This is a genomic window from Pseudorhizobium marinum, assembly GCF_000705355.1.
GTDB lineage: Bacteria > Pseudomonadota > Alphaproteobacteria > Rhizobiales > Rhizobiaceae > Neorhizobium > Neorhizobium pelagicum.
The window spans coordinates 55,597-112,406 of the sequence record NZ_JMQK01000015.1 but is presented as its reverse complement, the minus strand read 5'-3'; the positions used below and the strand labels follow the sequence as shown (position 1 = coordinate 112,406).

54 protein-coding genes and 2 pseudogenes (2 of these 56 only partly in view) are annotated in these 56,810 nt (G+C 59.2%); 22 read left to right on the top strand and 34 right to left on the bottom strand.

The features are described 5' to 3' along the window. Positions 1–837, bottom strand: the 5' portion of a protein-coding gene (locus EO99_RS0117665; RefSeq protein WP_029619932.1) for an NmrA/HSCARG family protein. It extends 75 nt beyond the left edge of the window; the window shows 837 of its 912 coding nt (coding positions 1–837); its start codon is at positions 835–837; the stop codon falls past the left edge of the window. A 116-nt stretch (positions 838–953) separates the two neighbouring features. Between EO99_RS0117665 and EO99_RS0117660 the strand changes: the two genes are divergently transcribed. Continuing rightward, positions 954–1,388: a winged helix-turn-helix transcriptional regulator gene (locus EO99_RS0117660; protein WP_029619931.1), complete on the top strand. Its 435-nt coding sequence runs from the start codon at positions 954–956 to the stop codon at positions 1,386–1,388. Between the two features lie 241 nt (positions 1,389–1,629). Here EO99_RS0117660 and EO99_RS0117655 read toward each other — a convergent pair whose 3' ends face one another. The 5 genes from EO99_RS0117655 to EO99_RS0117635 form a co-directional block, all read right to left on the bottom strand. Then, positions 1,630–2,502: a DUF3313 domain-containing protein gene (locus EO99_RS0117655; RefSeq protein WP_029619930.1), complete on the bottom strand. Its 873-nt coding sequence runs from the start codon at positions 2,500–2,502 to the stop codon at positions 1,630–1,632. Positions 2,503–2,589: 87 nt separating this feature from the next. Beyond that, positions 2,590–3,912 carry an MFS transporter gene (locus EO99_RS0117650; protein WP_029619929.1) on the bottom strand — a complete coding sequence of 441 codons (1,323 nt, stop codon included), beginning with the start codon at positions 3,910–3,912 and terminating at the stop codon, positions 2,590–2,592. Positions 3,913–4,046: 134 nt separating this feature from the next. Continuing rightward, positions 4,047–5,210 carry a patatin-like phospholipase family protein gene (locus tag EO99_RS0117645; RefSeq protein ID WP_029619928.1) on the bottom strand — a complete coding sequence of 388 codons (1,164 nt, stop codon included), beginning with the start codon at positions 5,208–5,210 and terminating at the stop codon, positions 4,047–4,049. 198 nt (positions 5,211–5,408) lie between these two features. Then, the gene (locus EO99_RS0117640; protein ID WP_029619927.1) at positions 5,409–6,671 is read right to left on the bottom strand and encodes an MFS transporter; all 1,263 of its coding nucleotides are present in this window, start codon (positions 6,669–6,671) and stop codon (positions 5,409–5,411) included. Positions 6,672–7,065: 394 nt separating this feature from the next. Continuing rightward, positions 7,066–7,512, bottom strand: a complete 447-nt coding sequence (locus EO99_RS0117635; RefSeq protein WP_408002881.1) for a MarR family winged helix-turn-helix transcriptional regulator — start codon at positions 7,510–7,512, stop codon at positions 7,066–7,068. A gap of 87 nt (positions 7,513–7,599) precedes the next feature. Here EO99_RS0117635 and EO99_RS0117630 point away from each other — a divergent pair, with 87 nt between their 5' ends. Continuing rightward, on the top strand, positions 7,600–9,114 hold the full coding sequence (locus EO99_RS0117630) for an FAD-dependent oxidoreductase (RefSeq protein WP_029619925.1): 1,515 nt from the start codon (positions 7,600–7,602) through the stop codon (positions 9,112–9,114). A 378-nt stretch (positions 9,115–9,492) separates the two neighbouring features. Here the strand turns inward: EO99_RS0117630 and EO99_RS0117625 are convergent, their stop codons facing one another. The 6 genes from EO99_RS0117625 to EO99_RS0117595 form a co-directional block, all read right to left on the bottom strand. Further along, a complete protein-coding gene (locus tag EO99_RS0117625) occupies positions 9,493–10,485 on the bottom strand; it encodes an MBL fold metallo-hydrolase (RefSeq protein WP_029619924.1) in 993 nt (330 codons plus the stop codon). Positions 10,486–10,644: 159 nt separating this feature from the next. After that, positions 10,645–11,562, bottom strand: coding sequence for a LysR family transcriptional regulator (locus EO99_RS0117620; protein WP_029619923.1), 918 nt, complete (start codon positions 11,560–11,562; stop codon positions 10,645–10,647). 419 nt (positions 11,563–11,981) lie between these two features. Then, positions 11,982–12,659 (bottom strand): hypothetical protein, encoded by a 678-nt coding sequence (locus EO99_RS0117615; RefSeq protein ID WP_162179324.1) that lies wholly within the window; start codon positions 12,657–12,659, stop codon positions 11,982–11,984. Between the two features lie 429 nt (positions 12,660–13,088). Then, positions 13,089–14,003: a MipA/OmpV family protein gene (locus EO99_RS0117610; protein ID WP_235776864.1), complete on the bottom strand. Its 915-nt coding sequence runs from the start codon at positions 14,001–14,003 to the stop codon at positions 13,089–13,091. Positions 14,004–14,276: 273 nt separating this feature from the next. Beyond that, complete coding sequence (locus EO99_RS0117600) at positions 14,277–17,396, bottom strand: efflux RND transporter permease subunit (RefSeq protein ID WP_029619920.1); 3,120 nt, start codon at positions 17,394–17,396, stop codon at positions 14,277–14,279. A gap of 2 nt (positions 17,397–17,398) precedes the next feature. Continuing rightward, positions 17,399–18,547, bottom strand: a complete 1,149-nt coding sequence (locus tag EO99_RS0117595; protein WP_029619919.1) for an efflux RND transporter periplasmic adaptor subunit — start codon at positions 18,545–18,547, stop codon at positions 17,399–17,401. A 177-nt stretch (positions 18,548–18,724) separates the two neighbouring features. On the opposite strand from EO99_RS0117595, the gene EO99_RS0117590 reads away from it, so the two are divergent. From EO99_RS0117590 to EO99_RS0117580, 3 genes are all read left to right on the top strand, one after another. Further along, positions 18,725–19,396 carry a response regulator gene (locus tag EO99_RS0117590; RefSeq protein ID WP_029619918.1) on the top strand — a complete coding sequence of 224 codons (672 nt, stop codon included), beginning with the start codon at positions 18,725–18,727 and terminating at the stop codon, positions 19,394–19,396. Next, complete coding sequence (locus EO99_RS0117585) at positions 19,393–20,733, top strand: sensor histidine kinase (protein ID WP_156034880.1); 1,341 nt, start codon at positions 19,393–19,395, stop codon at positions 20,731–20,733. The genes EO99_RS0117590 and EO99_RS0117585 overlap by 4 nt, the downstream gene beginning before the upstream one ends. A gap of 237 nt (positions 20,734–20,970) precedes the next feature. Then, positions 20,971–21,786: a DUF3313 domain-containing protein gene (locus EO99_RS0117580; protein WP_029619916.1), complete on the top strand. Its 816-nt coding sequence runs from the start codon at positions 20,971–20,973 to the stop codon at positions 21,784–21,786. 307 nt (positions 21,787–22,093) lie between these two features. Here the strand turns inward: EO99_RS0117580 and EO99_RS0117575 are convergent, their stop codons facing one another. After that, positions 22,094–22,702, bottom strand: coding sequence for an NAD(P)H-dependent oxidoreductase (locus EO99_RS0117575; protein WP_029619915.1), 609 nt, complete (start codon positions 22,700–22,702; stop codon positions 22,094–22,096). Between the two features lie 47 nt (positions 22,703–22,749). Continuing rightward, positions 22,750–23,148 (bottom strand): RidA family protein, encoded by a 399-nt coding sequence (locus EO99_RS0117570; RefSeq protein ID WP_029619914.1) that lies wholly within the window; start codon positions 23,146–23,148, stop codon positions 22,750–22,752. 139 nt (positions 23,149–23,287) lie between these two features. Between EO99_RS0117570 and EO99_RS0117565 the strand changes: the two genes are divergently transcribed. Next, positions 23,288–23,902: a TetR/AcrR family transcriptional regulator gene (locus tag EO99_RS0117565; RefSeq protein ID WP_029619913.1), complete on the top strand. Its 615-nt coding sequence runs from the start codon at positions 23,288–23,290 to the stop codon at positions 23,900–23,902. A gap of 291 nt (positions 23,903–24,193) precedes the next feature. On the opposite strand, the gene EO99_RS0117560 is transcribed toward EO99_RS0117565, so the two are convergent. From EO99_RS0117560 to EO99_RS0117540, 5 genes are all read right to left on the bottom strand, one after another. Continuing rightward, positions 24,194–25,258: an ABC transporter ATP-binding protein gene (locus tag EO99_RS0117560; protein ID WP_029619912.1), complete on the bottom strand. Its 1,065-nt coding sequence runs from the start codon at positions 25,256–25,258 to the stop codon at positions 24,194–24,196. Then, the gene (locus EO99_RS0117555; protein ID WP_029619911.1) at positions 25,258–26,304 is read right to left on the bottom strand and encodes an NAD(P)-dependent alcohol dehydrogenase; all 1,047 of its coding nucleotides are present in this window, start codon (positions 26,302–26,304) and stop codon (positions 25,258–25,260) included. Before EO99_RS0117555 ends, EO99_RS0117560 begins: the two co-directional genes overlap by 1 nt. 7 nt (positions 26,305–26,311) lie before the next feature. Then, a complete protein-coding gene (locus EO99_RS0117550; RefSeq protein WP_029619910.1) occupies positions 26,312–27,130 on the bottom strand; it encodes a carbohydrate ABC transporter permease in 819 nt (272 codons plus the stop codon). Further along, positions 27,127–27,990, bottom strand: coding sequence for a carbohydrate ABC transporter permease (locus tag EO99_RS0117545; RefSeq protein ID WP_029619909.1), 864 nt, complete (start codon positions 27,988–27,990; stop codon positions 27,127–27,129). The genes EO99_RS0117550 and EO99_RS0117545 overlap by 4 nt, the downstream gene beginning before the upstream one ends. Before the next feature lie 66 nt (positions 27,991–28,056). Beyond that, complete coding sequence (locus tag EO99_RS0117540; RefSeq protein WP_029619908.1) at positions 28,057–29,307, bottom strand: ABC transporter substrate-binding protein; 1,251 nt, start codon at positions 29,305–29,307, stop codon at positions 28,057–28,059. Positions 29,308–29,442: 135 nt separating this feature from the next. On the opposite strand from EO99_RS0117540, the gene EO99_RS0117535 reads away from it, so the two are divergent. The 3 genes from EO99_RS0117535 (at position 29,443) to EO99_RS0117525 (ending at position 31,356) form a co-directional block, all read left to right on the top strand. Next, on the top strand, positions 29,443–30,360 hold the full coding sequence (locus EO99_RS0117535; protein WP_029619907.1) for an AraC family transcriptional regulator: 918 nt from the start codon (positions 29,443–29,445) through the stop codon (positions 30,358–30,360). Between the two features lie 191 nt (positions 30,361–30,551). After that, positions 30,552–30,899: an ArsR/SmtB family transcription factor gene (locus tag EO99_RS0117530; protein ID WP_029619906.1), complete on the top strand. Its 348-nt coding sequence runs from the start codon at positions 30,552–30,554 to the stop codon at positions 30,897–30,899. Further along, the gene (locus EO99_RS0117525; RefSeq protein WP_029619905.1) at positions 30,892–31,356 is read left to right on the top strand and encodes an SRPBCC domain-containing protein; all 465 of its coding nucleotides are present in this window, start codon (positions 30,892–30,894) and stop codon (positions 31,354–31,356) included. The genes EO99_RS0117530 and EO99_RS0117525 overlap by 8 nt, the downstream gene beginning before the upstream one ends. Positions 31,357–31,509: 153 nt before the next feature. On the opposite strand, the pseudogene EO99_RS25890 reads toward EO99_RS0117525, so the two are convergent. Then, positions 31,510–32,018: pseudogene (locus tag EO99_RS25890) on the bottom strand (tyrosine-type recombinase/integrase). 311 nt (positions 32,019–32,329) lie between these two features. Here EO99_RS25890 and EO99_RS0117515 point away from each other — a divergent pair. Both EO99_RS0117515 and EO99_RS27580 read left to right on the top strand, forming a co-directional pair. Beyond that, on the top strand, positions 32,330–32,743 hold the full coding sequence (locus tag EO99_RS0117515) for a VOC family protein (protein ID WP_029619904.1): 414 nt from the start codon (positions 32,330–32,332) through the stop codon (positions 32,741–32,743). A 595-nt stretch (positions 32,744–33,338) separates the two neighbouring features. Further along, positions 33,339–33,473 (top strand): annotated as a pseudogene (locus tag EO99_RS27580) (helix-turn-helix domain-containing protein); the annotation flags it as partial. 136 nt (positions 33,474–33,609) lie between these two features. On the opposite strand, the gene EO99_RS28595 reads toward EO99_RS27580, so the two are convergent. The 3 genes from EO99_RS28595 to EO99_RS0117490 all read right to left on the bottom strand — a co-directional run bounded on the left by EO99_RS28595 (position 33,610) and on the right by EO99_RS0117490 (position 34,838). After that, positions 33,610–33,747: an inositol monophosphatase family protein gene (locus tag EO99_RS28595; protein WP_328286609.1), complete on the bottom strand. Its 138-nt coding sequence runs from the start codon at positions 33,745–33,747 to the stop codon at positions 33,610–33,612. Positions 33,748–34,263: 516 nt separating this feature from the next. Beyond that, entirely contained in the window at positions 34,264–34,572 is a 309-nt protein-coding gene (locus EO99_RS0117495) for a type II toxin-antitoxin system RelE/ParE family toxin (RefSeq protein ID WP_029619900.1), read from the bottom strand. Then, on the bottom strand, positions 34,569–34,838 hold the full coding sequence (locus tag EO99_RS0117490) for a CopG family ribbon-helix-helix protein (RefSeq protein ID WP_037112308.1): 270 nt from the start codon (positions 34,836–34,838) through the stop codon (positions 34,569–34,571). Before EO99_RS0117490 ends, EO99_RS0117495 begins: the two co-directional genes overlap by 4 nt. A 1,369-nt stretch (positions 34,839–36,207) precedes the next feature. On the opposite strand from EO99_RS0117490, the gene EO99_RS27570 reads away from it, so the two are divergent. Beyond that, positions 36,208–36,411: a hypothetical protein gene (locus tag EO99_RS27570; protein ID WP_162179323.1), complete on the top strand. Its 204-nt coding sequence runs from the start codon at positions 36,208–36,210 to the stop codon at positions 36,409–36,411. Then, complete coding sequence (locus EO99_RS27565; RefSeq protein WP_156034878.1) at positions 36,401–36,538, top strand: type II toxin-antitoxin system RelE/ParE family toxin; 138 nt, start codon at positions 36,401–36,403, stop codon at positions 36,536–36,538. Before EO99_RS27570 ends, EO99_RS27565 begins: the two co-directional genes overlap by 11 nt. 262 nt (positions 36,539–36,800) lie before the next feature. Here EO99_RS27565 and vapC read toward each other — a convergent pair whose 3' ends face one another. Both vapC and vapB read right to left on the bottom strand, forming a co-directional pair. Further along, on the bottom strand, positions 36,801–37,202 hold the full coding sequence (gene vapC / locus EO99_RS0117475; RefSeq protein ID WP_029619897.1) for a type II toxin-antitoxin system tRNA(fMet)-specific endonuclease VapC: 402 nt from the start codon (positions 37,200–37,202) through the stop codon (positions 36,801–36,803). Continuing rightward, complete coding sequence (gene vapB / locus EO99_RS0117470) at positions 37,202–37,432, bottom strand: type II toxin-antitoxin system VapB family antitoxin (protein WP_029619896.1); 231 nt, start codon at positions 37,430–37,432, stop codon at positions 37,202–37,204. The genes vapC and vapB overlap by 1 nt, the downstream gene beginning before the upstream one ends. Positions 37,433–37,817: 385 nt before the next feature. Here vapB and EO99_RS0117460 point away from each other — a divergent pair, with 385 nt between their 5' ends. Together EO99_RS0117460 and EO99_RS0117455 are read left to right on the top strand one after the other, a co-directional pair. After that, positions 37,818–38,414 (top strand): helix-turn-helix domain-containing protein, encoded by a 597-nt coding sequence (locus EO99_RS0117460; protein WP_029619894.1) that lies wholly within the window; start codon positions 37,818–37,820, stop codon positions 38,412–38,414. Beyond that, the gene (locus tag EO99_RS0117455) at positions 38,407–39,642 is read left to right on the top strand and encodes a type II toxin-antitoxin system HipA family toxin (RefSeq protein WP_029619893.1); all 1,236 of its coding nucleotides are present in this window, start codon (positions 38,407–38,409) and stop codon (positions 39,640–39,642) included. Before EO99_RS0117460 ends, EO99_RS0117455 begins: the two co-directional genes overlap by 8 nt. Positions 39,643–39,653: 11 nt before the next feature. On the opposite strand, the gene EO99_RS28495 is transcribed toward EO99_RS0117455, so the two are convergent. Then, positions 39,654–39,875, bottom strand: a complete 222-nt coding sequence (locus EO99_RS28495; protein WP_051679936.1) for a zincin-like metallopeptidase domain-containing protein — start codon at positions 39,873–39,875, stop codon at positions 39,654–39,656. 67 nt (positions 39,876–39,942) lie between these two features. Between EO99_RS28495 and EO99_RS28780 the strand changes: the two genes are divergently transcribed. Beyond that, the gene (locus EO99_RS28780) at positions 39,943–40,134 is read left to right on the top strand and encodes a hypothetical protein (RefSeq protein WP_456238898.1); all 192 of its coding nucleotides are present in this window, start codon (positions 39,943–39,945) and stop codon (positions 40,132–40,134) included. Between the two features lie 51 nt (positions 40,135–40,185). Here EO99_RS28780 and EO99_RS0117445 read toward each other — a convergent pair whose 3' ends face one another. The 7 genes from EO99_RS0117445 to EO99_RS0117415 are packed head-to-tail and all read right to left on the bottom strand — an operon-like array spanning position 40,186 to position 48,179. Further along, positions 40,186–41,220 (bottom strand): ABC transporter ATP-binding protein, encoded by a 1,035-nt coding sequence (locus EO99_RS0117445; RefSeq protein ID WP_029619892.1) that lies wholly within the window; start codon positions 41,218–41,220, stop codon positions 40,186–40,188. Next, a complete protein-coding gene (locus EO99_RS0117440) occupies positions 41,213–42,184 on the bottom strand; it encodes an ABC transporter ATP-binding protein (RefSeq protein WP_029619891.1) in 972 nt (323 codons plus the stop codon). The genes EO99_RS0117445 and EO99_RS0117440 overlap by 8 nt, the downstream gene beginning before the upstream one ends. Further along, positions 42,184–43,095, bottom strand: a complete 912-nt coding sequence (locus tag EO99_RS0117435; RefSeq protein WP_029619890.1) for an ABC transporter permease — start codon at positions 43,093–43,095, stop codon at positions 42,184–42,186. Before EO99_RS0117435 ends, EO99_RS0117440 begins: the two co-directional genes overlap by 1 nt. Before the next feature lie 2 nt (positions 43,096–43,097). Further along, entirely contained in the window at positions 43,098–44,072 is a 975-nt protein-coding gene (locus EO99_RS0117430; RefSeq protein ID WP_029619889.1) for an ABC transporter permease, read from the bottom strand. 14 nt (positions 44,073–44,086) lie between these two features. Then, positions 44,087–45,697: a gamma-glutamyltransferase gene (ggt, locus tag EO99_RS0117425; RefSeq protein ID WP_029619888.1), complete on the bottom strand. Its 1,611-nt coding sequence runs from the start codon at positions 45,695–45,697 to the stop codon at positions 44,087–44,089. Continuing rightward, positions 45,694–46,548, bottom strand: coding sequence for a hydrolase (locus tag EO99_RS0117420; protein WP_029619887.1), 855 nt, complete (start codon positions 46,546–46,548; stop codon positions 45,694–45,696). The genes ggt and EO99_RS0117420 overlap by 4 nt, the downstream gene beginning before the upstream one ends. 56 nt (positions 46,549–46,604) lie before the next feature. Continuing rightward, positions 46,605–48,179, bottom strand: a complete 1,575-nt coding sequence (locus tag EO99_RS0117415) for an ABC transporter substrate-binding protein (protein ID WP_029619886.1) — start codon at positions 48,177–48,179, stop codon at positions 46,605–46,607. A 200-nt stretch (positions 48,180–48,379) separates the two neighbouring features. On the opposite strand from EO99_RS0117415, the gene EO99_RS0117410 reads away from it, so the two are divergent. Next, complete coding sequence (locus EO99_RS0117410; RefSeq protein WP_029619885.1) at positions 48,380–49,135, top strand: IclR family transcriptional regulator; 756 nt, start codon at positions 48,380–48,382, stop codon at positions 49,133–49,135. A gap of 21 nt (positions 49,136–49,156) precedes the next feature. On the opposite strand, the gene EO99_RS0117405 is transcribed toward EO99_RS0117410, so the two are convergent. Then, a complete protein-coding gene (locus EO99_RS0117405) occupies positions 49,157–50,878 on the bottom strand; it encodes a thiamine pyrophosphate-requiring protein (RefSeq protein WP_029619884.1) in 1,722 nt (573 codons plus the stop codon). A gap of 181 nt (positions 50,879–51,059) precedes the next feature. Between EO99_RS0117405 and EO99_RS0117400 the strand changes: the two genes are divergently transcribed. The 5 genes from EO99_RS0117400 to EO99_RS0117380 all read left to right on the top strand — a co-directional run. After that, entirely contained in the window at positions 51,060–52,016 is a 957-nt protein-coding gene (locus tag EO99_RS0117400; protein WP_029619883.1) for a TAXI family TRAP transporter solute-binding subunit, read from the top strand. A 5-nt stretch (positions 52,017–52,021) separates the two neighbouring features. Further along, positions 52,022–53,968 carry a TRAP transporter permease gene (locus EO99_RS0117395; RefSeq protein ID WP_235776862.1) on the top strand — a complete coding sequence of 649 codons (1,947 nt, stop codon included), beginning with the start codon at positions 52,022–52,024 and terminating at the stop codon, positions 53,966–53,968. Beyond that, positions 53,965–54,744, top strand: a complete 780-nt coding sequence (locus EO99_RS0117390) for an IclR family transcriptional regulator (protein WP_029619881.1) — start codon at positions 53,965–53,967, stop codon at positions 54,742–54,744. Before EO99_RS0117395 ends, EO99_RS0117390 begins: the two co-directional genes overlap by 4 nt. A gap of 166 nt (positions 54,745–54,910) precedes the next feature. Next, entirely contained in the window at positions 54,911–55,927 is a 1,017-nt protein-coding gene (locus tag EO99_RS0117385) for an amidohydrolase family protein (protein ID WP_029619880.1), read from the top strand. 10 nt (positions 55,928–55,937) lie between these two features. Further along, a protein-coding gene (locus EO99_RS0117380; protein WP_029619879.1) for an aldehyde dehydrogenase family protein crosses the window boundary here: on the top strand, positions 55,938–56,810 show its 5' portion. The gene runs 567 nt beyond the window's last position; the window shows 873 of its 1,440 coding nt (coding positions 1–873); its start codon is at positions 55,938–55,940; the stop codon falls past the right edge of the window.

The window sequence follows — 56,810 nt, the reverse complement described above, 5'->3', positions numbered from 1 at the left end:
CTCTTCGAGTGACGTCAAATGGCCAAATTCCCGCTTGAGTGCCGGGATATCAGCCGCTCCTGCCAGCAAACCAGTATCTAGAAGTTCTGTCAGACGACTGAGGAATGGGTTTTGGACGAGAAGATCGTCGGAAAAACGCCTATAGGCGATCGCTCGGCCAGCAGCTGCGGTAAATGCCCGCTGCAGGTCCTTGCCCGTCACAGACGCACTGGCCAACTCGATGGTCTTCCCCGCGTATTGATCCGGGGCGACTAGGATTTCGGCGTTGATCCGGCCAAGGTCATATACTGTGATCATCTGCATGGACTGCTCTGGCCGCATGAAGAAAGTAAATTCGCCCAGCGGCAGGCCCATACCGGGCAGAAGCATCATTTCCATGAAGCTTGCGGGACGGGTGATCGTACTCATAATCGAAAGGCTTCGCACATAGGCTTCGATCTGAGACTTGCTATCGAAATGTCCCATTCCCGTCGGCCCCTTCCCCGCAGCCCCACCGGAAGAATAGACGAGATGTCGAACGCCCTGCTGAAGCGCACTGTCCGCTATCGCTTTGCCTTGCCAGACTTCCTGTTCGTCCGTGATTTCACCTGCCGGTGAACTGGTCTGTACACTGAAAACGCCGGCGATGCCGGCCATCGCTCTGTCGATCGAAGCGGGATCAAATAGGTCGCCAATCGCCAACGAGATACCTTCAGCAGCCAAAGCCTTTGCCTTGCCGCTTTCCGGATCGCGAACAAAAGCTCGTACCTTTCTCCCCTTCGCTTTCAGTGCGCGCGCAACAGCCCCTCCTTGTTGTCCGGTCGCGCCGAACACGAGGAATTGTTCACTCTGATCCATATCGGTTACCTTTCGTAATTATTGGCGGTTACCAACTGGAACCAATTGCAAGTCTTCGCAAGACGGCACATTCTTGATCGTCGGTTACATCATGATAACCATTGAAGGAGTACATCGTGCAGCATGAAATCAATGGTCGTCCGGTTATTGAAACCCCGCATGGACCGGTCCTGACGCCATGCGCACCTGGCAGCGTGCTGGCCCGTCTCGGCGACAAATGGACTATTTTGGTAGTGTCCATGCTCGCCCTGACGCCTCATGCGCCCAAGCGTTTCGGCGCGATCCGACGCGGCATTCCAGACATTTCGCAAAGGATGCTGACCCTCACTCTTCGTAGCCTCGAACGCGACGGTCTCGTGTCACGCCACTACTATCCCGAAGTGCCGCCGCGGGTAGAATACGAGCTGACGACGCGAGGCAAATCCATGCTTCAGCCCTTGGCCGCGTTCACGAACTGGATCAGGGATACTTGGCAGGACATAGAAGCGTCGCGGGATGAATTCGACCATCGTGAGCGAAGCGGAACGAGCGCACCTCTGCCTTGGAAGTGACGATGGCGTGAACTACAACTGCTTCAGCCATCGGCTCTCGGTGCATCAGACTTCGCAGTGGCTTGCGTGTCATTCAGGACGCTGTCGCCGACGAGCATCGCTGGGACCGCTTTGGGCGATCCTGTCGCGCTTCACCTTAACTTCCTCCCGGCCTCGTCCCTGCTCGTTGCCTCGGAACCCGCCACGCAACCTTCAGACATGATCTCAAGCCGGAGCGCCGTGCGATGCTCATCGTTACTTTCTATTGGTCCGCTGCCAGACGCTGTTTATCAGTCCAGGATGGAGGCATCCCGACCTGTGAGGCTGCGAGGCCTATCAGACCGGGCGACCGCCCGAAATTCTCACAGGCCGGAAACCTCGCTTTCCCGCCAAGACCTGACTTAATCCTCTGCCCGGACGGTATTTTGGGCATCCCCTTGAACGGTGTCTTTCCGCTGACGAGCATCTTGGAAAAATCACCTCCGAAGCTCGCCGCAAGTGAATAAGCGTCACCTATCTGCGACACTCGCCCACCGGTGGTTACGAAGTTCGCTCCTTTAGCCCACACCATCGCTCCGACCTGCTTGCCTTCTCTCGTCGTGGCTTCGGCCTCCACGGAAAGGCCTCCAAGACCAAGGGGCAACCTTGGAACGGGTACAGGGGAGAAAACACTGGCTCCGAGCGACGTCGCTGTAGACAGACCGGCCATTGTGGCGTTGGTCGGCACGATTTGGGTAATCGTTGCGTGAACAATGAGATCGGCATCCTCCTTCCGGCTTACAACCTCGAAACGATCGCTGACACCGACGCAGATGGCACGGCTGATCACATTCGCCACCAGAGCTCGATCGGAAGATTTCTCGATGGACTGTGCTGCTGCGCCTGAAACCATCGTTGGTTCGATGTAGATTGTTGCAATGGCGCCGAGATCGTCCGAAGAGACCTTGAAATCTGCCTTGGTGGATCGTCCATGGTTTGATGTCAAACCATCGTAGGATTTCAAGGAATTCGCAATTTCAAGCGGCACAGCGGCACATCCTCCAAGAATTGTGAGAAGCGACAACGACAGGAGAGCAGATGCAGTCGGTCGATACCATGGGCGGATAGCTGCCACGCCAAAGCGGGAATATGACATCCTGTTCTCCTGTGGGTGGGGGAAGCCGATGCGGCTCGTCTGCAAAGCGCACGGATCAGCGCGACCACTTTGAGCCGCTCGTGCACCTTATCTTTCGTCTGCGTCGGATATTTTAGGAAAAATGGAGAGCAGCGCGACCGCAGCGAAACCCGTCAACGCGAGCACGCTTAGAATTGCTGCCCATCCGATAAAGTTTTGCTGCTGAATCAAAAGTCCGCCGGCGATCGGCCCGATGATGTTGATGAGAGAAGCAAGCGATTGAGCCATCCCCATCGCGACACCTTGGGAGCCGGCGGGCACGATGAGAGTCAATGCGGCGACGAGGGTCGGCCTCGCCAAAGCCAGGCCCGAAGCGACCATAAGGACGCCAACCGCCAGGCCAGGGATCGTATCTCCGAAACCGATGAGGGCGAAACCGGCTGCGAGCAACGCGAACGAAGCTGCGGCAAGCGTTCGCTCTTGGAACGTCGTCTTGATGGCGCGCACTATCACAACCTGAATCAATATGTTTGTCGCACCAGCCGCAGTGAACAGGAGACCTATCTCGGTGGGACCAAATGGCTCGCCACCCCACTGGTATCGCGCATGAACCACGAGCGCGAGCTGTGAAGCGAACAGACTGAACGCCAGGTACAATATGGCAAGTACCGTCAAAACCGCCTTGACGCTCGGTAGGGCGATGAGATCGGCCATCTCACGAAGAAATCTCTTCAATGAAAGAGATGCGGTTGCGCTGTCGTCCACGGCTCGTTCATCACCGTTTGAGCGATCGCTCGGCCGTTGCCTCTTCCTGAAGACACGGCTGCAGGACCGTGTTGCAAGCCACACCCGATCATCCTTCAGAAGGAGCGCCGAGGTCGCTATGATGCTGGTGAGGGAGAATACCGCAGCAACCAGGAATGGCATGGCCAGGCCAATTGGGGCCAGTGCACCACCAAGGGCTGGCCCGACCATGGTGCCCAAACCCATTGCCGCGCTCACGAACCCGACCGCCTGCCTACGAGTCCTGGCTTCGCTTCTATCTGCGACGTAAGCGATCGCTATGGCAACGTTAGCTGCGGACAGGCCACCGAGGATGCGGGCCACGAAAACAACGACGAGGTTGGGCGCCACGGCGAGCAGAAGGAAACTTGCGCAGGTGCCCGTCTGACTGACCAAAAGCAACCGCTTGCGCCCCACCCTGTCGGAGGCATTCCCCAGGATCGGCCCAGCAAAACATTCGCAAATGGCAAAGCTCGCGAACAGAAAGCCTATCGTCAGCGGCGTGGCACCGAAATCGCGTGCGTAAAACGGTAGAAGAGGCAGGATGAGACCTGCGCCGGCGGTGTCGATGATGACAATCGCGAAGATCGGTAGGAGCGCGTTTTTATTCGCTTCCTCCGACCGCAACTTTCGAACTTCACCGGACATCTCAGGTCTTCCTTCATGTGTATTATACACATATTTAGCGAAGATCCCCTCATGTCAACTAGAAATGTGTATAACGCACCCTATTCGGAAATTCATCCCGCTGTTCGGGCGGACCAACGGCGCCTCTAAAGAAATCACTGCGCAACGGGCTCTGCTAGTTTCAATGGAAAGATAGGCGCATCTTTCCACAATGCCCCGGACGTCGTTTGCTCGTAGCCAAGTCTGTACACGGCATTCATGTAATTCCTGTCGAGCGGATTTAGCATCGAATAGGGAATTTGGACCTCGATCGATGCCACACGAAAGTTTGCTCCCGTGCGGCGCGCGTGGTTGTAAAGCGCAGTCAGATCGCTCTGCGCCTGAGACTTCAGGAATGTCGAATATGCTCGTCCCAGGGAGGACACGGTCCTGTTCGGCGTGACATCGAACTCCGGGATGAGCGCGTTGTTGACGATCACGTACAGATTGACCTTTGACTGAACGGGCCTCCCAGAAAGAAGCGCCTTTTCAACGAGAAGAGGTGGCGTCAGGATTTGAGAAGTTGATCCTCCGTCGGAGTGCAATTCCTGAAACTTCCGTCCGTTCGACGTCGCCTGAATCATGACAGGAGGAAAGACACCCGGGACACTTGCCGAAGCGACGATAACATCTCGAAACAGCTTCAGGGCATCGGGGTTCCCGCTCGCAGCGATGGCGCCCATGTTCCAGATGATGCCGCGCTGGGTATCCAGATTTGTCGTGAGAACAAGCAGCCGTCGACCGTTGCGATGTTCGGCGGCAATCTGGTTGAGGACATTTAACGTGATGGAGCGTTCGACATGCCTTTTGAGCGGCCCGGGTTTGAGCAGACTAGAGCCAAACACCCCGAAAGGGCCGTTGATCGCAACAAGATCCTGGGCGACGCCGCTGGTAAACAGATGCACCAGTGTCTTGTCGTAACCAGGACCCAGGAAGGCGAATGGCGCAATCAAGGCGCCTGTGCTGACGCCGGTTACGATATCAAAATGCGGACGCGTGTTCGTGGCAGTCCACCCCGCAAGTACGCCGACACCGAACGCGCCGCTGCCGCCACCACCCGAGATCATCAGGATATTTTTGCTATCGGACTGGGTCTTAACCATCCAGTCGCGATGCCTTGCAAGACCTTCGTTGCGTGGGGAATAGCGATAGGCGCGGATTTCACCATATCCTGCGATCGAAGCATCGTCGGCCTCACGGGCGTTGAAAGCGCGCTCTGGCGTGTGTGTGCAGCCGGAAAGAACCAAAGTGGCGGACAGAAGAATCATTAATGTCTGCATCGACGGCCTGATCACGAAGCGAACAGCCAACGCCCTCAAGTAGATCCGAAAGACCGCATTATGCGCAGCGGAACTCATAATCGGATCTCCCGCAAACTTCATATCGATTTCATTTTCCGAGATGTTCTGGCTTGTCATGAGTATTTTCTCTCGAACCGAGTCCATGAGGAGTGCTGCCGTTGACCCGCCACTAAATGCTCATTCGTGCGCCTGCCCCTCTGCCTCCGGGTCAGTGAGCGGCAGTCGTGTCCAGGCAATCAAGGCGGCAATGGCAACGAAAGCGACGATTGTTCCGGTCCAGACACCATAGAGTGCCTGGCCAATGAGAAAGCCGGCGATTAAAGGAGAGACGGCCTCCGTAGCTGCAAGCAGCGATTGGGCAGTTCCCAGCACGATCCCTTGACGTCGGCGCGGAGCATGGACGGAGAGCGCCGAGATAAAGGTGGGGCGCGCCAAGGCGTCACCAACACTTATGCAAAGGATGGCAAAGACAAGAACCGGAAGCGTCATCGCAAAGCCGACAGTGATATAGCCGACGGCAACAATGGCGCAGATGAGAACGATCAGCAGGCGCTCTGTAAAATATCGCCCGAGCCGTTGCAGCAGAAACAACTGGACAATGATGTTAATTGCACCGTCGGCGGCCATTAGGTAGCCGAATTCGCGCGGCCCAAAAGAATTGCCTTCACTGATAAAGGTCGCTTGGAGATAATTGGCAATCTGGGAGCCATACATACCATAGGCAAAGAAGTAGCAGAGCAGCACGACAACAAGCATCCGGATCACGGGAGAACTGACGATCGACCTGAACGAAACCTTATCGGAGGGAGCCCGGCTTTGGGCAGACACATCGACGTCCAAGGATACTGCGTGGCTGCCCTTGATCCATCCAGCTGTCACGACGAAGCTAGTGGCGGAGAAGGCCATGGCGGCGAAAATCGGAACGACCAGCGAGATGCCGGACAGATAACCCGTCAGCCCCGCTCCGACGATACCTCCAAGCCCGACGGCGGCATTCAGAATACCTATGGCCTGCCGGCGGTTGGCCGGGGAACTATGGTCTGCGGCGTACGCGGCGGCAGCGGTGAATGTCCCTCCCGTAAAGCCGAACAAGATGCGCGCCAACACAACGGGAACTACCGCCTCTGCAAGAGCGAGCAAAAGGAAGCTGGTAAAAGCCGCGGCCTGAGTTGCCAGCAGGATTTTCTTACGTCCCATGCGATCTGAAAGCTGACCGACGAGTGGCCCTGCCAAAAATTGGGTAAGCGCTTCTATGGCGATCACAAGACCGAAGATAAGCGGCGTTCCGCCCATTTCCTTGAGGTAGAATGGCAAAATTGGCAAGACGGCGGCCGTACTTGCCGCATAGAGGCTGACGCTGAGAAAGACCGGCAGCATTACGCGCCACCCAGGTTTTGGCGCTACTTCATCGTTCTCTGCTGTGGTTGCGCCGACGTCCATCTCGCGACTCCCTGCTGTTGACCGCACTTGTGTCGCGGATGCCCAAACTCGCTGCGCAGCGATTTGCCGTCACCGGGTGAATGTGTAATATGCACATAAATAAGATATACGGGGCCAGTCAAGATAAAAGTGTATAATACACGTTTATCTTGAGGTTGTTCTGGCTCATTGTCCGAATCTAAACGGTTCTGGTGAGGGGCGCTTGGAGGCCGTGCCTGTCCGATCACTTCCGGATCGCATTTAGGACAGCCGTGTTCGCCAACCGCAATATTGCCTGGAGTGAGGGCGGCATCCGTTGGTCAACCGTTTTACGTTCCGCCAACGCACCTGTGGTTCATTCACTGGCGACCTGCGCTCGACGGCAATAGTCCTCCAATAGTTGTACTTCAGCCACCTATCTTTGAGGGCCAGGCTGCCCGCTCATGCCATCGGCGAACATCCGCATCAGCCGGACCAACTCGTCGAAGTCTTCGCGGGACCAATCCCGGAATAGGGAGAACGCCATCTTTTCCCGCGCCACATCGAGGGCATCTGTTGCTTCCTTTCCCCTCGGTGTGATGACCGCCTCACGCACCCGCTTGTCGGCCGGGCTGGAACGGCGCTCGACGAGTTCAAGCGCTTCAAGACGCGCAACCTGACGGCTGACGGTCGTGTAGTCACGTCCGACACCCTCAGCCAGTTCTACAACGCCGATCGGCCCCCGCCGCTCGATAGTCACGAGAAGAGGAAAAAGCGCTCGTTCGAGTGCCAGTCCGGCCATTTCCAGCAACTGCGCGTCACGTTCAGGACGGTTCATAAGGCTGCCGATGTCGACAAGCGAGCGGTGCAGCTGGGGCAGCATTTGCTTGATATGTGTATTTTGCACTTTTTTGGTTGACACGCCGACACCTCCTGATGATATGTGCATCATACACACTTGGAGGCGACAATGGAAGACGAGAACAACCTCGCAGTTCTGATCTGTGGTGCTGGCGCAGCCGGCCTGACACTAGCTATCGACCTTGCACGGCGTGGCGTGCCGTTCCGCCTCATCGAGAAGATGGATAGCCCCTTCCCTGGCTCGCGCGGGAAGGGCATGCAGCCGCGGACCCAGGAAGTGTTTGAGGATTTGGGCATCATCGACCGGGTCGTCGCAGCAGGCGGCACATATCCCCGGATGCGGGAGTATCAGAGCGATGGTACTCATACCGAAAAGGACATCGCCGAACGTGACGATCCAACGCCTGCGGAGCCTTATCATATCGCGCTGATGATCCCGCAGTTTCTGACGGAGGAGCTAATGCGCGAGCGGCTCGCGGAGCTCGGCCATCGGGTCGAGTTCGGGTACGAACTTGTCGGGTTTGAGCAGGATGAGCAGAGTGTCACCTCGCGTCTGATCGGCCCCGCCGGCGAGGAGTTCGTGCAGAGTCGCTACCTCATTGGAGCTGACGGCGGCCGCAGCTTCGTTCGGGGTGCCCTTGGAGTCAATTTTCCAGGCAAAACACTGGGCGTGCGGGCAATGGTGGCGGACGCCGCGCTGACCGGACTCGACCGCGAGGTCTGGCACCAGTTCAACAACGGCAACATGGAGCGCATGCTCTCGATCTGCCCGCTTGCAGGGACCGACCTTTTCCAGATCCAGGCAGTCATTCCCTTAGAAGGCGAAGTTGACCTCTCCGATGAGGGGATCATGGGAATGATCCGCGAAAGGTGCGCGCGCCATGACGTGAAGGTCCAATCGGTGACCTGGGCTTCCGCATATTCCATGAATGCCCGGCTTGCCGATCGCTACCGGATTGGTCGCGTACTCCTCGTCGGTGACGCTGCCCATATTCATCCGCCGACCGGCGGCCAGGGCCTCAACACCAGCGTTCAGGATGCTTATAATCTGGGTTGGAAGCTGGCGGCGGTCCTCGGGGGCGCCCCGGATCATCTGCTCGACAGCTATGAAAGCGAGCGGCGGCCGGTAGCGGAAGCGATGCTCGGGCTTGCAGCTGGCCTTCTCGACGCCGCAAAGCGCGGGGAGATGCGGCGCGGTCGTGAGTTGCGCCAGCTCGACATCGGATATACGGAGTCCCCGCTCACGCTCAATCGACCTGGACGCTGGGGCCCCTTGCTCGCCGGAGATCGCGCGCCCGACGCTCCGCTTCGCGGTGCGGCCGGAAGTTTCCGGCGCCTCTTCGACTTGTTCACCGGCTCGCACTGGACGCTCGTCGGTTTCGAGGCTGAGCGCAATATCACCAGTGGACGGAAGGGCCTGCACATTCACCGGGTCGGGCCGGGGTGCGAATTGCAGGACATGGCTGGCCATTTCCGCAATGCCTATGGACTAACACCCGGCGAATGGGTGCTGGTTCGACCTGACGGTTATGTAGCCGCGATGGTAACCCCGGATGAGACCTCCATACTGCAGATGTTCTTCTCGGAGGTGGGACTGACGGACGCCGACGGACTACGCCACTGAGCTAATCGGAAGACAATGGCAGATTCCGATCCTACGAAGGCGGACGGTTCCGGCAGGATATCGTTGGCGGAAAGCAACCGGCCTCGCCTGCCGGCCTGTGAACGGAGTAAGGGCAGACCTCCACCCTTGCTCCGTTCAAGCCCTTCACGCACTCGATCGCCGCGCCGAGTTCGCAACCGTCTGGTCCGTTCTCGTAGAATTCCCTTGGCACTGCCGTGGCATGGAATCCCTCCGCAATGCTTCAGTATCATGATTGCCATAGGATGAGAGGCCGTTTCGGGGCAAGATGGAAGCAAACCGGTCAGACCTGAATACCTACGCGCACTGCGGCTTCTGATCACGAAGAGACGCCTCTGAACAACCAAGAACGTTCGCAGTTTACCTGATTAATCCGCCTTCCCCGTCCGAATAATTGACCGGCATCCATCGAAAGGTGCTGCCATCTTGCAAAACATTGCCGATCCCGGGGAAAGCGATATGTGCACCGGCGACAAGATAGCCTTCCCGTACCGCCTCGGCGAATGCAGCTTGGCGAGAGGCGACGGCCGAAGGATGGTCGACATCGAACTCTATGGTCACGCCTGGCTGATCAAACTGAACAATATCGCCGTGGGTGATGTCACCCCAGAACACGATCTTCCTGCCTCCGCTTTCGACGACGATGGAGCTATGGCCCGGGGTGTGTCCGGTACGCAGGATGGAATTGAAGCCCGGGATGACCTGCTGATTATCTTTGAAGTAGACTACTTTATCGCGCTGCAGGTATGGCCGCAGGCATTCCTCTGCCTCAATGAACAGCTGCTCCGTCACGCCTTGGGGCCGAGCGCCAGCCGGCGTCTTTATCCAGAAGTCTAAATCCCTTTGGGGAACATGGAGGGTGGCGTTCTCGAAAACGACCTTCCCGTCGCTTATCAGTCCGCCTGAATGGTCGGTATGAATATGGGTCAGGATCACATGATCGACCTGCGATGCCTTGTAACCTGACGCTTCTAGGTTCTTGAGCAGGTGTCCTGCCTCCGGCCCCAAGTAGGTTCCGGTGCCTGCGTCGATCAACACCAGGCGTTCGCCGTCATTGATCAGAAAGGCATTGACGGAGGTATCGGTGGGGATTTCACGAAATGCCTCTTGCAGAATCCGCTTTGCATCCTCCTGCGGAATGCTTCTGTACATCTCCGGCAGCGGAAGCGGCAATGTGCCGTCCAGCAACGCGGTGACTTCCAACTCGCCAACAGATGTCCTGTAGAACCCCGGTGCCTGAAAGCTCTGCCTCGACGCTGCCGCGAAGGATGACGGCGCTGGGCCAGCAGTAGCGGCAAGGGCAGCGATTGCTGACGCACCCTTCAGGACATGTCTTCTCGTAACCTTGTTCATAGTGATTTCCTTCAACAATCTTGGCTTGTCCGGCTCGGGGAGGGAGGGAGCCGACGGCTTGTGACCGTTCGAAGGTAGGATGACGGAGCGCAGGCAATTAGCCTCTCTTTTCGGATCGCGCTGTAAACAATCCAGCTACAATCCACCGCCAGGGCTGTCCTAACGCGGGTCGTGCAACACCTCGTTGAGGTGGTCGGCGAGATAGTCCAGGAAGGTTTTCACTTTTAGAGGCTGGACGCGGCCGCCGGCTCTAACAGCGTATAAAGTGGCATCAGGACCGGACCACTCTGGGAGGATGCGGACGATCTCCCCAGCCTGCACCGCATGCTGAACAAGGTATGGGTTGGTGAGCTGGATCCCCTGACCTCTAACCAGAAATTCGTACAATGCTTCCGGGTCTGTGGCGACGACGGCCGGATTGATGGGATAATCCTGGACCTCGCCCTTCGATTTCAGCGGCCAGGAATGGTGCAGACGGCCGTAGTACAGCTGCGTTACGAGGCAGCCATGGTCTACGAGCTGCGACGGGTGCTCCGGCGTGCCATTCTTCTGAAGGTATTCCTTTGAAGCGTATAGCGCCGTTGGTATCTCAACAAGGCGACGGGCCGCGAGATCGGAGTCTGGCATCTGCCCGTGCCATAGGCGACAAGCTACATCAATGTCCTCGTGCACGATGTTCTTGACATCGTGGTCGAGCAGCAACTGCAGCTTAACGTCGGGGTAGGCCGCGCGAAAACCAACAAACAGTGGCGCCAACGCTTTGGTGACCAGCCAGTGAGGCGCGGTCACCCGAAGCCAGCCTGATGGCTTGTCTTGTACCTGATCAACTGCACTTTCGGCATCCGCCATCAGACGCCCGAGGAATTGACAATGTTCGAAATAGACGGAACCGGCCTCTGTCAATCGAATGCTCCGCGTCGTTCGATGGAGGAGCTTAGCCCCCAGCCTCCGCTCTAGGTCCTGAACTTTTTTGCTAACCCGGGCCTTGGACGTTCTCAAGCTGTCCGCTGCGGCAGTGAAACTCCCCCGCTGCACCACCTCGAGAAATGCCAACGTGTCACTTAGGTCCCGAAGCATCAGTATCTCCTGGCTGGCTCGCGGAGGCTAACGCCCTGAGCGGCAATGAACATTAAAGACAAGCGCCTGGAAGGCGACCGGCAGACATTTAAAGGACTTGGTTGCTGCCCGCGACGCAAAAATGTATGCGAAGGGAGTTAAGTAGGCAGAGGTGGCGCTGTGGGCTCAAACGTTGCTAATTCCGCTGCTGGTATGGAAGTCATTCGACACTCTTGCCCGCATCGACGGGGTTCGATCCGCTGCCCGCGGCTCTTTGGCCGAGCCTCTGCTCGGGCTGACTTTCTGCAGCGCAACGCGCTGTATTGAATTCACCTTGAGCCCGCGGTCACCATCTCATGAGCGGTACGGTCGGTTCCAATATCAGACCAGGATAAGCGATGTCCAACGGCGGCTGAGCCGGACTCCAAGGCTATGAGTGATCAAGAATGGGGTCGTGCTGCATGATCGCGCGGCAGCTGGTGTGGTGAGTCCATGCTTACGCCCGGGAAGCTCGAAGGCTGCAGACCTAGCGAGCACGTGATGAGCATCAGCACGAGATAGCTGTAGAGCTCAAGAACCTCTTCCAGGGCCACTAGGTGCAGATCTTCGGAAATTTGGCTCACACCCACCAGCCCCGCCGCCAAGGCTAGCGGCCAGGAGAGCCGCGGGTGGATCGCTTTCATGATCGTCCCACGGGCGCGAAGTTCAAAAAACACCGCAGCGACCGCGAGGCACAGGGCGCCGGCGGCCATAAGGGAGCCGCGGGTCGCGGAATCTGCGCAGAAGATCAGGACGTCCCCCCGGCAACTCGGCATCTCGCGGAAGAAGCCTATATAGCTGATCAAGCCGGTGACGAGTGCTGCGAACCGGGTCAAGCCGCTGCACAGGATCAGTGCAACCACACCGGCAACGACCGCTGACCCCAAAACGAGGGACTGCAGCAGTTCATGTGCAGCGTTTTCCGCAAAGATTTCTGGAAGAGCCATTCCGAGGGCGCTGCAAGCTGTCCCGGTCGCTGCCGTAAGGCCGATGGCTCCAATCAATGCGTGCGACCATATGCGAAGATAAGCCCAGCGTGGCCCCTCGGTCCTGAGCCAGGCTGCAAATAGTGTCGGCATTTTGGTCCCCTGATGGTCGATGCATAGATGAGGCTGACGAGGCTTGTCGAGCCGGTCGTCGGCTGCGGCATGTCGGTCGCCCAGACTCCATTTCACAAGTTCGCATTCAGATCAGCGCTGTTCGAGCAAGCTCGTCCGCTGGGGCGACGATGCATCGGACACCGCTAACATCGCGATCGTCAATCAACGCTCGCTCCGTCGTCGGTTTCGCTTCAGGCCACGTGATCAGTTTGAACCGACAACACCTTCCTCAGACTCTCAGGACCTGCACCCTGTAATATCGAGCGGCTAGGGAGCTGAAGCGAAGCAGGAAGCTGTGACGGAACAGATGCCCGCCTGGGCGCGCTCCTGCTTCTGTAAGTGAGGTGATACTGGGTTAACATGCAGGCATCGCGGCACAACTGATTGTACCGCGATGATGTAACTGGATCAGAAGCGGTAGCCCACACCCAACATAGCGAACGGTTGGATGTCATCCTTCACAATCGGGCTGTCTTTGGCGTCTCCAAGGAGAAGGCCTGCACCCGCTGTACCAGTAATTATCCAATGCTCGGTCCACAGGTAGGTCACAGTTCCCTTGAGGTCGACACGCTTGACGCCAGCTCCGGCCTCGTATTCTCCCAGGCCTGAACCTGCCGATTGTGACGGGCTCACCGCGAAATAGGCCTGCATATGCTTGCTGTCGGCCCAGGTGCCGGATAGATCTGCAGAGAAGATAAAGCGTTCGTATTGATGCGACGCCTTTGCCCCGAAGGTGCCGGTCAGACCTTCGCTGCCACCAAACGTCTTGTCGAGAGAGGCATATATCTCGAACGGTCCGGTTTCATAAGTCAGCAGTGCGCCGACGACACCGCCCATCTCCACGTCGCCGAGGCCGCGAAGATAATCGGAATCATCTTCCTTTCGCCCCAGCTCTACCCCTCCTTTCGCGGCAACCCCAAAGCCATTGTACTGCCACAGGTCCACCACCAGTCCATCCATTCCCAGATGTACACGATCGCCAAACTGCGCCGAGAGCATTGGAAAGGGCTGGATCTGGAACTCATCCGAGCCCTCATACTCGGGGAGATATATCGCGCCGACACCGGCTGTGACCTTCCAGTTGTGCAGTTTGCCCCTGACGCCGCCGAACCGTCCCTCGTCGAACTGTTCTGGCGGCATCGCCTGGGCTTCTTCCATGACAAAATCGGCGGCCAGCGTGTGTGCCGGAGGCAGCAGAGAAGCTACCGCAAGAGCGATGACCGATCCTTTCACCGGCATCCATTGGCGCCCGAGGTAAAAAGGACCCCGCGCCGGTGCCTCGCGTCCTTCTGGCATGGGATCAGGGCTGTTGAACTTTATCAAGTAAGTATCTCCTGTTGTTGCCCGCGCAGGCATCGTCGATGCCTCTGCACTGGAACAGTGCGAGAGAAGGATTGCCGCTGCATTACATGTAAGAGGCCGAGCTCCTCCTTCAGCGTGTGGAAGAGCGACAGCGAGCCGTGCTATTGCGTAAAGCGGCTCGCCAGGATTATCAGGATCACAATTGGGCCGCCGAGCAGGGCCGCAAAGAGGATCGCAGAGAGGAACAGGCCACCAAATACACGCTCTATCTTTGTAGAGGTCTTCCCCATTACCCTACCTCGCCGCCTGCGGACCGACTTGTGGAATACCTTGTGACGGCTTCTTCATTTTTCTCACAAAGCTGTCGATGCAGGAGATGAGTACCGGAACAACAATCAAAGTGAGAACCGTCGAGCTCAGGAGCCCGCCGATCACCGCATGTGCCATGGGAGCCCGCTGGGTGCCGGTCCCGGACGTTGCCAGGGCAAGCGGGATCATGCCGAAGATCATCGCCAGTGTGGTCATCACGATGGGACGAAAACGCACAGCGCCGGCATTGACCACGGCCTCTGCAACGGAAAGCCCCCTTTGCCGTTCGCGGTTGGCAAAATCTACCAACAAGATGCCGTTCTTCGTGGCGAGGCCCATGAGCATGATAAAGCCGATCATCGAGAACATGTTGATGGTGCTCCCTGAAAGCAACAATCCGATCAACACGCCGATCAGTGACAGAGGGAGTGCCGCCATGATGGCAATTGGCTGCAGGAAGCTTCCAAACTGCGATGCGAGCACGACGTAGATGAAAATCACGGCCATGATCATTGCTTTCAACAGGCCCGCAGCAGCTTTTCCGACATCCTCCGCTTCTCCTCCAAATTTGATCCGGTATCCCGCAGGGCGTTCCTGTTTCGCTATGACTGCCTCCAGATCGGCGGTGACGTCACCCGCTGTCCGACCTGAGACATCAGCGGAAATCAGAATTTCGCGCTGCTGATCGAGACGGCGGATTTCTGAGGCAGCCGGAGCCAGTTCAATGTTGGCAACCTGATCGAGCTTCACAGCAGGTCTCTCGCTATTGCCTCTGCCAGGCGGACTGATCATCAAATCGCCGACTGCCGAGACGCTGTCGCGTTGATCCTCAGGCAGCCGAACCACCACCTCATAGCTCTGACCCAATCGATCAGACCAGGTTCCGACCTTTTCGCCGCCGACAAGTGGTGAGAGCATTGCGGAAAGCTCTCCGAGGCCAATGCCGAAATCGCTGGCTTGTTCAGGCTTGAGCCGTACCGAAAAAATAGAGCTTCCATCTCTGGCGCTCGAGTTGATGTCGACCACACCTGGAATGCGGCGCATGCTGGCAATCAGATCTTTCGCGCCTTTTTCCAGGACCACGCGATCATCGCCAAGCACGCTCAGTTGAATGGGGCTTGCACCGCCACCAAGACCGGCTTGAATGATCGCTATCTTGACTCCAGGGATCATTGCGAGCCGCTGGCGGATAGGATCGGCCAGCGCCAGAGGCGCCAACTTGCGTTCTTCCTGCGGAACAAGGCCGACAGCCAAAGTTGCGCGATGTTTCCCGGGATTGCCCCCCGTGTTGATGGTCGAATAGATGGAGGCAACCTCGGGAAACTCGCGTAGGGCAGCTTCTACCTGCTCAAGCTTTGCTGTCGTATAATTCAGGGATGATCCTGCTGGAGCGGTCACTTTGACCTCAAATTCTCCCTCGTCTGAAGCTCCGATGAATTCCACGCCAACGAGTGGAACCATCAAAATGCTGGCAATGAACACCGCTGTTGTGAGCAAGAGCGTGACGAGACGAAAGCGAAGTGTCCAGCGGATCATTTTCCGATAGAGCGTTACAGTCCTCTCAAGCCCATCGTCGAAGAGAGCAATGGTACGGCCGATGGGACCGCGAGCCGCATTGGGGTCAGCATCGGGATCATGCCATATACTGGAGAGCATGGGATCGAGCGTAAAGGCCACGAAAAGTGAAATGACCACGGCTGCGGAAACGGTAATGCCGAATTCGTAGAAGAAGCGACCCACCATTCCGTCCATGAAGGCAACAGGCAGGAAGACAGCGACAATGGCCGCCGTCGTCGCCATGACGGCAAGCCCTATCTCGTTTGTGCCTTCGAGCGCCGCCTTGAAGTGAGACTTGCCCATGTGCAGGTGACGGGTAATGTTCTCTCGTACCACGATGGCGTCATCGACGAGAATCCCGATCGATAGTGTCAGGGCGAGCAGGCTGAGCATGTTGAGCGTGAAACCCAGGAAATCGATGACGCCGAGCGTCCCTATCATCGATATTGGCAATGTCAGCGCCGTGATGACTGTGCTTCGCCATGAGTTGAGGAAGAGGAAGACGATGGCGACAGCAAGCGCTGCTCCTTCGATCAAAGTAGATTGAACGTCGCCGAGCGACTCCAAGATGGGCCTGGAGGCGTCTCTGATGATTACGAGTTGCACATCCCTCTGCGCCAGAACAGTGTTGAGCTGATCCAGTCGTTCGCGTATGTCAGCTGCAACCTGCACCGTGTTTGCGTCCTGAATCTTGATCAGGTCGATCGCCAAAGCTGCCTCGCCATTGTAGGCGGCTCTATTTTCCGGTTCCGCTGGTCCAGTCCCGACCGACGCGACGTCCGAAAGGTAGACTGGGGCGCCGCCGCGGCGAGCCACGATCAGGTCAAGGAAGTCTTTTGGGTCCGCGACCCGGCCCTGGATCTGGATGCTGCGTTCGGACAACCCGGCGATGACACTTCCAGCGGGCCGGTTCCTGTTGCTGACCTTGATCGCCTCAATGACTTCGTCGACACCTACGTCGAGGGCCTCCAGACGGGTCGAATCGACAAGGATGTCGACCTGCTGTCTTTGACCACCAACCAACATTGCCTGCCCGACGCCGGAAATGGTCGCGAGCTCGCGAATCACCCGTTCCTGAACAAGCTGGGTCAGTTCAGGCACGCCCAAGGACGCGGACGTCACGGCGATCGAGAGGATTGCTTCGTCCGACGGGTTGAACCGCGAGACGATTGGCTTGTCGGCCTCCTCAGGAAGCTCCGCATCAAGGGTGGCAACTTTGTCGCGGACGTCTTGCGCCGCAACCGGACTTTGCACCTCCAGTTGGAACACTGCCACGACAACGGATCGCCCCTCGTATGACGTTGACGTTATCTCGTCGATTCCGCTGATCGTGCTGAGTGCCTCCTCGATCGGCTTGGTTACATCCATCTCGACGACTTCGGGCGTGGCGCCGGGGTACGCGGTGGTGACGACCACAACCGGAAGATCGACATTCGGGAACTGATCGACCCCGAGACGCTGGTAGGAGAAGGCGCCGAAGACCAGTATGACCACCATCATCATGGTGGCAAAGACCGGATGCCCTACTGCAATGCGGGTGAGAAGCATGACTATCCCACCTTTGCCACTATGACCGGGAGGCCGGGCCGAAGCTCGGGAAGTGGCGACCTTACGATCATGTCGCCCGGCGCAAGACCAGAGACCTCAGCCATTTCGTCCTTCCACTCCGATATGATGGTCACCGGCTGGCGGACGAGAACACCGTGCAGGAGTTTTAGGACGTAGACTTCTTGCTGATCTCTACGAAGTGCGGCAACCGGAACGGCAATCGCGTCTTCAGCCTGCCGGACCAGTACCGATCCGTGGATAAACATGCCTCCCTTGAAGCGGTAGCCATCGTCTGGAAGACGAATATGGATCGCGACAGAGCGGCTGCCTTCGTCCACAACCGGACTGATCCGGGCAACTTCGCCCCTGATCACTTGGTTTCCGAAGCCATCAATCTGAAGCTCCACGAACTGTCCAGCAGCGACCCGCGAAACGTCCTGTGTAGAGATGAGAACCCTGGCTTCCATGTCGGCAACGTCGAAGAGCGTCAAAAGCTCAGCATCTGGAGCGACCTGCGCGCCCTGATTGACCATGACCTTCGAGACAACGCCGTCAAAGGGGGCGATGATCTCTGCGTCTCGCAGCGCTTTTTGTCCCACTTCGACTTGGGCCGCGAGGCCGTCCAGCCTTGCTTTCCGTGCGGCGACTTCGCTTCTCGCTCTGTCGAGCTGCTCCTGGCTTGCGACCCTTTTGCTGACGAGTTGCTCAATCCGGTTGAGCGACTGCATGGCAAGGACCATTTCAGCCATGGCGCCTTCCCGATCTGCTTCTTTCTCCTTCAGAGCAGCCTGAAGGTCTTCCGGAGCAAGCCTGACCAGAACGTCACCCGCCCTCACTGTCTGTCCTTCGCGGATGTCCGCGTGGACAATCCTCCCACCCGTCCTCGCCCGCAGGACAGCATGACGTGAAGGGCTAACCTCCCCTGTCACTCGAAGCCGCTCGACAAGTGCCGCCGGGCGTATTGTGGCCATGTCCATCGGCGACAGCTCGAACGATGACGTCGCGCCGCGGACCTGAGCGGCTACAATTTTTTGAAGTCGCTCGTTCACATCATCCGTTCCCCGTGCGGGATTTATCAGAGCGACCGCCAAACAAGATCCCCCGAATAGCGTCGCAGTTACTGCAAACAGTTTCTTCGATCTGGCTGACATCGTCGCGGTTCCTCATACTGATAGGGCACCGCGCCTTACAGCCGCATGGTGCTATGTTTGTGGGTGTACGATGAGGTCCGACAATTGCAGCAGCATTACCCGGCATCTTTTTATCCGCGTAATGTTGCTGCAATCTCTTCGATGACTCTACTACCAGCGTGAGATGCGGAGCCCGCGATGAGACTTCTGATGATTGAGGATGAGAGGGAGCTGGCAACTGCTCTGGCGGCTGCGCTGTCAAAGCACGGAATTGTTACCGATCACACCATGTACCTCGCCGATGCCCATGAACTCGTCCTTCAGAACGATTACGACGCAATCCTTCTGGATCGGCGTTTGCCCGATGGAGACGGACTGACATTCATCCCGAAACTAAGGCGTGCAGGCAATGATATGCCAATCATCGTACTCACCGCTAGAAATGAGCCGATGGAGCGGGTTGCGGGCCTGGATATCGGTGCAGACGATTACCTTGGAAAGCCGTTTCTAGTCGAGGAATTGATGGCGCGTGTCCGCGCCCTGTTGCGACGGCCCTCTGGCGTGATCGATCAAGATATCAAGGTCGGGCGACTGTCGATCGACCCGTTGAACCTTACTGTCAAACTTGGGACCGATACGCTCGATATCCCGCGCCGGGAGCTTTTGGTTCTCCAGGCGCTTGCCAAACGCAAGGGCAAAACCGTCCTTCGGGGCACGCTCGAACAGGCGGTCTACAATTACGAAGAAGAGATACAATCAAACGCACTGGATGCGCACATTTCGAGACTGCGCAAGAGATTATCGGATGCCGACGCGGGCACCACAATCCATAATATACGTGGTGTCGGCTACCTCCTTAAGGAAGAATGATGCGTGCTTACCGATCCGCGAATCCACCGCTTTGGTGGCGCCTAAGCTGGCAACTCAGCCTTGTGATCAGCATCGTGATCGGTGGTGCTATCATTGGGCTATCGGTGTATGGCACGATGGTGATGTCGCCCAATATCGCGATGGAGAGCGAGGTCAAGAACGCGGTTGTGGAATCGATTAGGCGAAACGGCAGCGGCCAGCTTGAACTCAAGGAGACCCTCTTACTTCGGACGCTGATCGAAGAAAACAGCCGCCTCTGGTTTGTAGCCGCCACCGCCGACGGAGCTTCGATCTCTCGGGGAGTGATCCCCCCACCATATACTGCGATCGCGCCTGTAACCTACCTCATCAGGGCCGCTGATATTCGTGGGGCGGAAGGAATCAAGGAGATCGCATCGATTGATGATGTTGCCACGGCTCTCGGGGAAGTGCGTATCCTATTCGGGGGCATTGCCGGAAAAGGCTCCCCTTTGCTGGCCTTGCTCGGGCGGGCCTATCCGATCTATGTGTCGCTGCTTGCGATGGCACTCCCCGCTATATTTATTGCAGTCCCATGGATCGTGCGAAGCGCGCTTTCACGGATCAGTGATGTCGCTGAGACCGCAGCACAGATTGACCCCCATCGCCAGGGCAGCCGTCTTCCTGTCGGAGGGATTCCGAGCGAAGTCGCTCCACTCGTGACCGCATTTAACGGAACCCTTGAAAGACTCGAGGTTGAATTCCAGAAACGACGAAGATTTTTGATCGACGCGGCCCACGAACTAAGGACACCGATCGCAATCATGCAAACCCGTATCGATGGCATGTCAGATGGTCCGGAACGTACTCGAATGTTAAAGGATGTCGCGCGCCTTGCCGACACTGCCGAACAATTGCTTGACTTCGAACGCAATGATCAAGCGGTCGACCTTAATGAGCAGGTCGATCTCATTGCGATCGCGCGTACGGTCGTGGCTGACTTTGCGCCTCTGGCAATTGCAGCCGGCTACGAAATCTCATTTAGTGATGAGGCTCCGGTGCTCCTCCGCAAAGGCAATACAATTGCATTGACGAGGGCAATCGGCAACCTGGTCCGTAATGCAATTGACCATGCTGGGGGAAAGGGAACGATCGACATATCGGTTTTTGCAAGTGGTACAATCGTCGTGAGCGATCAGGGACCTGGCATCCCTATTGAACATCAGGAACTGGTATTTGAACCATTCTATCGTGTCACCCCGAAGAGCAAGGGTGTCGGTCTTGGTCTGAGTCTCGTCAAGCAGATCGTTGCCAAACACGGCGGCCAAATCACAGTTCGAAGCGATTTTGGAGGGACCGAAGTTACACTCCGGCTGTGAAACGAAGGAAATCGTGACGCGTCATCAGCTCCGATGATGTTCGGCTCGAAACTTTCTCAGGATTGGGTAAAGTTTCTTGCCCGAGACGTTCATGTAATGCTGCGGCAATCCTGGGCTCCGACTGTGCTCTGACACCCATACCGGAGGCCAGTGAACGTGCAAGTCCAAAGCCATCTTCATCACCGTGGGGTCTACGGCCCGCCGAAGCGATTGCTTTTCGTCGTTTTGATAGGGATCATGACAGTTGCTGCCACCGGATGTACCTCCGTGCCGCTGAAAGAAAGCGGCACCCTGACCTCCTACAGCAGCCTGGCCCCGGTAAAGGGCAAGTTCGGTAGGAAACGCCGACAATACGTCGACGCACAGCAATTGGCACAGGCACAGACGGTTCGAATTATTCCGACCAGGTTCTCCTTCGATGCTGCGTCTCGCATCAAGTCTGAAGCCGATCGCGCCCTGGTGTCCAACGCGCTGGACCGCGCACTGTGCGTGGCATTGAGCGACAAGTATGAGCTGGTGCCTGCCAGCCAACGGGCGGATCTGACAGTCCGTTCGGTGGTCACCGACATCGTACCTACCAACAAGGGTGTCGCGGCGGCCGCGACCGTCGCCAGCGTTGGCGGTGGGTTCGCGATCCCGAGTGATGTCCCCCTTATTGGCATACCGCGGATACCGTTCGGGCTTGGCGGCCTCGCCGTAGAGGCGGAAGCAATCGATAGTTCTAATGTGCAGCTCGCGGCAATGATGTGGAGCCGCGGAGCCAACTTCATCCAGGATGCGCCCCGCTACTCTGAGGTGGGCGACGCCTATGGCCTCGCAGTCAAATTTGCCCAAGACTTTTCGAGGACCATTATCACCGGCAAAGAGCCGAAAATGCTGGACATCTCCATACCTTCCAGACAGCGCGTGCAGTCCTGGCTCGGCGGAAAACCGAAATACAAAGCCTGTGAAGCGTTCGGCCGGGCCCCCGGTTTGGTTGGCAAGGTTGCGGCCAACTACGGTCTTCCACCGGAATGGACCGACAAGAAGCCGAAGGTTTCTCCAGCCCCCTAGCCATCAGAAGACGGCATCATCGCCTGCCGGCAGGATATCGCTGGCAGGAAGTAACCGGCCTCCCCTGCCGGCCTGTGAACGGAGCAAGGGCAGACCTCCAGCCTTGCTCCGTTCACGCCTTCACGCTCGCAACGCCTCGTAGGAGCGCATGAGCCCGCCGCGTCCGTTTTCGGAAAAATGTCCTGCGCATTGTAGTGGCCTGCAGTGCCCCCGCAATGCTCCAGGATCATCATTGCCTCAGGGATGAGGACGAAAGCGATGGCGAGGTGTGCCAAGTTTCGGCCCGCCGCATTCTTCTTGCAGCGACTTAAACAACGGACGCATCCATTACTGCGGAGTTGAGGTTTGCCCCTATCTCACGAGCACGTTCGAGCCCGGCCTGGGAGGACGCGGCGTCGAGCGGCAGCAGGAGTTCCGATCCGACCATGCGCGCGCCGACATAGCCGAAAATGCCCAGGTCGATCTGCGTCTGCATTGCCTTTGCGTATCCGCGGTTGTCATAGGTGCGCCGCGTTGCTCCGCCAATCGCGATCGTCTGGATCGCCAGCCGACCAAGAAGACGCGTTGTTTCTTCACCATCTGCGTCGATGTATGCCCAGCCGTTGGTGAACACGCGCTCAATCCAGCCTTTGAGCATGGCTGGCATGGACCACCAGTAAACGGGGAAGATCATGACCAGCAGGTCCACGCGATCTATCCTTGCCTGCTCTGCGACAGCGTCAGCGGGAGGGACGGTGCGGCCACTGAAGGCGCGGTAGTCGGCGCCTGTATAGCGAGGGTCGAAACCCTCGGCGGTCAGATCGGCGATTTCGAACGTGTTTTGCGGGTCCTTCTTCAGGCCGGTGATCACCTGATCGGCGACGGCGTGGGTGTAGGACCCGGCCTCGGGATGCGCCACAACGATGAGAGAATGCATGGAAGAGACTGCGCCTGGAGGATTGATCGGGATTCTGGCTCGATGCCCTAAACGACCTGCGGTATGCGGGCGATGACCTTGATCTCGAAATCGAAGCCAGCAAGCCATGTGACACCGACGGCTGTCCAGTTGGGATAGGGTCGCTTTGCGAAGAACTCCTGCTTGATCGGCATCAAGACGTCGAACTGGTTCTGCGGATCCGTGTGGAACGTCGTGACGTCCACAATGTCGTCAAAGGTGCAGCCTGCGGATTCAAGCGTTGCACTCAAGTTGGTGAACGCACGGCGGACCTGCTCGGCAAAGTCAGGCTCTGCCGTTCCGTCTTCCCTGCTGCCCACCTGGCCCGAGACAAACAGCAAGTCACCCGATTGAATCGCAGCCGAATATTCGTGCTGCTCATAAAGTGCGTGCCTGTTGGCTGGAAATACTGCTTTACGCTCGTTCATGGTCTTCCTCTCATACGACGGTATCAAAGCTGAAACAGCTTCCCTCAGGGAGTCGTTTCAGATACGTTGCGTATGTAAGTATCGAGATACGAGACGTATGTCAAATTGAATACGTACCGTATGTGAATAAGAGGGTGTGATGGCGAAGAAGCGCGCGGAAACGATGGAGGAGAACAGGGCAAAGCTGGTTTCAGCTGCACGCAAGGCCTTCGCCGAAAAAGGATACGCCGCCGCTTCCATGGATGAAATGACGGCCGATGCCGGTTTGACGCGGGGTGCTCTCTACCACAACTTCGGGGACAAACGCGGGCTGTTCGCCGCTGTTGTGAATCAGATCGATTCTGAAATGGCTGCTCGTGCAAAAGAGCTCGCCGCATCCGAGTCTGATGAGTGGAAGGGGCTGCTTGCGGAAGGAATAGCTTATATTGAAATGGCGCTTGATCCCGAAGTTCAACGCATTGTTCTGCTCGATGGGCCAGCCGTACTCGGTGATCCTTCCAAGTGGCCAAGCCAGGACAACTGCCTGCAGGTTACAAGGCAAGCCGTCGAGAGGCTGATCGCGAGGAGAATAATGAAGCCAATAGATGCCGAAGCCGCCGCCCGCCTAATAAGCGGCGCATCACTCAACGCCGCACTCTGGGTTGCCGCGAGCGATGATGCTGCAGCGGTGCTGCCGAAGGCTGTCGAGGCTTTCTGCGCAATGGCCAGTGGAGTTCTCGCGCCGCGAAAATTGCCGAAGCTTCCGCCTTCATAGGATTCGAACATGCGACGACCCCCGAGCTAAGCGGAAATCACTTCCGTATGAGACAAGGCTTTAGCATTTCGCGCAGTGAAAGAATTCGAACCGACACCCCCTGCCTTGTATGCTCCCGCGCAACAGATTCGGCTGGTAAGGAAGTCAACCTGCCGGGGTTGGACGATCTGGGGCTGGATAGCTGCCCTTCCCTTCTGACCCATCTGCGAATGCGGACACTGGAACCCAGTACTCGGAGTCAGCCTTCCCTTTCCGCCGCACAGCCGTTGGCTGACCCATGCGACGGCGCAACTACCTTTCCCGGACGGGATGTAGCCGCTTTTCAGTCACCGGGTCGAAAAGATGTAGGTCTTGCGCATCTGCATCAAGGCCGATGTTTTCTCCCTCTCTAACATTCAGAAACGCAGGTACAGCAACACTGATCTCGTTTGTGCCGACGCGGATGGAAACAAGCCGAGTCTCCCCATGAAATTCATTGCGTTCTACTCGCCCTCTCAAGCCGCCGCCTTGGTCGTTTAGCTTGAATGCCCCGGGCCGGATTCCAATCGTTACAGGACCAGGCCTTACCGCAAACGGGACACCCAATTGGACCGCACCGTCGGTAAGAACACCATTCGTCGACTCCATGGCCAGAAAATTCATGGTGGGGGTACCTATGAAGCCTGCGGCGAAAAGGGTGTCGGGAGACTGATAGATTTCCTCCGGCGTCCCCATCTGCTCAATGCGCCCCTCCTTCATCAGCACGATCCGATCAGCGAGTGTCATCGCCTCCAGCTGATCATGAGTAACATAGATGCTCGTGGTCTTCAGGTCGCGATGGAGCCGCGCGATTTCGACTCGCAGACTGCCGCGCAGTTTGGCGTCAAGGTTTGATAACGGCTCGTCGAAGAGAAAGACCTCTGGCGTCTTGATCATGGCGCGTGCGATGGCCACACGCTGCTGCTGGCCGCCCGACAGTTCTGTCGGCTTGCGTGCGAGATAGACGCCAAGACCGAGTGCTTCGACCACAGGGGCCAGGCGCTGGTCGATTGCGGCTTTGCCGATACCGGCACGCTCGAGACCGAAGGTGATGTTCTCGCGTACACTCATATGCGGATAGAGCGCGTAGTTCTGGAATACCATGGCAATGCCGCGGTCACCCGGATCACGCTCGTTCATCCGCTCACCACCAATAAGCAAGTCGCCGCCCGAGATCTCCTCAAGCCCCGCGATCATGCGCAGCATGGTCGATTTTCCGCATCCCGACGGCCCGAGAAAGACGATGAATTCATGATCGTCGATATCAAGGTCGAAATCCCGCATGACCTCAAGCGCGCCATAGACCTTCCGGATCCCCCGGCATTCGACAGTGGCCATCAGTTCTCCTCCCCATCCACGACGATCTGCAGCTTCACATCCTCCGGCCGACCCTCGGCAGCCCGTTCGAAGGCGGCGATCGATTGGCTAAAAGTATAGGTGCCAGAAACCAACGGCTTCAGGTTGACCTTGCCAGCAGCGATCAGGGCCAGTGCCCGGTCAAACACATTGGCGTAGCGGAAGACCGTCTCGATGCGGCATTCTCGGGAGCAGGCGGCTGTGAGGTCGACTGCGACGGGTTCCGGCGGAAGGCCGACGAGAACGACTGTCCCACCGGGGCGCACGACCTTGAAGAGATCGCGGATCGCGGCCGGCGCGCCGGAGCATTCGAAGACGATGTCGGCTCCCCAGCCCTCGGTCGCCTCATTGACCGTCTCAATCAGATCGACTTGCCTGAGATTGACACCAGTGATCCCGCCATAGCTTTCGGCAAGCTTCAGCTTCGTCTCGGAGATATCCGAGATAAGCACGCGCGAACAGCCGCCGGCCAGGGCGGCCAGGGCCACCATGATGCCAATCGTACCGCAACCAGTGACAACCGCTGTATCGCCGGGCGTAATCTTCGCCCGGGCAGCCGCCTGCATGCCGACCGCAAAGGGCTCTACCATGGCGCCTTCGGCGAATGAGACGTTGTCCGCCAGCTTATAGGTAAATCCTGCCGGATGGACCGTCTCAGGGCACAGCACGCCATTCACCGGAGGAGTCGCCCAGAAGGTGACGGCAGGATCGACATTGTAAATACCGAGCCGGGAGGCGCGTGATTTGGGGTCGGGAATGCCCGGCTCCATGCAGACCCGATCCCCCGGCTTCAGATGGGTGACATTGGCACCGATCTCGGTGATGGTGCCGGCGGCCTCATGGCCCAGCACCATCGGCGCGTTGACGATGAAGTCGCCGATGCGTCCATGGGTGTAATAGTGCACGTCGCTGCCGCAGACGCCGACGGTGTGGATGCGAATGCGAACGTCGTCCGGGCCCATTTCGTGGCGGATTTCGATGTCGCGCAGGGAGAGTTCGCCGACACGTTCGAGGACTAGTGCTTTCATGGGTCAGTCAACCTTGATCAGTTTTCTTGGAAAATGCAGCGTTGAGCCCGCCCGCCAGCACCCCGAGCAGGATCAGCGGCGGCAGAGACAGAAGGACGACAGCGGCGTTCAGGATGCCCCAGGGCACGTTCATGCCGAGCTGTGACATCTCGGATGCGATGATCGGCAGGGTCTTTGCCTTCGAGGTGGTGAGCATCATGGCGAGCAGGAACTCGTTCCAGACGAGCACGAAGGAGAAAGCGATGGCACCAAAGACCTGAAAACGGGCGATCGGCAAAGCAATGCGGAAGAAGGTCGCGTATGGCCCGAGGCCATCGACACGGGCAGCTTCCTCGATGTGCAAGCTAACACGCTCGAAGGCCGGCACCGACAGCCAGATGGTGATCGAAGCCGTCACGATCAGATAGGTCACGATCAGCGACAGACGGGTGTCATAGAGATCGAGGCCGAGCCAGATGACCAGCATCGGAATGGCGATCGCGACCGGTGGCAGGAAACGGAGCGAGAGCACAAAGAACTGCGCTTCCGCGGTGATCCTGTTCTTGAAACGGGCAATCACATAGGCCGCCGGCACGCCGAGGACGGCACCGAGCACGACCGCGCTTGAGCAAATGATCAGGGAATTGGTGAGCGCCCGTGCCACCGAACGCCGGTTCAGCACGTAACTCATGTTCTCCCAGACCGGCTGGAAGACGAGCTTCGGGGTGGAGACCAAGAGGTCTGCATTGGTCTTGAAGGCGTTGAGCAAGGTCCAGAGCAGCGGCAGCACGACGAGCGCGGAGGCAATGAGCAGCAGAAGCTTAAGTAGCAGGGTCGAGAGCTTCATCGGTTCAGCCTCTTCCAGGTGAAGGTGAAAGTGACGATGGTCAGCACCATCATGATGACGGCCATGGAGGAAGCGTAGGAAATCTTGCCGGCTTCGATGAAGCCTTGCGAATAGGCATACATGTCGAGTGTCTCAGTGGAGATTCCGGGGCCCCCGCGCGTCATCACATAAACCAGGTCGAAGGAACGCAGGCTTTCGATCGCCTTGACCAGCAGCAGGCTGATCAACGGAGCTTTGAGCATCGGCAGGGTGACGAAGCGGTGGATCCCGAAGCGGGTTGCCCGGTCGATGCGCGCGGCTTCGAGCGGCTGCGGCGGCAGGGATTCCAGTAGCTTCAGGATGATGACCGCGAAGAACAGGCCCCACTGCCAAACATCGACAAAGGCAACGGCCAAGAGCGCGCCGAGCGGGGTCGAGAGAATGTCCGGCGTGATGCCGGTGAGTTCCCGTACCGGCCAGGTCAAGGCACCATAGAGCGGGTGGAAGGCAAACTTCCAGACGAAGGCGGCGCAGACACGGGGCAGAAGGACCGGGATGATGAAGAGCACGCAGAGGACGTTGCGCATGCGGGGGCTCGCTGCCTCGAACATAGCAATCCCAAGAGCGAGCCCCGTCACCATGGTCGCAGTGACGCTGATGATCTCCCACTTGAAGGACACCCATAGCGCGTTGAGAAAGCGAGCGTCCGAAGACAGCGTCAGGTAATTGGCAAACCAGACATAGTTCGCATCCGGCGCTGAAAGGGTCCGGTTCTGGAGCGAAATGTTGATCGCGTAGATCGTCGGCACGAGGGCGAGCACGATCAGGATGGCCAGTGTAGGCCCAAGAAAGACGTAAGGCAGCGAGCGGCCGCGGCGCATGGCAGATCCTCGGATGGGAAAAAGCGGGCGCGTCACCCGACGCGCCCGCGGGAGGCTTGGGAGGCCTTAGAGTTTGGCGGCGAAGGCTTCCAGTTCGTCGAGCGTTGCCTTGACGTCCGTGCGGCTGCCGGTGATCAGCTCTTCCAGCATGATGCCCCACTGATTGCCCAGTTCCTGCCAGCGCGCATCCTGCCAAAAGGTGACCGTGGTTTTTTCACCTGTTGCGGCCATGGCATCGGCCAGGTTCTGGCCGAAGGTCGCGGCATATTCCGGGCTTTGATAGGTGCTGGTTCGCGTCAGCTCACCCGGTTGTCCGGCGGCGAGGCGACGGGCCTCCTGCTCCTTGGAGGTTGCCCAGGCAACGAACAGACCGGCGCAGGCCTTTTCCTCGTCGGTTGCATTGGCCTTAGAGGCGATCGCAAATCCATGGGCGTAACCGCCACCCGGCAGCGGCGACGGCGGCACGGAGAAGGCAACCTTGTCGGCGACCTGGCTTTGCGCCTTGTCGACGGACATGCCACCGAGCGGTGCGGATTCGATGATGATCGCGACCTTTCCGGCACGGAAGGCGCCGGTGGATTCATCCCAGGAACCGGTCTGGGTGCCAGGCGCCGAATACTTGAAGAGCTCGAGATAGGTCTCGGTCGCCTTCACGGCTGCGTCCGAGTTGAAGGCCGGCTTGCCATCCTTGAACCACTCGCCGCCATTGGCCTTGAAGAAGGGCATCCAGCGCCAGACATTGGCGCCCGAACCGCGCTGGCCGCGCAGAGCTGTGCCATAGACGCCGTTGTCCGGATCATGCAGTTTTTGTACGGCGGCAAAATATTCGTCCCAGGTCTTCGGAGGTTGGATGCCCGCCTTTTCCAGGAGATCGGTACGATAGACCATCAGGTCACCGCCACCCTGCACCGGCGCAAACCACTGCTTGCCTTCATAAGTGGCAGCGGCCCGCATGCCGGCATCGAAGTCGTTATAGTCGTATTCAGCGGGGTAGAAACCCTCGAGCGGAACGACCCAGCCAGATGAGGCGAACAGGGCAAGATTGGCTTCGTCGATGTAGTACACGTCGAAGCTACCGACGGTCGACGCGTCGGCCTGAGACTTGGCGCGGCGATCATTTTCATTCAGGTAACTGATCTCAAACCCGGCCCCGGAAAGCTCTTCGAACTCGTCGACATAGTCCTCGAGAAGTGTCAGTCCGTCGCGCGGCTGCGCCAGGACACGAACGTCCTCCGTGCATTGTGCGGCCGCATGAGCGTTGGATGCGGCAAATATGGCGATGACCGCGCAACCGGCGCGGAGAGCATTGAGTGTCATGATTTCCTCCCTTGATGGCAACTCCCTTGCCATCGACGGGAACACTTTTGCGCAAGCGCGCGGAGCGAACTAGTTTGCCTTCTGCTCACAACTGGTATTATTTTGACATTTGTGCAGCACAACATGAGTGTGGGAATGCCAATTGCATCAGATTATCCGCATTCGATCGCGGAGACCTTCACCGCAACGCGTGAGCAGATCGTCCTGCCCGGAGGCGCCTCCTATCTAATCCGGCGGGACGATTATCCCAACCCTGTCTGCATCTGGAACTACCATCCCGAGTGGGAGATACACTTCATCCCGGATGCGAGCGGCTTTGCCTATGTCGGTGACTATATCGGCCCATTTCGCCCGGGGCACCTGATGCTGACAGGCACCAACCTACCGCATAACTGGATCACGCCCGGTGCGCCGCCGCTTCCCGGACGCGACATGGTTTTGCAATTCAACGCGGACGCCTTGATCGGTGTCCGCGCGGTCTGTCCCGAGTTTGACGTTCTCCACCGGCTGAAGCCCCACGCACAGCGGGGAATTGAGATTTTAGGCCCGGAGGCCTCTTTGATCGGGGCGAAAATCCTCAAATTACACGCGGTCAGCCACCTTGGCGGACTGGGGCTTTTTCTGGAAATTTTGCAGGACATTGAGGCCGCGTCGCAGAAGCGGCTCCTTGCCAGCGAGCACTTCCTTTCAGTCTATAACCAGATGTCGGACCGCAGGCACCGGCGCATCGACCAAGCTATCCAGATCCTGCAATCGGTTCCGGGCGCTCAAATGCACGAAGTGGCGGCACAGGTCGGTTTCGAACCTTCCGCTTTTTCCCGCGCCTTCCGGCGCCTTACTGGCATGCATTTTTCAGCCTATAGCCGATCCGTCCGCGTCTGGCGCGCGCGCACCCTTCTCGCTGAGACCGAGATTCCCATCACCGACGTGTGCTTTGAAGCCGGCTTCAACAACCTGTCCAACTTCAATCGTTACTTCAGGATAGAAACCGGGCTCACCCCTCGCGCCTATCGGACCGCAGCCCGCATCAGGGGGCGATCTATAGTCTCTTAGCAAAGAAGCTGCTCCTGTTGAGCTGACTGAGGCGGCATTCGCCTCGACCACCCCTGATACTCGCTAAGCGAGACCGCAGACACCTCCCCCTGATCTACCGCAGAGGACTTTAAGAGTGGTTAAGCAGTCGCTGCAACTGACGCATAGATAATACCTTGCCAGTCGGCGAACTAATGTCTATAGTTCACCATATGGCAAACAATAATCTCTCACTTGATACCGCGTTCTACGCCCTATCAGACCCAACAAGAAGAGCGGTGATCATCCGCTTGTTGAGGCGATCCGCCCCGGTCAAGGAACTGGCTGAACCCTTCAACATGGGACTTCCTTCATTCCTGAAGCATCTGCGGGTGCTTGAGGAGAGCGGCTTCATCGTGACCGAGAAAATTGGCCGAACTCGTACCTGCCGCGTCAGGGTCGAGCGCTTGGAAGAGGCCGAAAACTGGCTTTCCGAGCAACGCAAGCTTTGGCAGGCGGCGACAGATCGCCTTGCTCATTATGTCGAAGAACAAATGCCAGGAGACGGAACTGATGACTGAAAAATCTGAACTTACCATTTCAAAGTTTATCGAGGCACCGCCCGCGAAAGTTTGGAAGGCGTGGTCGTCTCCGGAGCATCTTGCGCAGTGGTGGATTCCGAAGCCTATTGAGTGCCGGGTGGTCAAGCTCGACTTGAAGGCTGGCGGAGGCTTCGAAACGCTCATGCGCGAGCAAGGCAGTGAGTTCAAGCCGCATGTTGAGGCTTGTTTTTTGGAAGTTATGCCGGAGCAGCGGATGGTTTGGACCACAACCTTGGCAGAGGGCTGGCAGCCGATCGAGCCCTGGCTTGCGCTCACTGCCATCATTACGTTCGAACCACAGAGCACGGGTACTCTCTATTCGGCGCGGGTATTGCACAAAACTGCAGCCGACGGCTTGAAGCACGAGCAGCTAGGGTTCCAAGAGGGGTGGGGCACCACACTCACCCAGCTCGCGGCGTTCGCTCAGCGTCTGTGACCTTGACCACCGCCAAGAGGCGAGCGTGAGGTCAATTACTAGCTCGTCCTGCGGGGCACTTGGTAAACCGGCTCCTCAGATATCTTCAAGATCATTGGCATGTCTCCTCTTGACGCGAGAGGGACCATCGGCAATCCGCCGATGGTCACCAACCTACAGTTCAATCTGCTCAGCGATCCGCAGAGCATCGCCCACCTCGACGCCCAGATATCGGACGGTGCTTTCAGGCTTCGTGTGACCGAGCAGAACCTGCACGGCCCGGAGGTTGCCAGTCTTCTTGTAAATCTGTGCCGCTTTAGTTCTCCTCAGGGAGTGCGTTCCGTAGGCGCTGGCTTCGAGGCCGATGGACGTTACCCATCGCTGGACAATCCGGGCGTACTGCCTCGTCGACAGATGCTGCGACGTCTTGCGGCGGCTTGGAAACAGGTAGCTACCGCCGCTCCGTCGGACGAATGGGAGCCATGCTGCAAGTGCAGCTTTCGTGTGCTCGGTCATTTCGAACTGTACGGGCCGCTTTGTCTTCTTCTGGATGATAGTTGCGCGATCCCTGACCGAGCTACCAGACCACAAGTCTTCGACCCTCAGTCTTACTAGGTCGCAGGCGCGAAGCTTGCTGTCGATGCGAGATTGAAGAGCGCCAGCTCTCTGATCGCTCCGCCCATTTCCAGTCGAACACGGATCGATCACACATTCTTTGGCTGAAGTGGGCGCTTCTGACCGACCAGGATACCCTTGTTCCAGGGGCGGCGGGGACGCAGTGGGATAATATTCATGACGAGTTCCCCGCCACTCCTCCCGCCGCGTCACCTCCATCAGGCAGCGGATGATAGCACATCTCGTCGCTACTCGGCCCGAAGCGGACGAAGGGTTGCCGCCTCAAATCCCTCAGTGGCGTCCCACGGTGCTTTCAATTTCTGAATGTCGGCCTTACTTTACATGTGACGTTTGACCGCAAAAGCTTTGGAGAGAGGCGATGAAGGCCACACCTTTTCTTATGTTCCAGGGTCGCTGCGAGGAGGCTATCAACTTCTATGTGAACACGATTCCCGGATCAGAGATCGAGCAGTTAACCCGTTATGGCGATGAGCACGATCAGATGGCAGGTAAGGTTTTTACATCTCTCATACGCATCGCGGGCCAAACCGTGATGGCCAATGACAGCCCTCCGGTCCACCAATTCACTTTCACGCCGTCCTTTTCGTTCTGGATCGATTGCACCGAGAGCGACCAGGTGGCGCATCTCGCGGAAGTCCTATCCGTTGATGGAAAGAAAATGATGCCTGCCGGCAACTACGGTTTCAGCGAAAGCTTCGCCTTCGTTGAAGACCGTTTCGGCATTTCGTGGCAGCTTTGCTACAAACTGTCGCCGGAACGTCCTGAGGTTTAGGAAGCTCGTACGAATTTGACTTGTCGGCTGTTGGCGCACAGGCGACCAGGTTGGGAGCGGTTCGGGTCGAGGGACTTCCCTTAGTAGGCGTAGCTAAACTCGATCCCAGCGAAGACCATGCTCACGGCCGCGAAAACGATCCCGGTTGGGAAGAGACTGGGGGTGACTGAGTAGTAACGCCGTGAATACAAGAAGGCAGACAACGGTAGGATGAAAGTCAAGGCGAGCTGCCATGATCTGAGGGTGGAGAAAATCCCGGTTAGGCCGGAAGCCGTCAGGACCAATGCAAGAAGCCACCCAGACACGAGCAACACTGCACTGCCGCCAACTGCTGCGGAAAAGATAACACCGTACTTTTTGGCGAGGCGTCGCAGCTCGGGTATCGAAAGTCCGACGGATACTACGCTCGTTGCCAGGAAGTGTGCCCACATCTTTCGAAGATTAGACAGCTCCCAGAGAAATAACAATGCAGGATTGTCACCGGAGCAATACTCCCTAATAGTGCCGTTTGAATCTTCCCCAGGTGCTGCGGCCGCCGGTCTTCCGGGGCGCGCCCCGGAAGACCGGCGGCGAGTCATCGCCGATACTCCTTCCGATGGTCGGAAGGTGGATTTTGGTGATCAAGCTGAGGGAGACAATCATGATCCTGGATCTGCATCAGCAGGGGCTGACGGTATCGGCCATTTCCAGAGAAACGGGCATCGATCGCAAGACGGTGCGCAAATACATAGAGACGTAGCCCACGCTCTTGAAGGGTATCGAACCGGCGGCCCTCGCCATACATACTCAGACCTCAATCCACCAGCAGCGCGTCACGTACGGCGTCCAGGACTCGACGTTGGGTGCTGCCAGCAGGTGCCCAGTAATCATCGTTGGCGATAAGCCTCGCTACTCAGTATCGCCCCGTGGCCGCCAGCTTCCGCATGGATGAGAACTCCGGCAGCATGGTCCCACGGTCTCAAGCTCTCGCTCAGGCAAAAGCTCATGGCACCTGTGGCAAGCATGCGGCACTCCCAGGCAGAACAGCGCCAGGTGGTCATCCGGTGAAACCGCGTAACACGCGGCGCCAGTTTAGCCTGCACGTCAGGCGCAAACATGTGCAACGATCACGAGGATGCTGCCGAATATGGGCGGCCCGTGGCCGAAGTGCCAGGTGCCGTCGACAGGGTCGATCACCGCTGCAAGTTCCGCTTTCTCCAGGCAAGCTTCCACCCCATCGACAACGTCTCTGATGTATTCCTTTTCGGTTGTTCAGGCCGTGTCCATCGCGGTCTCGATGCCCGTCGGTAGGACCGGAGACGATCCGCCCGCACCTGAAAGGTCGAAACGGAGTAGAGGACTGGTCATAACGGCCTCGAAACCAGGCGGTGTCGCAAAGACCGGATAGGCTTTCGGCTTCTTCCAGCTCGCAATGGGGCTAATCTTGATCCGGCCGTGGCTTTGGCCCGGCATTAGCAAGATCACGAGCGGCCGGCCTAGCACAGCTCGAAGGAGCTGGATGACGTTAAAACGTCTTTAAGTCAGTGCGGCCATTCCTCGGTGGGCCAGTCTCGCGCCGTGTGGATCACGCGCAGGATGACGACGCATTCGCGGCAACCGATTGGCCGCAGCTCATAGGAAATGATGGAGGGCAGGCCGGTGACGGACTTTTCATAGGTGCCTGATACGCGACCTGGCCGGCCGGTTGCGATTTCCCCAAGGGCCTCGCCCGTTTCGCGGAGACGGTCTGCCACACGTCGCGCCGCCGCAGGATTGTCCTGGGCGATAAACGCGAGCTGTTCCCGCATATCGTCCAGCGCTTCGCGCGCCCAGGTAACAGGGCGCCTCACGCCTTGCCGGCTCGCTTTGCTTCCGCAGCGCCGATCACGCCATAGAGTTCGGCCATGGCCTCGTCATGCGGCACAACACGACCGGCCGCCGCATCTGCCATACCGCGCTTGATGCCCTCGATGATTTCAAGCTCGCGCTCCACGTAGGCCGCGACGGCCTCGCCGGCCAGGAACGACTTGCTGCGCCGGGTGTCGGTCGCGATCCGGTCGAGTTTTTGCTTTACCTCGGGGCTGACCCGAATTGTCATTGTGGTGCTGGCGGTCACAGTCGGATCTCCCTGTGCTTACTTGTGTACACCCTAGCACATCCTACCCAGCCTGACCAGCCCCGCCCGCGCTGAGTGCCAGATACTTTTTCCTCAAACACGCGCTCGCAGCCGGCCACACTCTGGATTTCTGCGACACCTTAGCAACGTCTGCAGAATCATGACACCAGGCCAAGTATTACGATGGAACAGCGCGATGCTGAGACGCTCGCGCCCGGCTCCATGCCTCTGCCATTGCCCGCGCTCTAACGCGCGATCAGGGCAGCTGTCTCCATGTCCGACGACGCCATGCTGGCTGATGGCACAGTTGGGTTTAGCCATTGTCACGGAACTCTGCATAGAGTGACATGCCGCCATCGATGAACAGTGTCGTGCCTGTGCATACTCCGCCTCATCGGAGGCAAGCCACACGGCCGCGCGCGAGACGTCGTCCCGCTCTCCGATGCGACCCGCGTTCCCCGACAACCAGACCTACTGCGCCGCTGAACCAGACTAAGCTCGGGCGGCGGTCCCCCAGAGGTCTGACATCTCCACCGTCTGAAGCCTGATAGCGGAACGGGGACTGGCCAGCCCCGTTCTGGGTCCACCGCAACGGCTGGCAAGCACCGGCTGCATGTCTGCGGGACACGAAGGAGAAATTTTACGACGGATCACGATCCCACGATCCGCGATGGCCCCCAATTGGGGCATCCATCATAGCAGCGGGTACCGCGTCTCCTGATGTGATCCCCAGCGACTGCGCCAAGCGCTATAATCACTCGCGGCTGGCCTCAGTCGTTGGAATATTGAGCTTGGCTCGCCCGTAAGGAACTAAAGGCTTGTGACGTGGTGAAAACGTTCCGTAGCTGGGTGCGTTGAAGCCGAAGCCGCCGCCTTGAAAGGATATGAACCCACGACCCCCAGTTTTTGCAATGCTTTGCCTTCGAAAACGATATAATAAGGGCTTAGTAGTTCCAACTCACCTTCTACCGCCACTGCCTTCCGGATGAATGCAGGATGGGAAGGGACCGGAGCAGAAGCCGTGGTTTCGCCGCTCGATGGATCCCAAAGCTCAGCGAGTGTGTCTTGCCGAGTTCGAGTAACGGATGCTCACACGCCGAACCAAACAGGGGCTGGCGGCGGCACGAAGGCGCGGCGTGCGGCTGGGCCGTCCGCCCAAGTTGACGCCTGCCCAATTGTCGGACGTCCGTCGCGGGATCGCCACCGGGGCAGCCAAACGGGCCAGATCGCTGCCGAACATGGCATAGCGCCACGGTCGCCTACACGGGCGATCAGCCGTTCTTTGCGCGGATGACCGCGTTCAGAACGGCGCCGCCGCCGCCAATTTTCTGGCATTTCGGACGTCTTCGGCTATACTGACGTCATGAACATGCTCGAAACCATCAGCATCGACGTCTATCCGTGGGCTGCTCCGACCAAGGAACAGCGTGCATGGTTCGATGCGCTTTCGCCCGACGAGAAACGCAAAGCCATCCAGGCCGCCATTGACGAGGGCTTCGATAGCCCCGTCAGTGGAAAGTCGATTGACGACATTATTCGGGAAGCCCGCGCCGAATCTCCGCATGCGTCATAGAATTACACAGCGCGCCGAACGCGACTTGAAAGATATCTATCGCTACACCGTCCAAACTTTCGGTCACGCTCAGGCCGAAAAATACCTGCGCGAACTCGACGCCGTTTTCGAGATTTTGGGCGACTGACCTTGAGACGGCGATGAGCTCATCAGGAGGCTGTGGATGGGCTACACTGAAACAACTCTGTTTGCCTCTCTCCTCGGATAGAGGTGGACGGTCGGGGGAATTTGTGGAGCTGAGGACTGCCTGTCGATTTTCGTTGAGATCTGCCCCAGGATTTGCGCCGAGATTTGTCGATGATAATACTCCGCAGTCCTGGGTCAGCTCTCAGTGCAGATCAACATCGTCATCCTTGACTGCCGGTGGGTGCGACAATCGAACGTCAAGGCTACTCAGTCCAGTCTTCCACCCGTAAGCCGGGTACGCGATCAAATTCTCGGCGATTATTGGTGACCATGATCAGTCCGCGCGAGCGAGCGTGTCCGGCGATCATTTGATCATATGGGCCGATAGGATTGCCATTGCGCGCCAGTTCGGCTCGCAATTGCCCCGTATGGCTGGCTGCTGGTTCATCGTAAGCCAACACCTCGAGGCGCGCCGCGAAGCCCTCCACGACGGGTAGGTTTTTTTCGGGACTGGCTGACTTTTCCGCTCCGTAAATCAGTTCCATGAAACTAATCGAGCTGATGCACAGTTGACCATGGAAACGATTGAACGCCTCGCGCACATGCTGGGGTCGATTCTTGATCGTAAAAATGCAGATGTTGGTGTCCAGCATGTACCTGAGCACTACATTGCCTCGCGTTCTTGCGAAGCAGGCTGTTCACGTTCACTCATGAAGTCAGCTGTCGCCGCCGCTCCTTCAAACCAGCTGTCCCAAACCTCGCCAGCAGGTGCGATGATGCGTGTGCGCCCCACTGCAACAATATCGACCCGCTTTACATCATCAGGCAAAGCGACCGCTTTTGGCAAACGGATTGCCTGACTTCGATTGCTCAGAAATACTGCCCCCTGCTCCATTTGAGTGACTCCGCTCATCATTGGCCGACGATCTAGCTATGATGGTACTCTCCTTGGGATATGTCAATGGGATATACTTCAACGATTTCATCCACAAGCATGGTGCGATCCTTCGCCTTCTCGTGATTGCGGAGGGAACGCAGGTGAAGATACTCAACCAGCTGAGCAAAGTCGCGCTCCGTTTCAAGGTGAGTTCAACGACAATTCAGCGGGCATTGCATGCGTCATGCGAGAATCCGCACTTTTCAGAAACAGCAAGTACTGATGTCGAATAAAGCATCACATTGTTGTTTTGATGACGATAAAACATCAGGTTGAGGAAACGGCAATCTCGTGATATCGTAAACGACATCAAATATGAGAACTGATGCGAAAATAAACATCGATGAGATATGAAACCCAAGAGATCGCGCACCGCCTACGCGAAGCCAGAGAAGCCAAACAGCTCAGCCAACGCGAATTGAGCCGGTTGGCTGGCGTCCCGCAAGCGCAGATTTCGCGGATCGAATCCAACAGCGTTGATCTGCGTCTGTCGAGCCTCGTCGCGATTGCCAGCGCGCTTGATTTGGAGATTGCCCTGGTACCACGCAAGGCAGTGCCTGCGATCAAATCGATTACGCGCCAAACGACGGATCGCACTGTGATCCAACCGCCCGCGATCAGCAAAGAAATGCAGCAGCTGCAAAAGGCAATCCGCACTCTTCAGATTGATGCGCCGACCCTGCCGGAACTGGATGAGCTGCGCAAAGCTACAGCATCACTCCAGCGCTTCCATATCGACACTCAATTTTTGGACAATCTCCGCTCGCTGCGGCACACCATTGAACGCGCCAATATCACAGAGCAGTGGAAGGGCATCTTCGAGGCCGCTAGCAGCATGAAGGCGCTCCGCAACCAGATTGCCCACTTCAAGCCTACAAGCGAACAACGACAAGCCAACCGTCCAGCCTACTCATTAAATGAGGAGGACGACGATGCCTGATGTCTCTGTTCTGAGCGTGCGCCTTTATGGCGAAGAAATCGGCACGATTACCTATGTCGGAGCCGAGAAGACGCTCTTTGCGTTTAACGATGCCTATGTCGCGAACCCAGAAAGACCGACCCTCGGCCTCCAATTCAAAGATAATTTTGGCGAGCTGATCACGGATTTTCGGCCATATAGAACCAAGCTGATGCCCTACTTCTCGAACCTCCTCCCAGAGGGTCATCTGCGCCGCTACCTGGCTGAGAAGGCAGACATCCATATTGACCGCGAGTTCTTCCTCTTGCGGGTGCTTGGGCAGGATCTGCCCGGCGCGATCACCGTCGTTCCAGCGGACGGCGAAGAATGGCCAGACGAGGCGCATAACGTCCTTGAAGGTGAAGCCGCCCAAGAAGCGGCAGACGATGCCATGCGATTTTCATTGGCAGGTGTGCAGCTCAAATTCTCGGCGGTACAAAGTGAAAGCGGCGGCCTGACCATTCCGACAAGCGGCGTCGGCGGCAATCGGATCGTCAAACTCCCCTCTCGCGAGTTTGCCAACGTCCCGGAAAACGAATTCTCGATGATGAGCCTTGCCAGGATGGTCGGGATCAACGTGCCGGCGATCGGGCTGATCGATGTGCGATCGATCGGCAATCTGCCGGATGGGATTGAGAAGATCGGGCAACAGGCCTTCGTCATCGAACGCTTCGATCGCAATGACGATGGCAGCGTCACCCATATCGAGGATTTCGCGCAGGTCTTTAACGTCTATCCCGAGAACAAGTACAAGAGAGCCAGTTACCGCAATCTGATATCGGTGATCGCCTCAGAATCCGATCAGGATGATGTGGCCGAATTCATCCGCCGCCTGACGTTCACTGTCCTAATTGGCAACGGCGACATGCACCTGAAAAACTGGTCGCTCATCTACCCTGATCGCCGAAACGCACGCCTCGCTCCAGCCTATGACTTCGTGTCCACGATCGCGTATATCGCGAACGACAAATCCGCGCTGACCTTCAGCCGGACGAAGGAGTTCGCCGGGTTTACGTTGGACGAGCTGGCGCATCTCTCGGCAAAGGCACACCTGCCCAAGAAACTCGTGCTCGACACAGCCAAGGAAACCGTCGCGCTCTTCATGGCGCGATGGGAGACCGAAAAGGCCAACCTTCCCATGCACCAAGATGTTATCGGGACCATCGACAAGCATCTCACGACTTTGCCGATTGTCACCGGCAAAGAGTGACGGGATGCGGCCTAAGCCGCATCCTCCATTTCACGATGATGGGAAGCCAGAGACATCAGCCAGTTGCTGGCCTCAGAGGCTTTGGAATCTGCGGTGAAAACCGCCTTCTTGTCGGACTTCAGCACGGTCAACCAGTTCTCGATGTACTGGGCGTGATCGAGACGCGGCTCGGGCGCCAGACCAAGATCGCCGCACAGGAAGGCTGCGCCGAGTTCGGCGACAAGCTCTTCCATGGCATAGGCTTCAGTGCCGAATCTCGCAAAAAGATCGCGTGAACGGCGCGCTTTTCGAGCCCGACCAGTGCGTGAGTTCATGACATGGCGTGCCTTAAAATCCTTCGGCGGCGCTTGTGGTGAAAGTGCCAGTGAAGCGGCGGCGCTCGGGCATGCGGATGATATCAGCCGCCGGGACATAGCAGGCTTTATCGCCACCGTCCTCGACGACGGCGCCTGTTGCCTTCACGAAGGCTTCAGCCTGACATCAATGCCTTGAGCCGCCTCCTGATACAGCAACCACTTCTGTTGCCGCATCAGGAGGAGCACTTCACATTAGAGCTTCGGCTCCGGTGCCCGCCTTGCTGTTCAGATGACAAGCAGACCAGTGCCGCGGCGCAATCTCGATCGTGGCTGGAACCTCCACGCGGCAGCGATCCATGACGAACGGGCAGCGGGGATGGAAATGGCAGCCCTTGGGTGGGTTCAGAGGACTTGGCAGTTCTCCTTGAATGGCCTTGAACTGCCTTTTGGTGAGCTCGATGCGCGGGATTTCAGACAGGAGAGCCTGCGTATACGGATGATTTGGTCTCTGAAACACCTCCTCGACCGGTGCCTCTTCAACGATGCGTCCGAGATACATGATGGCGACACGGTCGGAAATATGTTCCACGACACCCAGGTCATGGCTGACGAACAGGTAGGTCAGATCGAGCCTTTCGCGCAATTCCATGAAGAGATTGATCACCTGGGCCTGGATCGAGACATCGAGGGCAGCGACGCTTTCGTCGCAGACGAGGAAATCCGGCTGCACCGCCAGAGCGCGCGCAATGTTGACACGCTGACGCTGTCCACCCGAGAACTGATGCGGATATCGGTTCTTCAGGGCCGGGTCGAAGCCGGCAAACTGGAGGTACCGGTCCACGTAGTCCCGGCGCTCGCCCTTCGGGACCAGCCCGTGCGTGAGAGGCGCCTCCGACACGATATCCTCGATGGTCATGCGCGGGTTGAGTGCAGCCATGGGATTCTGGAAGATCATCTGCGTGGCAAGAGCCGAGGCGCGGCGTTCGCTTGCTCCCAGGGCGCTCCGGTCCCTGCCCTTCCAGACGATCTGTCCCTCGCTTGGATCCAGAATCCCGGCAATGACCCGCCCCAGAGTGGACTTGCCGCAGCCGCTTTCGCCCACCAGGCCGACGACTTCGCCCTTGCGGATGCTCAGGCTGACATCGTCAAGCGCATGAACGGTGGACGGCGGCTTTGCCAGACCCAGCTTGATGGCGATCTTCGCAGCAAGATCCGGCTTGGCTCCAAACCGCCGGGAGACATGCCGGGCCTCGATCAGCGGAGGTGTCGTATCGTCAGTCATCTAAGGCTCCCGCCACAGGATGGAAACAGCGGTAGGCACGCCCGCTATCCCAGGAGATGTCAGGCATGACCGCGCATTCGGCCGTTGCACGAACGCAGCGCGCCCTGAAACTGCATCCCGGCGGCAAGCGGTTGAGTGCAGGCGTGATCCCGGGGATCTGCCGGAGAGGTTGCCCGCGCCTGTTTTGGGACGGCACCGACATGATCAGGCCGCGCGTATAGGGGTGACGGGGGTCGCCCAGCACCTGCGCGATCCCTCCGGTCTCGACCAGCCTGCCCGCGTACATCACGGCGATATCGTCCGCGAGCCGGGACACGATTGCAAGGTCATGGGTAATCCAGATCACCGACGTGTTCGACTGCTCGGTAAGCCGCTGGAACTCCGAAATGATCTGGCTCTGGATCGTCACATCCAGCGCCGTGGTCGGCTCGTCGGCAATGATGAGGTCGGGGCGGTGAAGGATCGCAATGGCGATCGCCACCCGCTGCCGCATGCCACCGGAAAACTCGTGCGGATAGGCCGAGAGGCGCTCCTCGGGGCTCGGGATCCCGACAAGGCCCAGCGCATCCCGGGCGCGCTGTCGCGCGGTTTCCCGCGACACGGAATCATGCGCGAGGACCGCTTCGACGAGCTGCGTTCCAATCGTCAGCACCGGATTGAGCGTCATCATCGGATCCTGGAAGACCATGGCAATGCGCTTGCCGCGCAAGCAGCGCATGCCGCCTTCCGAGAGGCTCGCAAGGTCGACGCCATCAAACAGGATCTGGCCTGACGCGATCCGCCCCGGCTTGTCGAGAAGACGCATGATCGAGAAGCCGGTCACAGATTTTCCCGATCCGGACTCCCCCACGAGACCGAGGACCTTGCCCCTTTCCAGCGAAAAGGAAACACCATTGACGGCAAGCAGGCCGAGACCCTTTCCGAACTCCGTCACCAGGTCGCGAACTTCGAGAAGAGCAGCCATTACGCGTTCCTCGGATTGAGGACATCGCGCAGCCGATCGCCCACCAGATTGATGGAGACGATGGTGACAAGGAGCGCGATCCCCGGGAAGAAACTGATCCAGTAGAGCCCGGTGAGGAGATACTGATAGCCGGTGGAAATCAGCATGCCGAGCGACGGCTCCGTCACCGAAGCGCCAAGACCCAGGAAGGAGAGTGTCGCCTCAAGGCCGATCGCGCGGGCAACCTGCATGGTGGCGATCACGATCACCGGTGCAAGACAGTTGGGAAGAAGATGCCGGAACAGGATGCGCCAGCGCGGCAGGCGGAACGCCTCCGCAGCCTCGATGTATTCCTTCTCGCGCTCCACCAGCGCCGTGGCGCGAACGGTACGGGCATAGGTTGCCCATTCCGCGATGATCAGCGCAATCACCACGTTGAGAACGCCCTTGCCGAGAACTGCAAGCATCATCAAGGCCATCAGAATGGTCGGGAAGGAGAGTTGCAGATCCACCAGCCGCATGATCGCGCTTTCCGCGCGACCGCCGACATAGGCGGCGACCAGCCCGATGGTCGTTCCGATGATCGCCGCGGCGAAAGCGGAGAGCACCCCGACGATCAGAGATGTCCTCAATCCGTAGAGGATGCCGGACAGGATGTCCCGTCCCTGGCTGTCGGTGCCAAGATGATAGGTCAGACCGGAGAAGGATTCCGAGCCGGGCGGCAGGCGGCCGTCCAGAATATCGAGCTGTGTGAGGTCATAGGGATCCTGCGGTGCGATCAGCGGCGCAAACACCGCAAGCAAGACGATCACGGAAAGAAGCACAATCCCGACCATTGCCCCCGGCGATCGGGCAAACAGCCGCAACTGACGTTGCAGGCGACCGGGCTCCAGCGGTGGCGCAGAGTGCTCGGGAAGAGGAAGGTTGGTCATGTCTATGCCTTCGCATCCAGCCGGACGCGAGGGTCCAGCAGTGTGTAGCAGACGTCGATGATGAAATTCAGGCTGACGAAGAGGATCACCATCATCATCAGGTAGGCCACGATGACGGGCCGATCGAGGAGGTTGATGGAGTCGATGATCAGCTTGCCCATGCCCGGCCAGGCAAAGATGCTCTCGGTCACGACCGAGAAAGCAATCAGCGATCCGAACTCGAGCCCGATGATCGTTACCAGCGGAATCATCAGGTTCTTGAGCACGTGCACGAAGATGATCCGACGGTGGGACAGGCCCTTGGCGCGCGCAAACTTGATATAGTCCTGCGGCAGAACTTCCTGGACGCCGGCTCGGGTCAGTCTGAGAATAAGCGAGGTTTTGAACAGAGCCAGGTTGAAGGCCGGCAGAAGGAGATGTGACAGGCCATCCTTTGTCAGGAAGGACCAGTGCACGCCCAGGAATTCTGCAGTCATGCCCCGACCATTGGTCGGAAGCCAGCGCAGCTCGACCGCAAAAACCATGATCAGCATCAGGCCCACCCAGAAGGTCGGCAGCGAAAACCCGAGGATGGAGCCGCTCATGATGAGGCGCGAGGACACGCGGTTGGGATAGAGCCCCGCGTAAAGCCCGAGCGGTAGCCCGACAACGAGCGCGAGCAGCAAGGCAGAAATGGCAAGTTCCAGGGTTGCCGGCAGCCGCTCCAGGATGAGACCCAGCGCTGGCCGCCCGTAGACGAAACTGTCGCCGAAGTCACCCTGCGTCAGCCCCTGGAGAAACAGAAGATATTGTTTCCACAGGGGCTGATCGAGACCGTAGTGAGCGATCACGCGCATCCGCTCCGCCTGATTGGCGTCGGGATTGATCAGGATATCGACCGGATTGCCGATGACGTTGACGCCGATGAAGACGATGATCGTCATCGCCAGAATGACAAAGACCGCTTGTATCAACCGCCGAATGAGGGAAACTGCCATACTGCCTGCTTCTCCTACTTCACGGACAATGAGAGACCATCGCGCTGTGGGTCGGCGGCACCTGCAGATACACCATTTTCAATCTTTATCGCGTGGAGAGCGGCAAACGCATAGGTCTGAGGCGAGCGCGCGACATCGTAGCCCATCTCCTGGAGTTCCTTTTCGACCGAACGCCGGATGCGATTGCAGATATCGACCTTGTTGGAGACGCCAATGACGCGTGGCGCCACGACAGCCTCCAGCACCGACATGTCGAAGTCGATGATGTTCATCAGGCACTGGGCCACCGTCGGCGCGATATAGCTTCCGCCCGGCGCTCCGACCACCACATAGGGCTCTTCACCCTTGAAGACGATCGTTGGCGCAGCAGAGCTTGGCCGCCGCTTGCCAGGGGCAATCGACCCCGGCTTGCCCGGAAACGGATTGAAGCGGCTCATTGTCCCGTTGTACATGAAGCCCAGCCCGTCGGTAATGACGCCGGAAGGACTGCCGAGCGTATGGGTCATCGCAACGGCGTTCCCATATTTGTCGATGACGGACACATGGGTCGTCTCGCGCTGGGACCTGTCGAGACGACGAACCATGGCGCGCTCGCCTGCCATGATGGAATGTGCCTGTTCCGAAGCATAGGCCTTCGACACCAGCGGCTCGAACGGCACATCGACGTACTCCGGATCGCCCATGTGAGCGTCCTTGTCGACCGTCATGCGCTTCATCGCTTCGAACAATATTTTCACATGTTCCGAACCGCTGTGCGTCATGGCGCCGAGATCGAAATTCTCCATGATGTGAAGAAACTCGATCATCGAGAAGCCGGAGCCTGGAGGCGGCGACGTGGCAACCCGGTGCCCCCGGTAATCGCCCCAGATCGGCGCCGTCTTCGAAAGCTGATAGGCGGCAAGATCGTCGCGTGTGATCAACCCGCCATGGGCGGCGAAGTCGTCGGCGATCTGCTCTGCAATCTCTCCCTTGTAGAAGATGTCGGAGCCACCGCTTCTGGCGACCCGCTCTAGCGTGTCGGCCATGTCGGGATTGCGCAGAATTTCCCCGACATCGCGCAGGCGCCCGTCCGGATGGAAATAGACGTCGCGGCCCGTCTGGGAGAACAGGAGCTTGTCCTGCGTATTGGCAAAACCGTCGGACGACTGGTCCTTGCTCCAGTACCAGTGCATGTGGTTGCGGATCATGAAGCCGTTGCGGGCATACTGGATGGCCGGCGCGATAATGTCGGCCCAGTCGAAACTGCCGTAGTCCCGTAGCGCCGTCTCATAGCCTTTCAGCGAACCCGGCGTACAGACGGCCAGGTAGCCGATATCGGAAATATTGCCGTCGAGAATATACCCGAAGCCGTCGCGGCTCTCGCCGACAACCTTGTCCGTCCACATGTCCGGTGTCGCGGAAAGCGGAGCACGGGCATAGAACTCGAGAATGTCGTGAACGCCCTTGGAGGGCATGTAGACATGCATGGAGCCGAAGCCGCCGATGCCCGACATCTGTGGATCGACGACGCCTTGCACAAAGGCACAGGCCAGTGCCGCATCGACGGCATTGCCGCCGCGCTCCAGGACAGCGGCTCCCGCCTCGACAGCTTCAGGCTGTGGCGCAACGATGGTCGCATTCTTCATGCTGCGCGCCTTTCGGACAGGACCTTTGCCAGGAATGCCTTGACGTGACCGAGCACCTTGATGCGGTCGTGGGATACGCCGGCGACCTTGTCGACTGTCACATTGACGCCGGAGGACCGGAACGAGGCTGCCAGAGCGTCAAGTCGTTCCGGTCGCGTCGCACCGGCATCGTTGGCGCCATCCATGTAGTAGGCGCTTCCCGGCTTGTGGGAAATTTCCCATGTTTCGAGGTCCGCGTCTCCGACCACCATGTGCACCGGCACCCTGGCGAGCGCTTCCGCATCGAAAGCCTTGCCGAAGCGCGCCTCGAGGTCGCGGATGCCCACCCACCAGTCGCGGCTCGGATCGAGAAGCGTCACCGATCCGGGCGCTCCGATCGAGGCCGCCCAGAGTTTTTCCGGGTGAAGAATGGCGAAGCGGTGCGCGAAATGACCGCCGCCGGAGAAGCCGAAGATCGCGAATTTCGACCAGTCCTGATCATATTTCGCAGCCATCTCGGCGACCATGGAAAGCACGACCTCATCGTAGCGGATGTCGCCTTCCTGCATGTATTTGTAGCCGGATCGTGCACCGTCCCCGAGGACGTTTACCGGGAAGATCGGACACAGCACGGCGCAATCATGGAAGAGGCCGAATTCCGAGAAACCGTCACGGAAGTCAATGGCCGAAGTGCGCCCGGTTCCGTGGACCGCAACAAGAAGATCGACCTTCCGTCCTTCGGCCGCTGCCGGCGGCACGTAGAGAAGAAGATGAAGTCGCGGATCCGCAGAGGACGCAAAGATTGCCGTCTGTCCGTAGTCATAGATGGCCCGCGCCCGGGCGGCCGCGCCGCTCGTACCGAGTTCCTGCATTCTGGTCTCCTGGAAAAAAGAGAGGGGAAGGCGCCAGCCGCCTTCCCCTGCCACCGTTATTCAGCGGGCTCTACGAAGTAGGCGAGCGTGTACTTGTCACCGCGCGGCGCGTAACGAACAGAGGACTTGGCGCCCAGCACGACGTTCTCGTAGTGCATCGGCAGCAACCAGAGCTTGCCGAAGGTGAGCTCCGACAGTTCCTCGAGCAATGGCCCGCGTTCCGCCTCGTCAAGCGTCGAGCTTGCCTTGGCCAGAACCTCGTCGATCTGAGGATCGGAGATGCCGCCGCCATTGTAACGGCCCGTTCCCTTCTCCTCGTTCCGGGTTGCAACCAGTGCAACCGTCGGATTGGTCGTTTCACCGGTGTTGACGCCCCAGGAGCCGAGGAACATGCTGAAGGCACCTTCCGAATAAGCGTTCGAGTACATCGACCATGGCTGCACTTCGACCTGGGCCTGGATGCCGATCCGGGCCAGCATCTGGCCAACTGCCTGCACCACTTCGCTATCCTTGACGTAGCGACCGGAGGGGCCGTGAACCGTGATCCTAAAACCATCCGGATAGCCGGCCTCGGCAAGAAGCGCCTTGGCAGCCTCCGGATCGTAACCCACCGGTTCGACGGCATCCGAATGGCCCATGTAACCCTCGGCCACGAACTGATCCGCAACCGTGCCGTTCTTCTGCATGACCCGGTCGACGATGGCCGGACGGTTGATGGCCATCAGGATAGCGCGGCGAACGCGCTCGTCCTTCAGCGGGTTGGTGTCGAGCGGAGAGCCGTCTGCCGCCTGTATGAAGGGCGAGACATCCTTGCTGACGTCCATGCCCATGTAGACCAGGCGTGACGACTGACCGTTGATGACCTGCAGGTCATCACTCTCCTCGACGCGGGCCATGCCGTCGGCCGGAAGCGCTTCGACGATTTCGATCTCGTTTGAGAGCAGCGACGCCAACCGCGCACCGTCGTCCGGGAGGAACCGAAGCGTGACATCCGACCAGTGTGAAGGACCCGCAAAATAGTCGTCGTTCCGCTTGAGGACCAGGCGGTCACCCGGGGTGAAGGAAGAAAAGGCGTAAGCACCCGTGCCGATCGCGCATGCGCCGGTGTCGAACTCCTGAACCGAAGCGTCGGCGCAGTCGGAGCTGATGATCCGAACACGGCTGACCGAGTTCAGAAGCAGCGGATCGGGTACGCTGGTTTCGATCACCACCGTCATGGGGTCCTTTGCGGTGACGGCCACGATATTGCGCGTGTAGGAGGCGAAGCCCTGGCTCGGCTTGTCACGCGCCCGCAACAGCGAAGCGACCACGTCTTGCGCGTCAAACGCGCTGCCATCGTGGAACTTCACCCCTTCCCGCAGCTTGAATTCCCAATGGGTGGAATCGATTGCCTTCCACGCCGTGGCCAGTTCAGGCTCGTTGGCCGAGGTGCCCGTGAGATTGATGAGGCTGTCCCAGATGTGCCGAGACGTGGCGTTGTTAGGTGCCGAGCTGTCCTCGTGAGGATCAAGCGTCGTTGGCGTCGTCGACATTCCAATGATCAGCGGCGCGCTTTGCGCCAGGGAGATGGCCGGAATGGCGACGGTGGCAAGCAGCGCAACCGCTGCGGACTTTACGATCATGTTGGTCATGGTCCCTCTCTTGATAGGCTTCAACCTGTCACCGGTCTTTTCGCCGGCTTCTCTGCGGTAGGTTCCGCTTGTCACAGGATTGTTAGAAATCCGTTCGAGGCTGTCAAACACAAATAAGCCATGTTACGCTTGTCGAACCACGCTCAGAAAGCGCGTAAGATACCCTGGCCAGGCCTGCCAACAGCGACAAGAGAGGTTGTATGAGCCTTGTAAAAGAACATATTGTTCAGTCGGTTGATACCGCGATCTCCGTCCTGATGGAGGTTGCCAAGCATCCGGACATCAGGCTGTCTGAAATCGCCCGATCGCTGACCGAAACAAAGCCGCGCATCCTACGAATGTTACGTACACTGGAACACCGTGGAATGGTTCAGAAGAGCCCCAAGGGGGGATTTCGGTTGGGAAACGCCATCCTCGTTCTCGGAACAGCAGCCTCGACCCAGGTCGACCTGGTCAGAATCGCCAGTCCCATCATGGAGGATGTCGGCCAGAAGGTGAACGAAACCGTCCAGCTTCGGATCATCGACAACTCGGAAGCTCTCTGTATCGCCAAGTTCGAGCCCAGCAGAGACCTGAGGGTTCACGCGATGATCGGCCGGAGGCGGCCGCTCCATGCGGGCTCCAGCAAGGTGCTGCTGGCATTTCTCCCACCACAGGTTCAGCAGCAGATGTTTCCAGGCCAGCTGGACCGCTTCACGCCGCGCACGATCACCCATCCGGTGCGGCTGGCAGCGCAACTCCAGACCATCCGCAACGCTGGCTACTGCATCAGCCGTGGCGAAGTGAGTGAGCAACTCGTTTCCGTGGCGGTGCCGGTACTGGCCTTCGATGGGTCGGCGGTCGCTGCACTGAACATTGCCGCTCCCGCCTTCCGCACGCAGGAGAGCGACCTTCAACGTTTTGTGGCGCTGCTTCGCGATGCCAGCAAGCAGATATCGACCGGGCTTGGCTGGTAAGAGATGATTGCATGCGGGTATTTATTGCCTGTCCGACACTGCGATCCTCAGTTCCAGCATGGCCTGCCGCCTTTCGCGACGGATGACGCCGATCGCCCGTTCCAATGCCGCGGGAAGGTCCCGGCCGTGCTCAACTCTTTCGGTATAGGCCCGGCTTGCCGCCGCGATCTGCCGATAGTCGGGAGACGGTTCCAGCGAGACGAGCGGCATCCTGTTTGCCCTGACGGCGGCCCCGTCCGGGTAGCTGGCGACGACGGAGCGGCGCACGGCATTCCAGATGCCGTTGTTCTTGACAATCGTCAGCACCGGAAGCTGCAGCGCTTCGGCGATCTGATGGCAGGCGACGGGGTTGGCGAACATGTAGGAACCGTCGCCGATGCAGGCGATGCAGAGCCTGTCGCGGTCGGCGAGTTGGGCGCCGAGCGCTGCCGGCAGTCCCCAGCCGAGCCCGCCGGAATGCGGGTTGTTGAAGATACGGTTGGGACCGGTGACCTGCATCACCTCCGGCACGACGCCGAGTTCGGAAAACACCAGCGCATTCTCGTCCATCGCGTCGGATATGCAGCGGCTCATCCACTCGGCCGTCATCGGGCTTTCGCCGCCCTCGCGCGCCAGCGCGTCAGCCCGGTCGCGGCGCTGGCTGGCGCGGGCCGTGATGGCATGGCGGCGCTCCTGCGCATCGCCGGCCAGCGGCCGCATGGCCCCGGCAAGCGCTGCAATGCCGGCCGCCGGATCGCAGGCGATGGAAAGATCGCTGCGGTAGCCGCGAATGGGCATGCGCTGGAACTGCGGGTCCGGCCCCAGGTGGATGACCCGTGTCGCGTCGCCCGGTCGATGGAGCGACTCGATCCAGGGGATGGCGCTGTCGACCACCAGCACCACATCGGCCTCTGCGAGCGGCGCCTTGACATCGTGGCCGAGGAACATCGGGTGGCCGGAGGGCATGACGTTGCGGACCATAAACGGTTCGACGACCGGAAGCGCAAAGTCCTCCGCAAGCCGCAGGATCTCAGCGGCAGCCTTTCCGCCGGCATCGCTGCGCTGGCAGATAAGCAACGGTGCGCGCGCCTCGGCAAGCCACGCGGCGGCCTGGCGGATCGCTTCGGGGTCAGGATAGGCAAGCGACGAGACGGCCTGGGGCGAGGCCGGACGCGCGGCAGCGGGCGGAACCGTCTCCATCAGCGGCTCGCGCGGCAGGCTGACATAGACAGGCCCGCGAGGTTCGCTGAGAGCAAGGCGGGTCGCCCGGGTCGCCAGCAGGTCGCCCTGCTCCGGATAGCGCATCTCGTAATGAAACTTCGTGACGTCGCTGACCATGGACGACTGGTCGTACATTTCCTGACCGTACTGGATCGGCGTGACCCGCGCGCCGCGGCGGCCACTTTCGGTGATCGGCGTGCGGCCAGACAGCACCACGACGGGGATGTTGTCACTCGCTGCGTTGATGACGCCCATGACGGAGTTCGCCAGGCCGACGTTCACATGCACCATGGTGGCCTGGGCCCTGCCGGTCACCAGGTAGTAGCCGTGCGCCATGGCGACGCTTGCGGTTTCGTGGGGCACCAGGATCGGTGTTGGAGCTTCATTTTCATCGAGATGCACGAAGGCCTCGACGATCGGCGGAAAATCCGTCCCGGCATTGGCGAAGATGTAGTCGATTCCATTGCGCTTGAGCCCCCGCAGCAGGGATTCGGCGCCGGTCTCGGCCACCGGCGTGTCCGCGTATTCGTGTGTGATGTCCATGAGGTCCTCCCAACCGTGAACATCCGCAAGACCATCCCCCCGTCCTGCGGAAAACTCGAGAGGCTCCAAAATGCACTTGTAAAATGCGGAAAGGCAAGAGATGATCTGTCAATAATCTCTCAGAGTGAGATTTTATATCGGTTGCTTGGCCGATGGAGGAAAGCAAGCGGAGGAGAACGACATGAAGCATCAGCTCTTTGCGGCCGCACTTGCGGCCGGCCTCGCCGCGTTCGGCAGCGCGTCCGCCCAGACGGTGGGCATCGCCACCTCGAACCCCGGCTCGATCTTCCACAACATCGGCACGGCCGTCGCCAAGGCCGCCAATGACGCCGGCTTGGATGCGACGATCCAGCCTGCCACGAGCCCGAACCAGTACATGCCGCTCGTCAACCAGAACGACGTCGAGTTCGGCGTCGGCAATCTCGAGGAATTCAACAATGCGCTGTCGGGCGAGGCCTGGTTTGCCGGCAGCGTCAACGACAGGCTGCGCGTCGTGGGCCTCATCATGCCGATCAAGGAGGCGATCTTCGTGCGCGCCGACAGCGACATCAAGACCACGGCGGACCTGAAGGGCAAGCCGATGGTCGATGGCTATACGGCGCAGCAGACCATCCTGCCGCAGCTCGACGCGATCTATGCGACCGCCGGGCTGAGCCGCGCCGACATGCAGCCCGTACAGGTGCCGAGCGTGGTTGCCGGTGCAGATGCCTTCATCTCCGGCGAGAGCGTCGGCTTCATCTTCGCCCACGGGGCCGGAAAGGTCCGCGAGGCCGACGCCGCCGTCGGCGGACTGCGGGCCTTGACGATCCCCGACACCGAAGAGGCAAAGGCGGCGATCCGCCAGCACTGGAAGTCGGGATACGTGGTGACCATGGAGCCCGGCCCTGCCAATCCCGGCGTGCTGGAAACCGGCAGCTACATCGCCTACCCGCAGCTGGTCTTCACCAATACCGAGGCCGACGAAGAAGCCGTCTACCGGATGACCAAGGTTCTCTACGAGAGCAAGGACGCCATGCAGGCCGCCTTCCCGCCGTTTGCCGCATTCGAGCCCAAGGACATGGTTGGCGATACGACGCCCGGCGAATACCACCCAGGCGCCATCCGCTTCTACAAGGAAGTCGGCCTTTGGAAGGAGTAAGGGCCGTGGACGCGAAACCTCCGATGGACGCTCCGTTCGGCAGCATCCCGTCCTGGCTCTGGAGACCTTTGGCTGCGGCACTCGCCGCAGCCATCACCCTCACCGCCATGGCATGGTCGCTGGGCGTGCCGCGGATGATGGGCGTCTCCTACTATCCGCAGCAGTTCCTGGCGGTCATCCTGGCGCTGACGCTGCCGCTGACCTTCATGCTCTACAGGCCAGATCGGGTAAAACGGTGGGACGAGGCCCTGCCCTGGCACGACGCGGCCGGGGCCATCCTCAGTTTCGGCGCAGCCATCTTCATCGCCCTCAACTACGCCACCGTCGTCAATTTCGTATTTACCCGCCCCATCGAGGCCTGGCTTCCCGGCATCATCCTGCTGGTCCTGCTTCTGGAGGGACTGCGGCGCTCGACCGGCTGGGTGCTGGTCGCGATCATGATCGTCTTCCTGCTCTATGCGATGTTCGGAAACATCGTCCCCGGTCGGCTGGCGGGACGCCCCCAGGACTGGCAGAAGCTTGCGGGCTACATGGCCTATGACGTCAACGGCATCTTCGGGCTCTCGCTGTCCGTCGGCGCCACGATCGTCGTTGCGTTCATCTTCTTCGGAGCCCTTCTCGGCGCCACGGGCGGCACCAAGTTCTTCACCGACGCAGCACTGATCTCCATGGGTCGCTACCGCGGCGGCTCGATGAAGATCGCCGTCTTCGCCTCTGCGCTGTTCGGCTCCATTTCCGGCTCTGCCGTCGCCAATGTCGTGGCGACCGGCGTCGTCACCATCCCGATGATCAAGCGCGACAAATATCCGGCTCACAAGGCCGCCGCCATCGAGGCGGTGGCCTCCACCGGTGGGCAGCTGATGCCGCCGGTCATGGGCGCGGCCGCCTTCCTGATGGCGGAGTTCCTGCAGGTGGGCTATGCGGATGTCGCCCTGGCGGCACTCGTCCCGGCCCTGCTCTACTACGGTGCGCTCTTCATCCAGGCCGACCTCGAAGCCGCCAAGCTCGGCATCAAGGGCGCTCCCCAGGACGAGATGCCGGGCAAGCGCACGATCATCGGCGGCCTGCATTTTATCCTGGCGTTCGTCCTGCTGATCTATGCGCTGTTCTGGATGAACTGGCTGCCGGAACGGGCAGCCTTCCTCGCCTGCGCCAGCGTCGCCGTGACGGCCGCAATCTTCGGCTATGACGGCATGCGGGCCTCGTTGCGCAAGATGCTCGGCACGATCGTCGAGACGGGCGAGGCGGTGGTCGAGATCATCGTCATCTCGGCCGCCGCCGGTATCGTCATCGGTGTGATGAACATCACCGGTCTCAGCTTCAACCTCACCTATGCGCTGGTTCAGCTGGGCGGCGGCAGCAAGATCGTCCTGCTGCTGATGTCCGCCATCGTCTGCATCGTCCTCGGCATGGGCCTGCCGACGCTCGCAGTCTACGTGCTGCTTGCCTCGCTGGTCGCGCCGGCACTGGTGGAGGTGGGGCTGCATCCGATGGCGGCCCACCTCTTCGTGCTCTACTTCGGCATGATGTCGATGATCACGCCGCCGATCGCACTCGCGTCCTTTGCGGCGGCCAGCATTGCCAAGGCCGATCCCGTGAAGACGGGATTTGCCTCCTGCAAGTTCGGCTGGATCGCCTTCGTCATTCCGTTCATGTTCGCCTATTCGCCGAGCCTGCTCCTGATCGGCGAGACCAGCGAGGTGGCATGGGCGGTGGTCACCGCGACGTTTGGCATGTGGCTGGTCTCAGCGGCGCTGGCCGGCTATTTTGCGCGGCGCCTCTCGCCGCTGATGCGCGGCGTGTTTGCCGTTGCCGGCATGCTCGCCCTCATCCCGGCAGGCGCATTCCCCGGCGCCATCTATACCGATGCCGTGGGACTTGTGGTCGGGATCACAGCAATGATACTGGCCTATCTCAACGGCAGGAAAGCGATGGAACAGGCGGCGACTTGACAGCAAAGACGGCAAACAGTCTCGAACGCCTCCAGGCAGTGCTGGAGGTCTTCACCGAAGACCGTCTTGAATGGACGCCGGAGGAGATGATGGAGGCGTTGGGCTACAGCCGCCCGACCCTTTACCGCTACCTGAAGATCCTGAAGTCGGCTGGCCTCTTGACCTCCATGCCGAATACCGGCTTCACGCTGGGCCCCAAGATCGTGGAGCTCGACTATCTGCTGAGGAAGTCGGATGCGCTGATCCTCCACGGCCTGCCGCATCTCGAGTTTCTCACGTCGCAATACAGCTGCACCGCTCTGCTGGTGCGCTGGTATGGCGACAAGATCCTCTGCGTCGACTCGCGCAGCTCCATCAAGAACCCCGTCACCTCCTATGCGCGCGGCCGGCCCATGCCGCTCGGCCGCGGGGCGATCGGGCGCTCCATCGTGGCCTTCCTGCCGAAACGGCATCTCGTTCCGCTGATCGAGAAGACCATGGCGGACATGGTGGCGGTTGGGCTGGGCAATACACTCGACGACGTACAGGAAAGCCTGAAACGCGTGCGGAAGACTGGTTTTGCCGTCGCCTATGGCGAGGTGACGCCCGGCGTGGTGGGTATAGCGGCGCCGGTCTTCGACGCAGGCCGGAGCCCGATTGCGAGCGTCTGCGTCACGATTTCCGGAAGCCTCGTCAACGGCACCGCCATCGACCAGATCGGCCAGCAGGTTCGCCATGCGGGCAGCGAGATCAGTGCCGCCCTCGCTGCCCATCGGCACCAATCCTCAGATCGTTAAAAATCTCATATAGAGAGATTATCTGTTGACTTGATCTTCCTGCCTCCGCATCTTGGGCAACGGGAGGAGAGAGCTTGCGGCATCGTCGCCAGTCTCGCTCCATTGGGATGGCGACGTGGAAAAGCAGTTTCCCGGCGCCGCCAGAGCGGCAAGGAGGAGGCCACCCATGAAGAAGATCGACATATTCAACCACATCTGGCCAAAGCCCTTCTTCAACGCGCTGATCGATCATATCGGCACGATGACGGACATCACCATGCGCTCCGGCGCGGTGCCGATGATGACGGAGCTCGATCGCCGGTTCGAGGTCATGGACATGTTCGGCGACGACTACCAGCAGGTCCTGTCGCTCGCCTCGCCGCCGCTCGAGAAGCTCGCCGGCCCGGACAAGGCCCACGACCTCAGCCGCATCGGCTCCGACTCGCTGGCCGAGCTGTGCCAGAAATATCCGGAACGCTTTCCCGCATTTATCGGCACGGCGGCGTTGAACGACCCGCAGGCTGCGGTCCGCGAGGCAAAGCGGGCCGTCGAGGAACTCGGCGCCGTCGGCATGCAGATCTTCACCAATGTCTCCGGCAAGCCGCTGGACCTGCCCGAGTTCGAGCCCTTCTTCGAATACATGGGCTCGGTCGGCAAGCCGGTCTGGCTGCATCCGGCCCGCGGCGAGAACTTTCCCGACTACCTCAGCGAGACGCGCTCCGAATATGAGATCTGGTGGACCTTCGGCTGGCCCTACGAGACATCCGCCGCCATGGCGCGGCTGGTGTTCTCCGGCGTCTTCGACAGGCATCCCGGCCTCAAGGTCATCACCCATCACGCCGGCGGCATGATCCCCTTCTTCGAAGGCCGCGTCGGCGCCGGATGGGACCAGATGGGCAAGCGCACGACGGACCGGGATCTCGATGCCGTGCGCCGTTCGCTGAAGCGACCGCATCTGGAGTATTTCAAGGATTTCTATGCCGATACCGCCAGTTTCGGTTCGCGCAAGGCGATCGAACACGCGATCGAGTTCTTCGGCGAGGACCATGTCATGTTCGCGTCCGATGCGCCCTTCGATCCAGAAGGCGGCCCGATGTACATCCGCGAGACGATCCGCATCCTGGACGAACTGGAGGTCTCGGACGAGGTTCGCCGCAAGCTCTATCAGGACAATGCCGTCGCACTTCTCGGCCTGAAGATCTGAGGCAACGGGCATGCTGGCGCACCTTCTAAACGCGGACAACTACATCAACGGCGAATGGATCGCCGGCAGCGGGACGGCCGAAAGCACCAATCCTGCCGACGGCAGCGTGCTCGGCCACTACGGCCCCGGCACGGCGGCGCTTGCCGACCAGGCCGTCGCCGTGGCGCGGGAGACCTTCGACCAGACAGGCTGGGCCGCCTCGCCTCGGCTGCGGGCAGCGGTACTGTTCGAACTCGCCGATCGGCTGGAGGCCGCCCGCGACGAGATCGCCGACCTGATCGTCGCGGAGAACGGCAAGCTGCGACGCGAGGCGCTCGGCGAGACGATGGGGGCGATTTCGGAAGCGCGCTACTATGGCGGGCTCGCCCGCACCATCCTCGGCCGCACCATCGAGACGGCGCCCGGCAATTTCTCGACGATGAACCGGGAAGCTGCAGGCGTGGCGGCGATCATCGTGCCGTGGAACGCGCCGGTCACTCTTCTTGTCCGTTCGCTCGGGCCGGCACTGGCGGCAGGCTGCACGGTGGTGATCAAGCCCGCGCCGCAGACGCCGCTCGTCCACCACCGGGTGATGCGATGCCTGCACGATTGCCCGTCGCTGCCGAAAGGCGTGGTGAATTCGGTCAACGAGTACGGCACCGAAGTCGGCGAGGCGCTGGTGGCCTCCGACGCGGTCGACGTGATCAGCTTCACCGGATCGAGCGCCACCGGCAAGCGGATCATGGCAGGCGCTGCAAAGACGTTGAAGCGGTTGTCGCTGGAGCTCGGCGGCAAGGCGCCTGCCGTCATCTTCGAGGATGCCGATCTGGATGCGGCCGTGCGGGAACTCACCGGCGGCGCGCTGGTCATGGCCGGCCAGATCTGCGTCGCCGCCACCCGCTTC

Bases quoted from the DNA above. Each gene is read 5' to 3' on its own strand.
- EO99_RS0117575 (WP_029619915.1), bottom strand. From the start codon at position 22,702: ATGCATTCTCTCATCGTTGTGGCGCATCCCGAGGCCGGGTCCTACACC.
- EO99_RS0117620 (WP_029619923.1), bottom strand. From the start codon at position 11,562: ATGCTTCGGGACCTAAGTGACACGTTGGCATTTCTCGAGGTGGTGCAG.
- EO99_RS0117540 (WP_029619908.1), bottom strand. From the start codon at position 29,307: ATGACACTCAATGCTCTCCGCGCCGGTTGCGCGGTCATCGCCATATTT.
- EO99_RS0117415 (WP_029619886.1), bottom strand. From the start codon at position 48,179: ATGACCAACATGATCGTAAAGTCCGCAGCGGTTGCGCTGCTTGCCACC.
- EO99_RS0117655 (WP_029619930.1), bottom strand. From the start codon at position 2,502: ATGTCATATTCCCGCTTTGGCGTGGCAGCTATCCGCCCATGGTATCGA.
- EO99_RS0117590 (WP_029619918.1), top strand. From the start codon at position 18,725: ATGAGACTTCTGATGATTGAGGATGAGAGGGAGCTGGCAACTGCTCTG.
- EO99_RS0117640 (WP_029619927.1), bottom strand. From the start codon at position 6,671: ATGGACGTCGGCGCAACCACAGCAGAGAACGATGAAGTAGCGCCAAAA.
- EO99_RS0117555 (WP_029619911.1), bottom strand. From the start codon at position 26,304: ATGAAAGCACTAGTCCTCGAACGTGTCGGCGAACTCTCCCTGCGCGAC.
- EO99_RS0117550 (WP_029619910.1), bottom strand. From the start codon at position 27,130: ATGAAGCTCTCGACCCTGCTACTTAAGCTTCTGCTGCTCATTGCCTCC.
- EO99_RS0117650 (WP_029619929.1), bottom strand. From the start codon at position 3,912: ATGTCCGGTGAAGTTCGAAAGTTGCGGTCGGAGGAAGCGAATAAAAAC.
- EO99_RS0117455 (WP_029619893.1), top strand. From the start codon at position 38,407: ATGCCTGATGTCTCTGTTCTGAGCGTGCGCCTTTATGGCGAAGAAATC.
- EO99_RS0117595 (WP_029619919.1), bottom strand. From the start codon at position 18,547: ATGTCAGCCAGATCGAAGAAACTGTTTGCAGTAACTGCGACGCTATTC.
- EO99_RS0117420 (WP_029619887.1), bottom strand. From the start codon at position 46,548: ATGCAGGAACTCGGTACGAGCGGCGCGGCCGCCCGGGCGCGGGCCATC.
- EO99_RS0117545 (WP_029619909.1), bottom strand. From the start codon at position 27,990: ATGCGCCGCGGCCGCTCGCTGCCTTACGTCTTTCTTGGGCCTACACTG.
- EO99_RS0117525 (WP_029619905.1), top strand. From the start codon at position 30,892: ATGACTGAAAAATCTGAACTTACCATTTCAAAGTTTATCGAGGCACCG.
- EO99_RS0117565 (WP_029619913.1), top strand. From the start codon at position 23,288: ATGGCGAAGAAGCGCGCGGAAACGATGGAGGAGAACAGGGCAAAGCTG.
- EO99_RS27565 (WP_156034878.1), top strand. From the start codon at position 36,401: ATGCGTCATAGAATTACACAGCGCGCCGAACGCGACTTGAAAGATATC.
- EO99_RS0117580 (WP_029619916.1), top strand. From the start codon at position 20,971: ATGACAGTTGCTGCCACCGGATGTACCTCCGTGCCGCTGAAAGAAAGC.
- EO99_RS0117400 (WP_029619883.1), top strand. From the start codon at position 51,060: ATGAAGCATCAGCTCTTTGCGGCCGCACTTGCGGCCGGCCTCGCCGCG.
- EO99_RS0117600 (WP_029619920.1), bottom strand. From the start codon at position 17,396: ATGCTTCTCACCCGCATTGCAGTAGGGCATCCGGTCTTTGCCACCATG.
- EO99_RS0117515 (WP_029619904.1), top strand. From the start codon at position 32,330: ATGAAGGCCACACCTTTTCTTATGTTCCAGGGTCGCTGCGAGGAGGCT.
- EO99_RS28495 (WP_051679936.1), bottom strand. From the start codon at position 39,875: ATGGAAGAGCTTGTCGCCGAACTCGGCGCAGCCTTCCTGTGCGGCGAT.
- EO99_RS0117445 (WP_029619892.1), bottom strand. From the start codon at position 41,220: ATGACTGACGATACGACACCTCCGCTGATCGAGGCCCGGCATGTCTCC.
- EO99_RS0117430 (WP_029619889.1), bottom strand. From the start codon at position 44,072: ATGGCAGTTTCCCTCATTCGGCGGTTGATACAAGCGGTCTTTGTCATT.
- EO99_RS0117615 (WP_162179324.1), bottom strand. From the start codon at position 12,659: ATGCCGACACTATTTGCAGCCTGGCTCAGGACCGAGGGGCCACGCTGG.
- EO99_RS0117440 (WP_029619891.1), bottom strand. From the start codon at position 42,184: ATGGCTGCTCTTCTCGAAGTTCGCGACCTGGTGACGGAGTTCGGAAAG.
- EO99_RS0117630 (WP_029619925.1), top strand. From the start codon at position 7,600: ATGGAAGACGAGAACAACCTCGCAGTTCTGATCTGTGGTGCTGGCGCA.
- EO99_RS0117435 (WP_029619890.1), bottom strand. From the start codon at position 43,095: ATGACCAACCTTCCTCTTCCCGAGCACTCTGCGCCACCGCTGGAGCCC.
- EO99_RS27570 (WP_162179323.1), top strand. From the start codon at position 36,208: ATGCTCGAAACCATCAGCATCGACGTCTATCCGTGGGCTGCTCCGACC.
- EO99_RS0117460 (WP_029619894.1), top strand. From the start codon at position 37,818: ATGAGATATGAAACCCAAGAGATCGCGCACCGCCTACGCGAAGCCAGA.
- ggt (WP_029619888.1), bottom strand. From the start codon at position 45,697: ATGAAGAATGCGACCATCGTTGCGCCACAGCCTGAAGCTGTCGAGGCG.
- vapB (WP_029619896.1), bottom strand. From the start codon at position 37,432: ATGGAGCAGGGGGCAGTATTTCTGAGCAATCGAAGTCAGGCAATCCGT.
- EO99_RS0117645 (WP_029619928.1), bottom strand. From the start codon at position 5,210: ATGCAGACATTAATGATTCTTCTGTCCGCCACTTTGGTTCTTTCCGGC.
- EO99_RS0117635 (WP_408002881.1), bottom strand. From the start codon at position 7,512: ATGCTGCCCCAGCTGCACCGCTCGCTTGTCGACATCGGCAGCCTTATG.
- EO99_RS0117585 (WP_156034880.1), top strand. From the start codon at position 19,393: ATGATGCGTGCTTACCGATCCGCGAATCCACCGCTTTGGTGGCGCCTA.
- EO99_RS0117535 (WP_029619907.1), top strand. From the start codon at position 29,443: ATGCCAATTGCATCAGATTATCCGCATTCGATCGCGGAGACCTTCACC.
- EO99_RS0117570 (WP_029619914.1), bottom strand. From the start codon at position 23,148: ATGAACGAGCGTAAAGCAGTATTTCCAGCCAACAGGCACGCACTTTAT.
- EO99_RS28595 (WP_328286609.1), bottom strand. From the start codon at position 33,747: ATGCTTGCCACAGGTGCCATGAGCTTTTGCCTGAGCGAGAGCTTGAGA.
- EO99_RS0117410 (WP_029619885.1), top strand. From the start codon at position 48,380: ATGAGCCTTGTAAAAGAACATATTGTTCAGTCGGTTGATACCGCGATC.
- EO99_RS0117625 (WP_029619924.1), bottom strand. From the start codon at position 10,485: ATGAACAAGGTTACGAGAAGACATGTCCTGAAGGGTGCGTCAGCAATC.
- EO99_RS0117530 (WP_029619906.1), top strand. From the start codon at position 30,552: ATGGCAAACAATAATCTCTCACTTGATACCGCGTTCTACGCCCTATCA.
- EO99_RS0117385 (WP_029619880.1), top strand. From the start codon at position 54,911: ATGAAGAAGATCGACATATTCAACCACATCTGGCCAAAGCCCTTCTTC.
- EO99_RS0117560 (WP_029619912.1), bottom strand. From the start codon at position 25,258: ATGGCCACTGTCGAATGCCGGGGGATCCGGAAGGTCTATGGCGCGCTT.
- EO99_RS0117405 (WP_029619884.1), bottom strand. From the start codon at position 50,878: ATGGACATCACACACGAATACGCGGACACGCCGGTGGCCGAGACCGGC.